Raw genomic sequence first — 57671 nt, forward strand, 5'->3', positions numbered from 1 at the left:
AATTCCTGAAAGTTGTTAAAACCTGACATAGCCGCTGTCCTCCTGTTTACGCCGGCTCAGCCTGACTTTGCCGTGGCCGGAACATCAGGCTGCCGCTGACACTACCAAATGCCAGTTCCGTTACCTTCTGATATTTATCGTCAGCAAAAAAAGGCTGATACTTAGCCAGGGTTACAAACACGCCAATGCCGTTGGAGCTGTGATCCTCATCAACAATGCTGTCAACAGCATGGATCAGGTAATGCCCCAGCCCAAGATGCTGGTATTTTGGCGAGACGGCAATAAATGCCAGCATATGGTAACGTTCATAAGGCATGGCAGCATGGATACGCTGCTCTTTTTCCAGCATTTGCCGGGTTGAGACAAAACCGGCAGTCAGCAGCATCTTTAAGCGCCAGTGCCACAGCCGGTTGCTGCCGATGCCAGAGTCAGGCCCTACCACACAGGCAACCCCCAGCAATTGGTCGCCATGAAACAGCCCGACTAGCGGTTGCTGCGCCTGCCAGAAGGTATTGAGCTCCTCACGGATCGCAGAGCGTAACCGTTGTTCATAGTCAGGCGTATCGCCACGGAAAATAGTTAAAAACAATGGGTCGTCATGATAAGACTGATATAAAAGCGATGCTGCCAGTTTTAACTCTTCGCCATTAAGCAACGCTGCTTTTAACTGCTCTGGATTAAAGGTATTCAGTATTGCCGTCATCACGTCTCTCTTATTGTTGTTTTTTCAACCACAATACCAGTAGGTTGGGTTGTTGCCAAGCAGCTTTTCCGGCGCTGCCGGGCACTATGCTGGGCTTATCAGCCAGCACTGACTATGCTTATAGTTAGCTATGGCGGATTGCCTTATCCAAATCAGAACAGGAGATAATGATGGATACATCAAACCATAATATGACCAATCTGTTTATGCAGTTAGGATTAGACAGCAGCCCTGAAGATATCAAACGTTTTATCAGCAATCACCGTCTGGCTGACGATGTTGAGCTGGTCGATGCCCCGTTCTGGAATCAGGCGCAGCGGCATTTTCTGAAAGAATCATTTAAAGAGGATGCGGATTGGGTGATGACTATTGATGAGCTGAACACCCAGCTGCGGTATTAGCGCAGCCAGGTACTAAGTTTAAATTATAACTGCTGGTAGGCTTTGTCGCCCCAGCTATGCAGCTGATTGTTGATAAAAACCAACGGGGTGCATTCATCTTTGGTGGTTTTGCCGTCGCTGCGTTTATGCTGGGTGCGGTAAAACAGCACCTGCACCTGCTCGCCATCTTTAACCAGAAATTCGGTAAAGTCAGGATTGCCTAAACGTGATATCACATTATTAAATGCCATGCCGGGTTCAAACTGATTAATCTGCGCCAGATTTTCCCGCTGAACTTTTCGCCACTCATTGTCAGCACCATCTGAACTTTCATAATCTTTATCGCCAATCGCCACGACACAACCAGTTAATAAGCCGGTTAATGCCAGCAAGCTCAGGGTTCTGATTATCATCTTTTTACTCCATTAGTTATTATTTTCTGTTACGTTTTTGATTTAGTTTCACAGGCTGAGATGCCTGCTACATTATCAAATTTTGCAAATTCGATACCAACTTTATTTTATATACAAATCAACAAATTACTTAATTAGCTCTATCTATCAACCTGGCCTGATGCTAAATTTAACCAAATAATAGTCAAATTAAAGCAAAATTAATGAGCTCGCCAATCGAACTGCTTCATCAAACTGCTGCCCGGTTACGCCAGGAAGGTAAAACCCCCAGTCTGGCATTGTTTAAAGCCCGCTTAGCCGGGCAGCTGACGGTACCGGCACTTTTTTCAGCCTATCAGCTGTGGCGCCAGCAAACGCCGGCAGATACTGCACAGCCGCAACAACTAAATTCCGCTGCAGTGGCTGAACCCGAAAATCTGGCTGAGCAACTGCAGCGCATTGAGAACAAACTGGACCGCATTCTTGCCCTGCTGGAACAACCACATGTATCTGGCTGAACTAACCTATAAAGTCATCGCTGATACCAGTTTCAGCCGCGCTGAAGCAGCAATCCGCCAATTTAGCGAGGCACTGATTTTTAATGGCAATGTTATCGGCCGCGAATTCCCAACCTCCTGGCAGCACGAAAGCTTTAACAGCCGGCTGGTTATTCCGGCAGAGAATGCATTGCAACGCAGCCATTTAAGCGTCAGAGCATTGCAGGCAGAGCAGCAGCTGGCATCTGCCGGACTGGCATATCCGCAAGTGCAACTACTGGGCATGGATATCATGTCACAGCACAGTAGCAACCAGAGCGCAGAGGCATTGCTGCTGTTTACCACTTTCAGCGATAACTGCTCGCCGCTGCGAAACCTGGCAGATCTGGCACCGCTACCGTTATATCAGTTGCAACCGGCCAGCGGTTCAGATCATGAAGCCCTGATCCGCTGGCAAATCCAGTTTCAGGCGCTGGATGAAATACAGCAACAAGAACAACGGGTGCTGCGAAAAACAGCGGAAAACAGCCTGCAGCAACTGGGCAGCACCCTGAACCAGCAGGGTCGGCAATTGGCAAAAGACATTGCCAGCCATAACAACCTGCCTGTTTATTATGCGTTATACAGCGGCAGCAGCAAAAACTGTGCTGGCGAAGCAGAAAAGCTTTGCCCGGGTTGTGGTGCAGACTGGCGCCTGGCAACGCCGCTGCTGGATATTTTCGATTTTAAATGTGACCGCTGTTTGCTGCTCAGTAATATTGCCTGGGAGTGTCAGACGCCCTGATAGGCCGCCGGGCTTAGCTGGCTGAAAAAATCAGCCAGCGATTCGGCCAGTTTTTCTTTAACATCTTTGCCAACCGTCTCCAGATACACTTCTCCGCTGCGGTTTAATACCGACAACAAAATATTGTCGTCATCGGTTAAGGCAAAAAACACCGTCTCGGGTTGTTTCAGGCGCCGTTTCATCAGAATATGGCCAATAATGTTTTCCTGCAGCCGCGCCAGATCATCCTGGTCCCAGACCATCAGTAATTGTAGTGGCCCCCGGCTGTGGCTGGCGCCCAGGCCGGCACCATAATATAAACTGTAGAACTGCTTAATATCCGGGTGCAGGCTCAATTCCAGGGCCTGCTCAATATTACTGAAATCAGCCGGGGGTTGCTGGCGCACCGGTTGCCAGCTTACCTGATTGTCGTCCAGCACAGCCAGCTGGCACGGTGCCGGGCTGGCAGGATCCGCTGTCCAGGCTTGCAATGTCAGGTTTTGTTGCTGATACCAGTTCTGGGTCTGGTTAATAAAATTCTGGTAGCACTCTGCTAATGACGACACGGACACCCTCTCTACTCTGACATGAAGTTATGCTAAGATCGCCCGCATTCTAACCGGATTAGTAGCCAGATGACAAAAAGCCACTCAGAAATTATGGCCGGGTTAAGCCTTGGCAAATCGACAGCTTATGCCGAACAGTATGATCCCAGCCTGTTGCAGCCGGTGCCCCGCACGCTGGGCAGAAGCAGTCTGGGTCTGGACGATACGGATGCCCTGCCTTTTATTGGCGAGGATATCTGGCATGGCTATGAATTATCCTGGCTCAATGCCAAAGGTAAACCTATGGTGGCATTAGCCACCTTTGTGGTGCCGGTTACCTCGGCAAATCTGATTGAGTCGAAGTCTTTCAAGCTATATCTGAATAGCTTTAACCAGAGCCGTTTTGCTGATTTACGCCAGGTTTATCAGGCGCTGCAACGTGATTTGTCTGCCTGTGCCGGCAGTATGGTACGGGTGACGTTACATAACGTTAATGAAATCATGGTATTTCAGCCTACCTGGATACCAGGACATTGTATTGATGATTTGGACATCAATATCGACAGTTACCAGTATAACCCAGATCTGTTGCAACTGGCTGACAAGCCCGGCATGATTGATGAGAAGGTGCATTCACACTTATTAAAATCAAACTGTCTGATCACGTCACAACCCGACTGGGCAAGTATCTATGTGCATTATCGTGGCCCTGCTATTGATCATGCGGCTTTACTACGCTACTTCATCAGTTTTCGCAGCCATAACGAATTTCATGAACAATGTATCGAGCGGATTTTTCTCGATATCTGGCAACGTTGTAAGCCCGAGTATCTGCTGGTGTATGCCCGTTATACCCGCCGTGGTGGTCTGGACATTAACCCGGTGCGGGCCAGCGCCAGTTATCAGCTGCCAAACTTGCGGTTAAGCCGGCAATAAACGGTAAACTTTCAGTGTCACTTTCAGAAATTAAGCACTGATAGGGTGTTTTCAGCTGTAAATAAGCCAATACAGCTGAAATAAATGAAAGCCTTACTGTAACATTACATGTTAACTTTCAAAAACAGGCAAATTCTGCTTTAATAGCGCAGTGGGTTAGACGGACTAACCCGCAGCGGTAGCAAGAAGGATCGCCAATTATGTATTATCTTACCTCTGAAGAAGAAACATCCTGGTTACCTTATTACCTGTACAAATAAGTTAATCCGGCAAACAATAATAGTCCCCTACCCCCAGCGAGCTCCGGCTCGCTGTTTTTATTCGTTGCACCGGCAATAAAATACTCAAACAGTGATCGCATTTCCGTTGTTTACGGATATACTTAAATCTAAACAGCTTTTTTAACATTTATGTATTTAAGGTGCAGCCTTTGCAAGATGATCTGAAGCAGCAACTGGCCAATGCGATTAAAGCGCGTAAAACATTGGAAGATGCATACGAAAGTCAGTTTAAGATTTTGGCCCAGTTTGTACTTCGGTTATCGCTGGTGTGTAAAGGCGTGGATCTGGAGCTGGACAACCGCCTGGCCAAGTTACGAACTGAGTTAGCCAAAGGCACCGATCTGGAAAAGCTGATCCCTTTTATCGCTGATACCAACCAAAGCCTGCAGTTGCTGGATGCCAAACAACAACGCGATATTAAGGAAGTACAGCAACAGCTTAATCAGGCAGGCAAATTGCTGCAGCAGCAAAAAGGCCTGCCCGATCAACTGCGCCGGGATCTGCGGCAGCTATTAACCAAAGTTGCCGAACCACCGTCTACTGTACAGGCTTTTTTACCCCATTTAACCAGCCTTACCAACCTGTATCAGAGTGCCTTACAATCGAAACAGCAAATTGACAGCAGTGCAGAAAGTGATGATGTTCGCTATGGCCATATTTGCCGCCAAATCAGTGTCGAGCTGACAAACTTACTCAGCGAGTTAGCTTTTGCTGAAAAAAGCGCACCGCAAATCACGCTGATCAGGCAGAGTTTACTGGACAATTTATCGATCGAAGCGCTGCTGGACGCTTGTCTGCAAACCATTACCGTTATCGTCGCCAGCATCAATGAAGAACGCCTGTCGGCTGAGCATTTTTTACTGAAACTGAATGACGCGCTGTCATCAGTAAAGCAGGCTGTCAGTCTGTCGTTAAAAAATGCTGACAAGCTGCACCAGAAACTGGATATTCTTAACCAGCAGATTGAGCAGCAGATTACTCAGCTGGGGCACAGCACAAAAAGCGCCACGTCACTGGAACAATTAAAAGAATTGGTTACCCAGCGATTAGGCAGTATCAGTGATGCCCTAAAATCAAAAGAGCAGCTGGAGACGGAAGAGCGCCAGGCCATGTTATTAACGTTAAATGGCATGGAACTGCGACTAAAAGAACTGGAAGCTGAAGCACAGACTTTCAGAACCAAACTGGCTGAACAGAATTTCCGCAGTTTACAGGATTCATTAACAGAAATTCCTAACCGGGCAGCCTTTGACGAGCGGCTGGCGCTGGAGATTAAGCGCTGGCAACGCTACAAAAAACCCCTGTGTATCGCGCTGGCCGATGTTGACCATTTTAAAAGCATTAATGACAATTATGGCCATAGTGCAGGTGATAAAACACTCAGAGTCATCGCTAAAGCATTACAACAGGGCTTACGGGAAACTGATTTTATTGCCCGTTATGGCGGTGAAGAATTTGTTATTTTGTTTCCGGAAACAGCGCTGGAAGAGCTCACAGCACCGCTGAACAAGTTAAGAGAAAAAATTAAAAGTATTGTGTTTACCTTTAAAAATCAGAAAGTCCCTATCACCATTTCCTTTGGGGCTAGCCAATTAACCGCTGAAGATACCAGCCGTCAGGTTTTTGATCGGGCAGATGAAGCACTTTATGAAGCTAAAAAAGCCGGCCGCGATCGCGTCATTCTAAAAATCTGACGCTGGTGCAGCACACAATCAGTATTGGAGTTACAGATGCAGGTGCATTTAAACCCGTTAGGCGCCATGGATTTACTGTCTCAGCTTGAAGTTGAACGTTTAAAGAACAACACCGAATCAGAAGCCTTCGCCTTATTTCGTAATTGCTGCCTGGCAGTGCTGAATGTCGGTAGCCACACGGATAGCTCCGCGGAAATTTACGAGCAATATAAAGATTTCAGCGTTAATTTACTGGCGCGCGAACGTGGCATAAAAATCGAACTGACTAACCCGCCGCAAAGCGCTTTTGTTGATGGCGTTATTATCAAAGGTATTCATGAACACCTGTTTGCCGTGCTCAGGGATATTCTGTTTTACCATACCCGTCGTTCAGCCGAGACCAAAGCCCGGGAACTTGAGGACCCGCGGCAGCTGACTCACACCGTATTTGATATTCTGCGTAATGCCCGGGTGGTCGACGCCACTTATGTGCCAAGCATGATTGTTTGCTGGGGTGGCCACTCAATTAATGAAATTGAATACGAGTATACCAAAGAGGTTGGTTACCAGTTAGGCCTGCGCGGGTTAGATATCTGTACCGGCTGTGGCCCGGGCGCGATGAAGGGGCCGATGAAAGGCGCGACCATCGGCCACAACAAGCAGCGGATCCGTACCGGTCGTTATCTGGGGTTAACCGAACCCAGTATCATTGCCGCCGAACCGCCAAACCCGATTGTCAACGAACTGGTGATCCTGCCCGACATTGAAAAACGGCTGGAAGCTTTTGTCCGGGTTGCGCATGGCATTATTATCTTCCCCGGTGGCGCAGGAACGGCAGAAGAGCTGTTATACCTGCTGGGTATTATGCTGAAAAAAAGTAATGCTGGACAACAACTGCCGATTATTCTGACCGGTCCGCGCCAGTCAGAGGCCTACTTCAATGAAATTGCCAATTTTATCCAAAGCACCCTGGGCAACGAAGCGTTACGGCTGGTCGAGATAATCATTGATGACCCGGCCGAGGTGGCGCGAAAGTTAAAACAGGGCTGTGCCGATGTGCGCCAATATCGAAAATCGGTGGGCGATGCCTACCACTTTAACTGGACGCTGGATATTGATCCGCAGTTCCAGCAGCCTTTTATCCCGAATCACCAGAATATGGCCGCACTGGACTTGCACCTGGAACAAGACAAAGCGAAACTTGCTGCCAATTTACGGCGGGCATTCTCTGGTATTGTCGCCGGCAATGTTAAAGATGAAGGGATCCGGGCAATTCGCCAGCATGGACCTTTCCAGTTATCAGGAGAACCGGTACTGATGCAAATGATGGATACCCTGCTGCAGGCCTTTGTCGACCAGGGCAGAATGAAACTGCCGGGCACTGCCTATGTGCCGTGTTACAGGATCATTCGCTAGCTATGATGCACCTGGTATTAATTGATGCACTGAACCTGATCAGACGCCTGTACGCCGTTCAGGAGCGGCCTTATCTGCCATTAGCAGAGCAGGTTGCTGACGGCACCCGCCAGCAGATTATTAACAATACCAGGAACATGTTATTGCAGGCGCTGCAGCGGCTGCGCCATGAACTTTCGCCAAGCCATGCGTTGTTGGTGTTTGATGGCCGCGACAGTCAGTGGCGCCAGCAACGCTGTCCAGAGTACAAAGCTAACCGCAAGCCGATGCCGGAAATCCTGGCAGAAGCACTGCCGCTGCTGGAGCAATCTGCAGCACAGCATGGCTTTCGCTGCTTTACCGATCCGAAGCTTGAAGCCGACGATATTATTGCCAGTATTGCCAGTAAACTTAACCAGCATCAGCAACAGGTAACCATTGTCTCGACCGACAAAGGCTTTCTGCCATTACTAACTCAGGGCATTAATATTTATGATCCTTTCGCCCGCCAGCAGCTGAACCCGGCGTATGTTGAAACCAAGTTTGGGGTGGCACCGGCGCAATTAGTCAGATTGTGGAGCCTTACCGGCGACAGTACCAATAATATAGCAGGCGTCAGCGGGGTGGGCCCGAAAACCGCTTTAGAACTGATGGCGCTGGGGGACACCCTGACAGACGCGCTGGCTCATCCGGACTGTCCGAAAAAATTACGGGACAAAATACTCAGTCACAAAGAGGCTATCGTCAACTATATGCAGGTGTTGAGCCTGCAGACAACCCTGGAGCTGGGTCTTAATTTACAAGAGCTAAGGCTGCCAGAGCCGGTGCAGGAACAGCCATGAAGATAAAACCTGTTGTGTTATTCGTCGGTGGTTTTGCTGTCTATATCCTGCTTACAGTAACAGTGCTGTTATTTTATAAAGATGATCCGGCGCAGATGACCTGGCAACATCGTGACAACTTTAATACCAAAGTTATCGGCCGTTATAAACTTGCTGAAAACCACACTCAGGATGATGTGACCGGTCGCCTTGGCGGACCCGACATTACCCAAGCCGTGCTGCTTAATGGTCAGGTTTATCAGTTAATGTACTACCGCACCCAACGCAAGCTGCCCGATGGCATTACTACCGAAGACGAATGCACTGCACTGCTGTTTGTTAACCGTCAGCTGGTGGCTATCGGTGATGGCGCGATCAGTCAGTATCAGCAATATGTGAACAATGACAACAGCTGACAAGCTATGGCCACTTTTTTATTCTGGCTTACAACAGCTTAAGCAACTGGTGCCCCAACCTTCGGTGCCAGCATCTGCGGCAGCTATGCCCGCGATATTGCAGCAAAGTGTCCAGCTAAGCATCTTATTTAATGAACTGGCGGCTCAGCATCCGGCCAGTATTGTCGCTCAGCTTAATCTGACACCACGTCAGTTGTCGCCGCATCTGGCCAAAGCAGTTAAAATGCTGGCGTTAAGTATGATCCTTGGTCGCAGCTACGGCTGGCAAAACCAGCGCATTGAGCGTTTACTGCAGGCCGGTTTAGTGACTACCGCCTGCGGCGATGATAGCGTAACCACCCTTCAGGCCAGCCTCATCGCTGCCAAAGCGCTGCAGCAGCATGATAAAAAACAGCCGTTATTAGCGCTGCTTATCGGCGCGTGCAACAGCCAACGGCATCATTGCTGGCTACTTCACCCCGACGGGCCGCTACTGGCACGGGTAAGCCAATTGGCAGAACAATTGCTGCCAGCGACAGGTAGTCAGCCCGGCTTAGCGCAAACGCTGAGCAACTATCAGAGCTCCCAGGCTGACGTTACTCCCCCAACATGGTGTTGTTTGTTGCAGCAACTGGCCGAGGTTAAGGCGCTGCCGGGCCGGTTTGCCCGAGCAAAGCAAGCCGCTGACAGCTCAGCGGACTATTGGTTTATCAGTGGCATTGTCTGGCAGAGCGGGCAGAACGAGGCTCTGCAGGTTTATGCCCGTCAGTTTGACCCTGCCAGCAAGACGCTCGGCCATGAGGTACAGCAATTGGCACTGGCAGAGCTGACATTATTAAGTCCGCAGTTTTTCCGTGATATAAACTGGCTGGCCGCACTGGAGCCTGATCCCAGTTTATTACCTCTGGTGCCGGACTACCCCCTGCAAAGCTGCTTTAAGCAATCGCTGTTTGATCAGTTAAGCCAGCTTAGTATCAGTAAACAAGTGCAAATGCTGGAAAGCCGGCCGTTGCTCAGCCAGTATTTACAGCACGCCGCCGCCGGCATCAGTCGTCAGCAGCTACCGGTTAACCGGTTGCGTCATGCCATTAGCATGCTGGGTCAGGACGCCCTGCAAGACTGGGTAGTGCAGGCTGAGCTGTATCAGTTTTGTTTGTGGCAGGGCCACCCGCATCATGCCTGGCTGGAGCAGTTGCAACATTGTCTGGCACAGGCGCTGCGTCTGCTAAGCAGCGCCATGCCTGAGCCACTTGAAGCCGGCACGGCTGGTGTTATCGCCCGCTGCGTTAGCGCAAGCCTCTGGCAGCAGCCGGCACTGTATGCCATTGCGTTGGCCCGGCAAGTGCGGGGGCAGCTGTTACTCGGCGTTTATATTCAGCAGCATATCTGGCAGGCAAAGGATTACCCACAGCACGCTCAACAATTACTGGAACATTATCAGCAGCCGGACTGGGCGCTCGCCATGCAGGACTGGCACAGCCGGCAAGCCACGCCTTTAGTGCTGCTACTGCGCCTGAGCTGGCAGCTGGCCCTGGCTGTCTTTTTGGCTGATGAGGGCAGCAGCCAGCGGTTCGCTGCGTTGCTACCAACAGCGGCTGGCCGGCTTAACTTAGCACCACATCCGGCAACATACTGGCAACAGCAGTTAATCAGCACCAGCCATTGTTATTATCCACTCCCAGAAATGTAGTTTAATTACATCATTCATCGGCGTTATAGCCAGTATAACGCCAGCTTCTATTGTAAGTTTCCACCAAACTGGCGAAATAGCGCTAAAACTGCTATATTCGCGCGGTTCCAGACGGTTAGCGTCTGCCAGTATTCCCCCTTTAACACCCTGAGGATCCACATGAGTAAGCAAACCATTACTGTCATTAAAGGTGATGGCATAGGCCCAAGTATTGTTGAGGCAGCCATTGAAGTATTGACTAAAGCCGGTTGTGATTTTGACTACGAGTATGTTGATGCAGGCCTGACGGCGCTGGAGCAGACCGGCGAACTGCTGCCACAGACAACCTTAGATGCTATTGCCCGCAATAAAATCACCTTAAAAGGTCCACTGACCACGCCGGTAGGTGAAGGCTTTACTTCTATCAATGTAACCCTGCGCAAAAAATTCAGCCTGTATGCCAATGTGCGGCCGGTTATTTCGTTTAAAGGCACCAAAGCTCGTTACGAAAATATCGACATTATCACTATCCGCGAAAACACTGAAGGCATGTATTCCGGTCACCGCCAGCAGCTTTCTGAAGACGGCCTGACTGCTGAAGCCAGCAGCATTATCACCCGCGAAGGTGCCGAGCGGATTGCCGTATTCGCGTTTGAAACGGCGGTGCGTGAAAACCGCAAAAAAGTTACTATTGTTCACAAAGCCAATATTCTGAAATCAACTTCAGGTTTATTTCTGAAAACCGCACGTGAAGTGGCTGCACGCTACCCGGATATCGAAGCTCAGGAAATGATTGTCGACAACGCCTGTATGCAGCTGGTGATGAACCCGCAGCAGTTCGACGTTATCGTTACCACTAACCTGTTTGGCGACATCATATCCGATTTATGTGCCGGATTAGTCGGCGGCCTGGGTATGGCCCCGGGGGCCAATATCGGCAAAGACTGCGCTATTTTCGAAGCTGTGCACGGCAGTGCGCCCGATATCGCCGGTAAAAACCTGGCAAACCCAAGCTCAGTTATTCTGGCGTCAATTCAGATGCTTGAATATCTGCAAATGCAGGATAAAGCAGAGAAAATACGGGCGGCCCTTGCCGACGTGATTGCCAGCGGCGACAGAACTACCCGCGATTTAGGCGGCAGTTTTGGTACCACTGATTTTACCGAAGCAGTGTTAGAAAGGTTATAATCGCCTTACCAGAAGAAATAGCCGCCTGATGGCGGCTATTTTTTTAACGCTTAAAATGCAGGAGCACAGATGAGCCAGCAGCAAAACAACCCGTTACACGGTATTAAACTCGAGCAGGTCGTCACCGCGCTGGTCGATCATTACGGCTGGCCTGAACTTGCACGGCGGATTGACATTAACTGTTTTAAAACCGACCCTTCAATCAAAAGCAGTCTGAAGTTTTTACGCCGCACCCCCTGGGCCCGCGAAAAAACAGAAGCACTTTTTATCGCCACTCATTTACACACTGGGTTAGATCAACAATAGCTATTGAAATGTTATGCAAAGCTAGCCCATGGCTCAGCTGCACCCGGTTTATCTTCAGCCAAGGCGCGGGAGCCGGGCTGTTTTATCATATTTGTGCGCGCTATACATGAGCCGCGCAAATTAAAACCAACATGTCTCACTAATAATACTTTAATTAAACATTAAAAATTTATTACAACCTGCTATTTAACAGCAATACTTTCAATTTCATTCATCCCCCTCACTGTGGTCGTCACAGCTTGACTAAATGTTTCTTACAATTTGGGCGGCAAAAGATTTGTCGGCTTTTTTTACAACTTTAATTTTAAATCACCCCGAACTGTTCAAAAAACCATCAATAATAGTCACTTAACTACAAGGCACGAATATTGCTCTACACAAATATTGCTTTCATTGCAATAAGTAACCTGCCCTAATTTTAATTAAAATTAAGGTAAAACAATAATAACGACCATTGGAACCTTTAGTTTGCAGAACTTATTGCTTTGAATTACCAGCTTGCTCGCGTTGAACGGTCAGGGATTTGAAGCCAATTTGGCATAGTAGTCTAAAGATCAAAATGATGTTAACGGGAGAAGCAAATGAAATTTAATAAATACCTCTTGGGTATTGCGTTATCAGCCGCATTGGCGAGTACATACGCACATGCAAATGCATCGCCGTATATCGTCCAGGTTGATGCCAGCAAGCTTAGCGCAACAAATCATGCCCCAGCTATAGCAGCGTCCGGGATGTACATAGTTGAACTAAAAGGTGCAACCGCAATTAACATGGCCACTCAATTAGGTGAGCTTATTCCAAGTAACCAGTTGGTCGCCACTGTAGGAAATAATTACAACGCCAGTTCACCGAAAATTAAAGCGTACGTAGCGGCCGTAAAAGCCCGCCAAGCTTCAGTTGCCGCTGAAATTGGTATAGTTGATGTGTTGCACAACTACGCGCATACATTTAACGGGTTCTCTGCCCGTTTATCACCAACCCAATTAAAAGCCATAAGCAACCACCCCGACGTTGCAGCAGTTTACCCGGATGAAGTCCATCAACTGCAAACCGCTAATACCCCAACGTTTCTGGGGTTAGTTAGCGAGGCAGGTGATGGTGTACACGACAATGGTATTGTCGGCGAAGACGTTATTGTGGGTATTCTGGATTCTGGTATATGGCCAGAAAATCCTTCTTTCAGCTCTGCGGCAAGCAGCGCAGCGAATTCTTACGGCCCGGCGCCGGAAGCATGGGCGGGTGAGTGTAACGTGGGTAGTGTTGGTTCCTTTGTGCGTGATGGCGTGGTGATTTATGACGATTCAACCGCTCCGGCAGACGAATTTACCTGTAATAATAAATTGATTGGCGCTCGCTATTTCGGCAGCACCTTCTCAAGCGTGTACGAAATGCAATTTGGTTTAGGAGAGTTTGCTTCTCCAAGAGACGCTGATGGCCATGGCAGCCACACAGCGTCAACGGCAGCCGGTAATGCTGGCGTAGACGCAACCTTAAGCGGCACTGACGTTGGTACCTTATCCGGTATTGCACCGCGGGCGCGCGTCGCTGCATATAAAGTATGCTGGAATGCCAATTATATCAGTCCGGCTGGAGTTAACGAACGTGGCTGTTTCTTTGGGGACAGCCTGGCCGCGATAGATCAGGCAGTTATTGATGGTGTAGATGTCTTAAACTACTCTATCGGTAACTCGCAGGCGATTAATTCTCCGGTATACAACGCTTCTCTTAGTGCTGCTAATGCAGGTGTATTCTTCTCTGCCTCTGCCGGTAACAGCGGCCCTACAGCAGCGACAGTAAGTAACATTGCTCCCTGGATTGCAACGGTTGCAGCATCTACTTATGACGGTATTTCGGCCGCCATCGGTAATGCGCTTAATATTAATAGCGGTGCATTAGCTGGTGAGTCATTCTTTTCCGTGCCTGCTGTTATAGGTACAGCGGTACCAGAAGGTGGGCTGACAGCAGATTTAGGTCTTGCTAATCCAATTGCGGCTTGTGGACCTTTAAGCAATGATTTAACCGGTCAGATTGCTCTTATTGCTCGCGGTGGCTGTCCCTTTGTTGACAAACTGTTAAACGCTGAAGCAGCCGGCGCCATTGGCGCAGTAGTCTATACCCTAAGTGGCACGCCAATCCCGATGGGTGGAGAAGACCCCGGTATTGGTATTCCTGGTGTGATGGTCTTTAATGCTGATGGTCTGGCATTAGCCGACAGTGTAAATTCAGGCACCACCAATGTAACAATGTCGCTGGATGGTGCAGCGGTTGACGCAGTTGAAGTGGGTAACATCATGGCGAGCTTCTCGTCACGCGGTGTAAATACCCAGACAGCCGACATCCTGAAGCCTGATATTACCGCTCCTGGCGTGCGCATATTAGCAGCGTCCAGCCCAGAGCAATTGCAATTTGGTGGCAACCCACAAGGTGAAAACTTTGCTTATCTGCAAGGTACGTCAATGTCCAGCCCACATATTGCCGGTATGGCAGCATTGTTAGCGGGTCAGTATCCCACCTGGACTCCGGCTCAAATCAAATCAGCTATTATGACCACGGCGCGCCAGAACCTTGTGAAAGAAAATGGTATCACGCCTGCTGATCCGTTTGATTTCGGTGCCGGCCATGTGGCTCCAGCGCCGTCATTAAATCCTGGCTTGGTTTACAGTGCAAACTTAGGTGATTACCTTGGCTTCTTGTGTGGGCAAGGTGAAGCGGGCTTAGTGTCATCTGCCCGATTTGGTGCTGATTGTAACGAAATTGCTGACGCCGGTTTTGCGACCGACGCAAGTCAATTGAACTACCCTTCAATTGCAATTGGTGAACTTGCCGGTACTGAAACTATTTCCCGGACAGTTACTGACGTATCGGGCAATGGCGGTACTTACAATGTTCTGGTTGATGCACCGGAAGGTACAACTGTCTCAGTTGCAACCTTTGATGCTGCTGGCGACCCGATCCCAAGCGGACTGTTGGAAGTTGCACCAGGCGGTACTGCAAGCTACAGCTTAACCTTTAACTCAGTGCCAGGCTTCCCGGCTAATCAATGGGTATTTGGTGAAGTAACACTTGAACGCACAGATGGATTAACTGTTCGCAGCCCCATTGCAGTGAATCAAGTACCGACTTCAACAATTATCGTACCTGAATTACTGTCATTAGAGTTAAACCGGGGCCGAGCATTGTTCTTCGTTGAAACCTTGTATTCAGGTAGCTTTGGCGTCGAACACCAGGGCCTGAGCTTACCCTTTGGTGTAGCTAAAACTTCACCCAGCAACCCAGGCGCATTTAACTTTGGGATTAATGTAAGTTCTCCATCATATTACACGGCGTTTAGTGTACCTGAAGGTGCAACTTTACTGAGAATAAGCACCCGTGATGTCTTAGTTAGCGTACCGGGTACCAACTTAGACATAGTGTTGTACACCTGCGTGCCGACTCCAACTGGTAATAGCTGCTCACCTCTGCAGAGCTCTACGGGTCCAGATGCAAACGAAGATATGATCATTATTAATCCGGAAAATACGGTAAACAGTGGTCTTAGCTTCTATCTGTTATTTGTCCAAGGTGTAGATTTACTTGGCAATGCCAGTGTTGATTACACTCAGCTGATATGGATTCTGGATGGCGCCGAGTCGTCTACCGTGGTTTCTGCCTCAACCCGCGCGGTTGAAAATCGCCTGCAAAATATCAGCCTCAGAACGCGTGGCCTGGCTTCAGGCTTATACATGGGTACCGTTACCTTTACAGATGGTAATGGTGAAGTACAGGGCACAACGGCACTGGAAGTCATCCAGCCGTAGTCAGGGAACGCCGGGATAGCGGGTCTGTCCCGGCAATTTTAAAAAAATAAGGAAGAAGATAATGAAATCTCTCACAAAATTAATAAGTAAATCGCTGTTCGCTATTACGTTAATGTTTGCAACATCCTTCGCTGCCAATGCTGGTCTTATCAACATCACCCACGATATCAATGATCTTGATGGCTTCAAGTTGGGCTCTATTCAAGTTCAGATAGACGACAGCCTGTTAAACACTGGCTTCCTTGATACGGAATTTGGCGATGAAATTACCCTGATTAACATTAACCTTAGCGATCTCCTGTCATGGGGTGACGTGTTTACTATTTTCGACTTTGGAGCAGTTATCGATAGCGACAATATCTATGCCGGTATTGAATTTTTCGAATTCGACGCAGATGACGTCGGCTTTGGTCCATTTACCTGGAGCTACTATATGACATACGATGCGTTTGGGTTCAGCTTTTTAGAAATATTTGACCTTGAGGGCAACGAAATTTTTGCAACTGAAATCACTCTGGGCGCGGCTCAGGTGGTATCAGCCCCTTCTACTATCGCGTTGTTTACGCTGGCAATGGGTGCTTTACTTATCCGTCGCCGCCGTATCGCTTAAGCCTTTTCAATTTTGTAAAAACCCAGCATTGCTGGGTTTTTTATTTCTCACTTATATCATTGTCAAAGCGTTGTTAACCAGTACGTCGATGCAGCCTTACTCTTACTTCGTCGCTTTGGCCAGCGACGCAACGGTCAGGCGGACTGCATATCCTGCGCCATACCGTCGTAACGGCCTGTAGTGGCAGCCTCTGCCAGCACATAGGCCACATCGGCGCGGGATGCCTTTGCCGATTTGTCGACGCCCTCACCCAGGATCACATCGGTGCTGCGGCCGTTGTTGGTCAGTGCCACAGGGCGCAGGATCGAGTAGGTCACGCCGGAAGCCTTCAGATATTCGTCCGCTTCGTGCTTGGCATTCAGGTAAGAGGCCAGGTCGCCGGTCGGGTTGGTCTGATCTGCACCAACTGAGCTGAGCATCACGAAACGTTTCACGCCTGATTGCCGTGCCAGATCAATCAAGCGCTTGGCGCCGTCCCGATCCACTTTTTTGGTCATTTCAGGGCCGGTGTTTCCGCCGGAGCCTGCGGCAAAGATCACCGCGTCCATGCCGTCGCACACCCCGGTTTTCAGGTCGGTCAGGTCACCATGGCGCAGGTCTACGTCCTTTGGCAGTGAACGGGTATCCGAACTTTCGCGAACCAGCGCAGTAGGCTTATGACCCTGCTCTATCAGGTACTGAACCAGAAGCTGGCCCGTTTTACCGGTGGCTCCGGCGACAAGAATGTTCATACTCATTGAAAAATCCTTAATTTAATGAAATGGGTAAAATTGGCTGTGTATAGCCAGTTCAGGGCAAGAAAATCGACTTTACGTTGACAAATTCTCTGATGCCAAAGCCACCGTGCTCACGCCCGTACCCGGAGTTCTTGACGCCACCAAATGGCATATTTGGATCCGCCGCCCCAAATGAATTGATGCGAATCATACCGGTGTCAAAATTATCGCGGGCCAGCCTGAGGGCATACTCTTCGTTTTTTGAAAAGATGCCACCGCCCAGGCCATAGCGGCTTTCATTAGCCAACCGCATGGCGTCCTCATCATCCCTGGCGCGGATGATGGACGCGACGGGCCCGAAAATTTCATCGTCGTAAGCGGGCATTCCGGGTCGGAGTTCAGCCAGCACCGTAGCGGGATAATAGGCCCCCGGGCGCTTTGGCACTTCGCCACCGCAGAGAATTTTTGCCCCCTTGGCAACGCTTTCGTTCACCTGCTGCGTGACGGTGTCGAACTGCTCTTTGCTGGAAAGCGGGCCAAGCTGGGTATTCTCGTTCGTGGGGTCGCCCATGTTGATGTCTTGCATTTGAGCAACGAAAGCCTCAACAAAGGTGTCATAGACCTTGTCGGTCACGATGAACCGCTTGGCAGAAACGCAAGTCTCGCCATTGTTGTAAAGTCGGCCCATAACTGAAAATTTTACGGCGGTTTCGATATCAGCATCCTCAAGCACCAGGTAAGCGTCATTCGACCCAAGTTCAAGTACCGTCTTTTTTAAGGCCTTGGCGGCTTCAGCCCCGACGTGGCGTCCAGCCCCGTCACTACCAGTCAGCGTTACACCACGAACTAAAGGGTTGGCGATCAGCTGGTCGCTGGTGTCATGATCGATCACCAAAACCTGGAACAGGTCTTCGGGCAAGCCGGCCTCAATGCACAATTCACGCAACCGAAGACCGGTTCCGGTGCAGATACTGGCGTGCTTCAGGACACAGCCATTACCTGCCATCAGATTAGACGCCAGCACACGAACCGGTTGGTAAAGAGGAAAGTTCCAGGGCTGGATAGAATAGATAACCCCGATTGGCTGGTAACTGATGAGGCCGCGTTTGCCGTTGACTCCCTGCTTACGCTCCTCATCGGCCAGAACGTCGGGTCCGGTTTTTGCAGTGTAATCAAAGATCGCTGCACAGAGTTCAACCTCAGTGAGTCCATCCTTTAGCAGTTTGCCGGTTTCACTGGTCATCAACGCCGCCAGTTCATCAGCATTGTCGCGCAACTTTTGCCCGATCTTCTGCAGATAAGGCGCCCGTTGCTGATGGGTCAGTTCGCGCCATTTTAGAAACGCTGCATGGCACGACTCAAGCCGCTCGGTCGCCTGCTTTTTGGTCATGAGGGTGTAAGTTTGGATTTCTTTTTCGGTTGCGGGATTAATAGTGGTGATTGTCGACATGGTTGCTCCTTCCGGGTGTTACAGGCAAACGCCGTTGGCGTTAGCTCTGGAGAATTATCAGTCCGTTGCAGGAGTTTATCTGTTCGCTTGCCAACACTACCTAGTGGCAAACATTGTTACCCCCCTGCTGGTGGCTCAATGGCCCAGAGAAATAAAGTAATACGAAGTATAGATCACCCACCTGCTTTATGAGACCGCATACCTGCTTTATTCAACTTTGTCTTTTAACCTTGGGTTTAATGTCACAGAACGCAATGTTGAAACAGGTTAATAGATAAGAACATTGTTAATTGACGGCGCTGTGACAACGCGCCATAGTAGGTATCTGCCCCCGATTTTCTAATACAATTAAACAGTCCAGCAACTTGGTTCATGCAGGCGCTACCGGCTTGCTCCTCATTTTATGAGCTAACACTGGTTAGCGAAGTGCCAGAGCATCTGACTTTTAAGGAGAAAAACATGTCGGACAGCAATATCGAACTTATTTCCACCATTAGCGAAGACAACAAACTGGAACTTGCCCTGCGCGAGATTGAGATCCCCCAGCCCGGCGAAAACGAAGTGGTTATACGCATCGAAGCCGCCCCAATAAACCCGTCCGACCTGGGCGTGATGTTCAGCGCAGCTGATATGACGACTGCCAGCCAATCCGGTAGCGCCGACCGCCCGGTCATCATTGCCGATGTCCCGGCCAGGTTGATGGCTGCCGTTAAAAAGCGGGTTGGCAAGCCTGTAGCCGTTGGCAACGAAGGCGCTGGTACCGTCGTCGCTGCCGGCTCATCAGCCGCTGCGCAAAGTTTGATGGGCAAAACCGTTGCAGTAATTGGCGGGGGTAGCTACCGCAAATATCTCTGTGCCAATGTTAAAAGCTGTCTGGAACTGGAGCCGGGTACCACTGCAGCAGAAGGTGCTTCAAGCTTTGTTAACCCGCTGACGGCACTGACCATGGTAGAAACCATGCGCGCTGAAGGTCACAAGGCTATCGTGCACGCGGCCGCCGCCTCTAACCTCGGACAAATGCTCAACCGCATCTGCATTGCCGACGGCATCGAGCTGATTAATATCGTTCGCAAGCCAGAACAGGAAGCCTTGCTGCGAGACCAGGGTGCCAAATACGTGGTTAATTCCAGTAGCAACAGCTTTATGGCGGACCTGACCCAGGCACTGATCGAAACCGGCGCAACTATCGCATTCGACCCAATTGGTGGCGGCAAGTTGGCGAGTGATATTCTCAGCTGCATGGAAGCCGCCATCGCTCGCAATATCACGGAATACAGCGTGTATGGTTCTGACATCTATAAACAGGTTTATATTTATGGCGGGCTTGATCGCGGCCCCATCACGTTAAACCGCAACTTTGGTTTTGCCTGGGGTGTGAACGGCTTTTTATTGTTTAATGCGTTGGGGAAACTCAGCAAAGAAACCAGCATCGCCATGCGCAAACGCATAGCCGCGGAGATCAAAACCACCTTCGCCAGCCACTACACTGACGAAGTATCGCTGGCCGGTGCGTTACAACTGGATGCGATAGCGGTTTACGGCAAACAGGCTACCGGAGAGAAGTTCTTAATCAAACCACAGCGCTGACATTTAATCTCTGGCAGCAAGGCAAGCTCAGGCTGATGGCGTCAGATTGACGCCATCAGCCTGAATTTCTTTTCGTGCATTTTAAAGTCTTGCTGCTTACAGTATTACTCCCTAAGTTCCCAGATTAACAGCAGCTCAACGCCACTCGGATCACTGGTAACTTGCTTGCAGCTGTTCAAGAATGATTTTCGGCGGTTGGGGACGGCTGAAAAAGTAGCCCTGGAATCCTGAGCAACCCAGTTCTTGCAAAGCCTGCCATTGCGCTTCCTGTTCGATACCTTCCGCAATAACATTTAACTTCAGTACGTCAGCCAATAACAAAATAATTTTTACGATAGAGCATGTTTCCGAATTACTTAGTAGGGTACTAACAAAACTTTTGTCAATTTTCAGTTCATCAATCGGTAGCTGGCGAACGTAAGATAAGGACGAATAACCCGTGCCGAAGTCATCCAGAGAAAAACGGACGCCCATGGCTCGCAGTCTTCTCATTTGCTGAATACTGGCGGCAATGTTTTCTGCAATAACGCTTTCCGTAACCTCAAGTATCAATGCTGATGACGGCAGGCCTGTTTCAGCCAGTACCATTGCGACTTTATCTGGGAAGTTACCCATCGCCAGCTGGCTTTGGCTAATATTAACAGAGACGGTTAGCTCGTCTATGGAAAACTGCTCACGCCAGTTACTCATTACCCTGCAGGTTTTCAACAGTATCTGGTCACTGAGTGGCACTATCAGGCTCTTTTTTTCGGCCAGTCCGATAAAGCTTACTGGGTTAAGTAGCCCCAGTTCAGGATGTTGCCAGCGAGCCAGTGCTTCAAACCCGATATATCTGCCGTTCCGATCCACTTTGGGCTGGAACCACGGAACAATTTCATTCTCCGCCAAAAGTGCCCTGTTCAGATCGGCGGTGAGTCTATGCTCTTCTACCAGCTCTTGCTGCATGATATCGTCAAACAGACTGAAATGGTTTTTTCCCTTCTTCTTGGCGTCATACATCGCAATGTCGGCCATCCTCATTAGCTCACTGGCGCAAATAGCATCATTGTTAAAAAGCACCAAACCGAGGCTGGTTGATATGGGTGACGCATGGCCAAGCGTTTCTGTTGGCTGCGCTGCCGCAGTCAACATTTGCTCCGCTATCAGGCTCACTTCATCAAGCGCGGTCTTGTAATCCTGATGGCGGGTGTTGATCACTACCAAAAATTCATCACCGCCCAATCTTGAAATAGCATGGCGATCACCCAGCACGTTGGCAAAGCGGTTTGAGATTTCGATCAATAGCTGGTCGCCATCACGATGACCCAGCGTATCGTTTATCGATTTAAAGTCGTCCAGATCAGTCAGCATCACAGCGCCAAAATTGCCTGTTTTGGCACAATTACGCAGACAACTTTCGAGCTTTATTGCAATAAGGCTGCGGTTAGGTAGATTAGTCAACGGGTCGAAGTACGCCAGATGTTCAATTTCCTCCTTATACTGCTGCTGCGCGGTAATGTCCCTGACGATTGCGATGAAACGGGCTGGCTCGTCTTCCAGTTTGACATACTGCAACGAGATATCCACTGGCAACTCGCGGCCATTTTTGTGGCGATGAACAGTTTGAAAATTCAGACGTGGAACCTCTCCGTTTACCAGAGGCGCGATCATCTTCCTGAATTCAGATTCTGAATAGCGCGGTTTTACGTCATAGGGATGGAGTTTAAGAAGCTCGTCAACGGTGTAGCCGAGCTGGTCGACTGCCCCCTGATTTACATAGAAGAACTGCAGAGTATCTGCATCAAACATAAAAACGCAGTCCAGAGTACTGTCGAGGGTCTTGCGAAAGCGCTTCAGATTTAATCTGGCTTCCTCGCTTTCAGTAATATCCTGCAAGGCAGCAACCAGCAGCCGTTCATTCCCTACCCTGGCCTCTGTTATCGCTATCTGCAGGGTAAAGCGCGTGTCATCGGCCCGAAGCCCCTTCACTGCCCGCACGTTACCCATAATTTTTCCTGCTGTTTTGCCTTCAGCATAAGCAAGCATGTAGTCAGGATGATGATGTGCGATTTCTGGCGGCATCAGTTTGGTAATCGACTCGCCAATCAGTTCGTTTTCCGGGTATCCAAACATGTTCTCAAATGCAGGATTCACACTCTGGATCCGCCCCTGAAGGTCTGTCATGACAACCGCATCATAAAGGGTGTTAAGGATGGCGCGATTGATATTAAAGCTATGCTCCAGCGCTTGCTGGCTCAGATCTTCCGAAGTACCAGCTGAGATAAACTGTTCAGCAAGTTGAGCAATGCGCGGCAGCGCGTCCTCGTTCAGATTGTCGGAGTGCTTTGGTGTAACACTAAGCGCGACCAGTAAGCCCTGATGATCACCCTTTGCATTAAATAGATTAACGGCTTTAAGCGTCCTGTCTGTTACAAAGGTTGAGCGGGAGGTTTCGCCATTCAATACAGCAACTGTTTCCTGCAATTCAATCTTGATAAGTTCTCTGGATTGTCTGTCAATCAGTTGCTCGGCAGCTTTAAGATACGATCTTATTTCTGCTGTATCAGCAGCCGTGTGTATCACGGGCTCAAGCGATTCATCCACAACCAAAGCAAGCCACTTATTGCTGCTGGTGCTGGCAGCAAGTTCAATAAGATCAGCAATAGCTTGTCTGATTTTATTATTCATACTCTGCCTCTCCCCCTGTTTTTGCATAACACGCTGGTGGCTGGCAGTGGTTTTTTACTATAAAGCACTGCAAAAAAGTCAGTATAGACCACAACGTTAGAATCAATAGCACCAGAAGCACTAAATTTAGGGACAATGCTTGCTCTTTACGCAGAGGAGAGTGGCTGGACGCAGCTTAGAGTCGTTGGCTCGCTTGCTCCGGCTTTCTCTGCCAGCTAGCCACTGCAACGTGTGAGCTGATTGCCAAGCAAATGCCATGACAATATACGTTTACCCTTGTGATAGTTCCAGCAAGTCAGCAGCGCTTTTGGCTGCGTGCTTTTCAAATTTAACTTATTGTTTTTTATTTACTTTATATTTTCGAGGCAAATCCGAATAAAAAAATCAGGAAATCCGAAGGATCTTTGAACCCCCTAAAGCTTAATTAAAAGTGTACGAAAAACACACATGGTTTAGCTGGTTAACGTACACCAGCAGCAGCAACCATTCTATTAAGTAATGGAGATAGACATGTTTAAAACACGAACAGGCTTAATTTTGGCCACATGCATTTTAGCTGCAAGCGTTTCACCCGCCAGGGCAGGTTTGATGAAGTTTAATTTTATGGTAGGTGGTTTTACTGATACATGCTCTGATCCAGCATTTTTAGATAGTGTTAACAATGATCCCCTGTATGGTTCTGTATCTATTTGCGACAGTGGCATTACTAACGATGTTGCCAGCACTATAACTGGCAGCTTTGTCGGTGAGGACTTAAACGGAGATGGTTATATAAGCTCGTTTTTAACGCCCGACAGTTTTTCGGCAAGTAATCCAGACCAGCAATTACTTGTTGATGCAGGTTTTGGTATATTTGACACCTTTGGTAATTTTGTTGGTGCCAATGAAGTCAGGTGGGCCAGCTTTACTCTGACTGGTGCCTTCAATGAAGGTGTTGAGGGATTTTTGGATGATCCTTTAATCACTCACACGGTGACGCACGATATAGATAATCCTCCGCCGCCAGCTCCAGGGAGTACTTTACCTACCAATACCTTTTTTGCGTTAAACTACAATATTAATTCGCCAGGGATCTTAGGTGACGATGAATTCGAAACGTTTTTCATGGGCACAACAACCATCTTTTTTGGGTTTGGTCAACTTTTAACCAGCCCTTTTGGTATTCCGACCATAACAGAAACCATGTTAACCAATTCCGGCAGCCTTAATTCATGTTCAAACGGGGCCCCGTGCGGAATACTCCACTCTTTAGCGCCTGACCTCACCGTTCCCTCTGTTCAACGCACAGCTTCGTTGGCACAGGTGACCGAAGTGTCTGAACCTGCCACTTTTTTACTATTTTCCTCTGCGTTACTAGGAATTGCAGGTTTTAGACTGAAGAATAGAAAAAGTGTCAATTAGGTGAGCCTCAGATAATCGCGATGACCATCAGCGTTGTCAGCTTTTGGTCTTCGCCAGGTTCTGAGCCACAAAAGACAAATCACAGAAGTCAGGTCGTAAGTTTATGTACTGGTTATCGACACAATAATCAGGCCAGCGTTCAGTTGTTATCCAATAATCGATTAAGCCAATGCGGTCTAAAAACTCTGGCATATCGGGATGATTTTTCAATGCAACCAATTGTGCAGTGTAATAGCGATTTAGTTCCGTTGGTTCATTTAACCAGCCATGCATCAAACCTAAGTCTCGCAAATTACCTGATGATACATTGTCAACTAAACGCTGAAACACGGCGTCGACTTTACCTACTGACAGAGCGAAATTGAAATGTAAACGGGGGAGCTTTTCTACAGCGGCTGTTGCCGCTTCTAAATCTTGGGCTAACAGCGCATCGTGCACGACTTTAAGTGAATCAAAATTAGGATAGAGCTCAAGAAATCGATTCAACAATGCGGTTACCTTATCAACATCACCTTGCTGAGAATAAATATTGAAATTTAACGCCAGCAAATCACTCGCCTCTTCTGAACCCAGGGCTTTCAATATACCAGCCTGTTGTTTAGCGCCCAGAAGGTTTCCTTGTCGAGTATATATTTCGCCAAGTAGCGTATGCATTTGACGTGATAACGGGAAATTATTTATGTGACTTTCGATTGCTTGCGCGGCGCGTTGAAATAAACCAATATTGACATAAAAATCGGCCAGAAAGCGCACGCATACGGCGCAATCGGGTGCACCTTCCACAGCGGCAACCAAGGTCGACTCATATTCAATCCAGTTTTTGCTTTTTATATCAAAGTTAGCGGTTAATGCCCTGACGACAGGATGCTCGGGATCTAGCGCTAGGGCTTGTTTAAGCAACAGGTCATACTGGAGCATTCTCTGGTCTCGATTTTCCAATTCCAGCTGATAATAATTCAGCGTTCTTATCGCAACTGCTTTGTATATAGTGGCTTCAACAAAGTCGGGGGAATCGTTTAATACCTCATCGAATAATGTAATCGCGATTTTTAAATTATCTGCCCCCCTTTTATCCAGGCGATACATTGCTTGTTGATACTTTTTAAACGAAGCCAGTGATGTCGAACCCGGCGCACTATGTTGATAAGACATAGCGATAGCATTCAAAATTAGCATTACATCATTGACACCAGTCATGCGCTCTTCAGAGGTATTAAGACGACGGCTTAATTCCCATAACGTCTGTTGATTATGGTCCTGTATAACGAACGTGGTGGCGCTATTTTCCGTTCCAGTTTCATTATCTTTAAGACTCAATTCGAATTGTTGGTTTCCATCCATTGGTGAGGCCAAGGTAATGAATATCTCATTGTATTGACTATCAAGCAGCAGCTGTCGGATACGCGCGCTTTCTGCTTCATCCAAATAACCTGACGAAGCAGACTCATTGTCCACTTTGATATTTGAGCCAAAAAAGCCGAACAGAAACAGACAAACACACACAAAAACAAATAAAGTGAAAGCGGATGAGCCATATTTTGACGGCAGGTGCTGCGAGTCACTGACAGGTATAGGTTCAGCTTCAGCTTTGTTTTGCGCTTTGATACCGGGCGCTAGTGGTGTCGGCGTGATTAAAAATTTGTAGCCTGTTTTATGTACGGTTTTAATGAATACTGGCGACCTGGCATTATCGCCAAAGGCTTTGCGAAGTTGCGAGATGCAACGTGACAGATTTTCGTCTAACACGACTTTCTTGCCCCAGACCTGCTCGAAAAAAGATTCCCGCAGCACTATTTCTTCGGCATTTTCCAAAAGCAGTTTAAGAACGGCCATTGTTTGTGGTTCAAGCTGATGGGTGTTCGAGTTTTGCGAATCATGCAGTGTGTTTTCATTGGTGTTGACAATCCATTGTTTCAACTTAAAAAGCATTGTATTTAGTCCAGTAAATGAAATAGCTTCAAATAAACACAGCGGAGTGCATGTTGCCGTTGGTATTAAGGCTGCAACGCTTACCTAAACAACACCAGGTAGAACGAATAGTTAACTGGGGCAGTTCAGCCAAAACTAATGGCGTTTTATTGCCGGAGTCTGCAGCACTGGAGGAAATTGGTTATAGAAAATATTGAAAGCAAAATTAACACCACTAATTTTGATTAGTTTTAAAACAATAATTTAAATACACTAAGTCATCTATACTATATGGCGATGCAAAAAATACTGACACGGTGATGCGCAATAAAAATACTAGCGCAAGGAAATAGCTATAGACGTTATATTGGGCAGAGCAGTCATTCGATTAAGTTTGGCTAGAAATAGAAAACGGCGCGCTTATAGGGATCAGCGCTAGCCGTTGTAAATGGCACCGCCGCCAGTGACATATTGCTGCAGTACCGCATTGGCAGCGTCGCGCTGTACCAGACGGACGACTTCGATGCCAGCATCAGTCAGGTACTGATAGCTGCTGGCCTCCACCGGCCCTTCATCAAAGCCGATGGCTCTGGCATCGTCTGCGGTGGCGGCGCACACCAGCCGTTTTACCCCGCTCCACAAGGTCCCGCCCAAACACATGGCGCAGGGCTCGCAGGAAGTAAACAACTCGCGTTTAACGCCATCGGCATTCAGGCTGAAACTTTGCAGTTGCTGGCCGGCCAGCATAATGGCGACCATTTCGCCGTGGGCAGCCGGGTTATGCATTGGCATTACCCGGTTTACGCCTACACTTAACAGCTTACCGCTGTCGCAATCAAAAATAGCACTGCCAAAAGGGCCGCCGGTACCGCGCAGCACGTTTTGCTTTGACAGCTCTACCGCCAGCGCCATTTTCTCGTTGTCATCAGCATAAATTTTCTGCCAGTCAACGACCTCGTTAATCCAGTCAGGCAAGCTAATGGTCAGCTGTTGTACTGCGGCCATAGAATTAATGCTCCGCCAGAGGTTTGCTGTAGGCCAGTTCCATATCCCATGGCAGCTGGATCCAGGTATCCTGTTCAATGTCAGTGACATAGTGATCCACTAACGGCTTACCCTGGGGCTTGGCATACACGGTGACAAAACAGGCTTTGGGAAAATGCTCGCGCAGCGCCCGGGCGGTTTCACCGGTATCGACTAAATCATCAACAATTAACAGCCTGGCGTTATCCTGCAGGCTGGCGTCTTTTAAAATGCGTAAGCTGCCTTGTTTATCGTGGTCGTAGCTGGCAACACAAATACTGTCGACCACCCGGATATTCAGCTCGCGGGCCAGAATGGCTGCCGGTACCAGGCCGCCGCGGCTGACGGCGACAATAGCACTGAAATCACGACCTAGCAGTTGCTGAGCCAGCTCTTTGCTGGCCCGGTGAAACGCTTCCCAGGACACATAAAACATTTTATTGGTGGTTAAAGACATAATAGTTCCGGCTGTAAGCAGATAATTAATTAAATTAATGACAAGGCAATTTCAACCATTTCGTTAAAGCTGGTCTGGCGCAAATCGGCGTCCAGGGCTTCACCGGTACGGATATGATCGCTTACCGTTAAGATGGCCAGGGCATTAATGCCATATTCGGCTGCGACGCCATATAAACCGGCTGCTTCCATCTCTACCGCCAGTACACCGTATTTCTCCAGCGTATCGAACAGCGTTTCGCTTGGGTTGTAAAATAAATCTGAGGTAAAAACATTACCCACTTTAACGTTGATCTGTTTAGCACGGGCCGCCTGCACCGCTTTTTCCAGCAAGTCATAACTGGCAATCGCAGCGAAATCCATACCGGCCAGACGGTTGCGGTTAACGGCAGAATCAGTGCTGGCGCCCATCGCAATAACCACATCCCGTACTTTTACATCCAGCGGTAAAGCACCGCAAGAGCCAATGCGGATAATATTCTTAACCCCGTAAAACTTGGCTAGTTCAGTGGCATACAGCGACATAGACGGCACGCCCATGCCTGAGCCCAGTACACTGACCGGCTTGCCCTGATAAGTGCCGGTATAACCAAACATATTACGTACGGTATTGACACAAACGGCATCCGTTAAAAAGGTATCAGCAATATGTTTGGCCCGCAGCGGATCACCTGGCATCAGCACGGTTTGGGCAAAAGCATCGTCAGCGGCGTTAATATGAGGAGTAGCCATAATTCTCTCTTAATGTAATTTAGCAATAAAGGAATCGCCGTGCGCCATGGCGTCCAGCTTAAAATAATCGGCCAGGGTCTGGCCTATGTCGGCAAAGCTCATCCGCTCGCCTAAATCAGTACTGGCCAGCCCCGGCTGATACGCCAGCACCGGAATATATTCCCGGGTATGCTCGGTACCGGGCCAGGTGGGGTCACAACCATGGTCTGCGGTTAGCAGCAGCAAGGTGTCATCAGCACAGGCCGCCAGCAACTCCGGTAAGCGGCTGTCAAAGTACTCAAGCGCTTCACCGTAGCCTAAGGCATCGCGGCGGTGGCCATAGTTCTGGTCAAAATCCACCAGGTTGGTAAACACCAGACTGCGGTCCGGCTGCTTTTTCATCTGCTCAAGCGTGGTATCAATTAACGCCTCTAGCCCGGTGGCTTTGATGTTTTCACTGATCCCCTGATGCGCAAAAATATCGGCAATTTTACCAATGCTGATCACCTTGCCACCAGCGTCTGTTAGTTTATCCAGCACCGTAGGTGCCGGCGGTAATACCGAGTAATCGCGCCGGTTACCGGTGCGGGTATAATTATCAGCACTGTCGCCGGTAAAAGGCCTGGCGATTACCCGGCCAATGTTGTATTCATCAAGCAACTCACGGGCTACCCGGCAAAAGCTCAGCAGCTTTTCCAGGCCAAAATGATCTTCATGCGCGGCGACCTGAAAGACGCTGTCGGCTGAGGTGTAGCATATCGGCTTACCGGTTTTAACGTGCTCGTCACCCAGCTTGCGTAAAATATCGGTGCCCGAGGCATGACAATTGCCTAAAATGCCGCTTACTCCGGTGCGCTGACACAGCTTTGCAATCAGCTCAGCCGGAAAACTCTCTGTTTTCTGCTCAAAATAGCCCCAGTCAAACAACACCGGCACGCCGGCCATTTCCCAGTGGCCACTGGGGGTATCTTTGCCGCTGCTAAGCTCACGGGCATACCCATAGGCGCCATGCAGATCAGTGCTGTCGTCTGTGTCAGGGGCACCGTTGCCCGCGGCGGTAGCCGCCTTTACCAACCCTAACCGGGCCAGGTTTGGCAATGCCAGCCGGCGGCCTTTGTGCTTAACAAACTCGCGGGCGATACTGCCAAAGGTATTGGCACCGACGTCACCAAAACTATCAGCATCAGGCGCGCTGCCAATACCAAAACTATCCAGAACCAGGATCACTGCCTTTGCCATACTGTGGGCTCCCACTGTAAACGTGCACCAGCCAGATCGGAGCAATGCCTGTTAAGCAGTTATTGCCCGGATCATGAAAAAATAAAAAGGGCACGCACTTTAATATGCCACCCGGTGTTTTACAAGTTTAACTGTTACTTTGGCGCTTGCTGCGGCTTTTATCAAGCTTTGTTGCTGCATGCCGGCAAACAAAAACGGCGCCGTAGCGCCGTTCTATTATGCTGCTGACAACATTACTGTGGCAGCTGCTGATAACCCATGCTGTACAGGGTGAAGCTGAAAATATCAGCCGCCTGATCAATTACCATCGATACCGGCATACCGGCGCCATGACCAGCGTTTACATCAATCCGGATCAGCTGTGGATTCACGTTAGTCGCTTTTGCCTGCAGCTCTGCTGCAAATTTAAACGAATGCGCCGGCACCACCCGATCATCATGATCAGCAGTTGTTACCATCGTCGCCGGATAGGTTACGCCCTGTTTGACGTTATGCACCGGCGAATAAGCCTTTAAGTACTGAAACATATCGGCAGACTGCTCGGCAGTACCATAGTCATAAGCCCAGCCTGCGCCAGCGGTAAAGGTATGGTAACGCAGCATATCCAGTACGCCTACTGCCGGTAATGCCACCTGAAACAGTTCAGGACGCTGGGTCATCGCTGCCCCTACCAGCAAGCCACCGTTGGAGCCTCCGCGAATGGCGAGCTTCTCAGCAGAAGTATAGTTTTGCTGCTGCAGATATTCTGCTGCAGCAATAAAGTCATCAAACACATTTTGCTTTTGCTGCTGCACCCCGGCGTTGTGCCAGGCTTTACCGTATTCGCCGCCACCACGTAAATTAGCAACCGCATACACGCCACCCATTTCCATCCATACTGCATTGGCAACACTGAATGACGGTGTCAGGCTGACATTAAAACCACCATATCCGTAAAGAATGGTCGGGTTAGTGCCATCTTTTTTCAGGCCTTTTTTATAGCTGATAATCATCGGCACCCGGGTACCGTCTTTTGAGGTGTAGAATACCTGCTCAGACGTATAATTTTCCGGATTAAAATCTATTTTCGGGCTGTTGTATAAGTCAGACTTGCCGCTGTCCGGCTCAAACGCATAAATGCTGGACGGCGTAGTGTAATTGGCAAACGAGTAATACAGGGTTTCTGCGTCTTTCTTACCGCTGAAACCACCGGCACTGCCTATTCCCGGTAAGTCAATTTCGCGGACCAGTTTACCGCTGTAATCGTACTGTTTTACCTGCGCAATGGCATCAACCATATAGTTGGCAAACAGATAACCGGCGCCTTTACTGATCCGTAAGACGTTTTCGGTTTCGGGGATCAGTTCCTGCCAGTTTTCCGGAGTTGGTTTGGCAGCAGAGGTGACCACCACTTTGCGGTTTGGGGCATTGAGGTTGGTGACCAGATACAGCTTGTCACCGTCATTGTCCAGCAAATCAGTATCAGAATCGGTATGGTCAAGAATGGTGACAAACTGACTATTTTCTTTGGTTAAATCTTTTAAAAACAGTTTATTACCTGATGTAGACACGGCAGCTGACACCAGCAGGTATTTATCGTCTTCGGTCACTGACGCGCCCACATAGCGGTGTTTCTGCTCAGCAGTATCACCAAACACGACTTTATCATCCGCCTGGGCCGTGCCCAGTTTGTGATAGTAAAGTTTATGCTGGTCAGTCATGGCCGATAATTCACTCCCTTCAGGCTTGTCATAGCTCGAGTAAAAGAAACCGTCGTTGCCAACCCAGGAGATACCACTGAATTTAACGTCAATCAGCGCCGGCTCCAGTTGCTCTTTGGTTTTTGCATCAATAATAATGATTTTGCGCCAGTCACTGCCGCCTTCTGAAATGGCATAGGCTGCCAGGCTGCCGTCTTTAGAGAACTCAATATCAGCCAGCGAGTTGGTACCATCTTCGCTAAAGGTATTCGGGTCTAAAAATACTTCAGCTTCGCCACCGTCTTTTTGGCGGTACAATACAAACTGGTTTTGCAAACCGTCGTTTTTATAAAAATACTGATACTCCCCTTCTTTAAACGGCGCGCCAATTCGTTCAAAATTCCATGATTTTTCCAGTTTCGCCCGCACCTCATCCCGAAACGGAATATTTGCCAGGTACGAAAATGTGACTTCATTCTGTGCCTTAACCCAGGCTTCAGTCTCGCTACTGCGATCATCTTCCAGCCAACGGTAAGGATCGGCAACCTCAGTACCAAAATAATTATCTACGGTATCACCCTTGCGTGTAACGGGGTAAGTAAGTTGCTGCTGTTGCTCTGTGCTCACGGTAAGGTCCTGACTGGTTTGTACATCTTGTTTCGCGCCGCCGCAAGCGCTTAGCATGGCAGCTGCTAACAGGGTAATAGCATGTTTCATGAAAAACTCCGATGTTGATGTTTTTGTAATTGTTATTAGGTCTATTTTAAAAACGCGTCTGAGCTTAACAAAGATGGCCGCTGTTGCCTATTTCACCGGGCTGGAATTTATGTAGACTCAAGGCGAATTATTCAGGAATATGGGATAAATAAACCAGAAAGCAAAACGCCAGCATTACGCTGGCGTTTTAACTGTAGTGGTGCCCAGAGGCGGAATCGAACCACCGACACGCGGATTTTCAATCCGCTGCTCTACCGACTGAGCTATCTGGGCAAAAACGTTGTGCTGGTAAAATTATGCTGCCTGATAAGCTGAACCAGGGCAGTAACTGAACAAGACACCAAAAGATGGTGCCCAGAGGCGGAATCGAACCACCGACACGCGGATTTTCAATCCGCTGCTCTACCGACTGAGCTATCTGGGCAATGCGGGTCGTATTAAACGGATTTTGCCAAGCTAAGTCAACAGATTTTTTCTAAAAGCCGCGCAAGCGAACAGCGAATAACCAACAGGCGCTGCTTTGTTCGCCACCTGTTAAAATTAACACTGCGCCAGCTCCCAAAAAGTTGTTACACTATCATTAGTTAACCGGTACGCCGTACAATGCATTTAAATGGACAGCTGATGGAAAAAACCTCTTACACTAAACCGATGTTTCGCCGGCTGGCATTAATGGCCCTGCTGATTCTGTTATTGCAGGCCGCGTTATTTACGCTGTTTACCTTGCCAGAACAAAACCGGGAAGAACAGCAACTAGCCCGCTTAACTGCCGAAACGACGGTGCTGGCCAATGCATTGAGCGCCCCACTGCGCAATAACAATATTCAGGCGACCGAACAGTTGCTGTTGCAGGCACGTAACGCCGACGCCAACCGTGCGCTGTATTTATATCGTCAGACCAACCAGCAACTGGAGCTGATTGCCAATACGGTTAACCTGGCTAATTTTGTCCCCCAGCCTGAACTGGCCAATCGGGAAGTGCGGCAAGGCGATTATTTTATTGTCAGCCGAATTGTTAATAACGACGTAGCCAGCCTGCTGATTAATGTTCACTATATTCCACCAACCAGCCAGCTGCCATTGCTGCTGGCGTTTATTGGTAGTCTGGTTGCCGGTATCTTACTGAGTCTCAGCTTTGCCTACACCATTTCAGTGTATTTCAGCCGTAAACTGACGCCGCTAGTCAGCAATACCAAAACCGCCCTGGATAAAAACCAGTTTGACGGCAGCGTTGAAAGCCATGCCCATGATAATTTCGGCGTGCTGGGCAGTTATATTAACCAGCTGTTTCGCCGGATTGAGCAGGGACAGCAGGCACTGAAAAGCTCAGAGACTGATATTGCCCAGTTGAAACAGGAAGTCGATACCCGGATTAAAGAGCGCACTGACGCCCTGGAGACCGCAAAATTAACGGCGGAGCGGGCTAATGAAGCCAAATCAACCTTCCTGGCCACCATGAGTCATGAAATCCGCACGCCGATGAATGGCATTATCGGCACTATTGATTTGCTGCGCAAAACCCAGTTATCGACCTCTCAGTTCCGGATGACCGATACCATTCGCGAGTCGTCCTTTTCGTTACTGCGTATTCTGGATGACATTCTGGACTTCTCAAAAATCGAAGCCGGGAAACTGGAGCTGGAGAATATTCCAGTCTCGTTAGTGGATATTATTGAAGCGGTGGGCCGCATTCTGGTGTCCGTTGCCTATCAGCGCCAAATCGATTTAAAGCTGTTTATCGACCCTAAGATCCCTGACGGTTTGTATGGCGATCCGGTACGGTTACGTCAGATATTATACAACCTGGCCGGCAACGCCATTAAATTTACTGAGACCACACCGCAGAAAACCGGGGTGGTGGTGATCCGCGCCGATCTGCTGGAAGAGAACATGGAGTTCAGCCAAATCCAGTTTACTATTGTCGATAACGGCCGGGGCATGACCCAACGACAGATTAACTACGTGTTTCATCCGTTTAACCAGGCAGAAGGTTCTATCACCCGTAAGTTTGGTGGTACCGGTTTAGGGCTGTCCATTTGTCAACGGCTGACCTCGCTGATGTATGGCGATATCGACGTCCAGAGTGAAGTCGGCAAAGGTACTGAGTTTACCGTCCGCATTCCAATGCGCCGCTCAGATGAAATTGAATATGTCAGTACCGAGCTGTTGCATGATGTGCATATTTGTCTGTTCACCCAGGACATCGATAATCAGGAGCATTTAAGCGACTACTTCCGCCATGCCCACGCTGAACTTGAAGTAATAAACAGCATCGATGGTTTGTATCAACGGGCAGCGCGGCAAAAACCAATGCCCCCCAAGCAGGCGGCAGTTTGGGTGCTGGACGCCACCTATGAGCAAATTTCTGCAGACCATATCAACAAGTTGCAGTTAGTGCCTGAACTGGAGCGGGTGCAGTTTATTGTGATTACCAATCAGGTTGAATTATCTGAGCATAGTAATGAGCGAACCTACTATCTGCATAGCTCGCCTATCTGCCGCAGCCATTTATATGATGCCATTCTGGTTGCCGCAAAACGCAAAGATAAGCCCAAGCCGCAGCAAACCTCTAACCTGAATCTGAATAAAGGTGCGCCGGATATTGAAACCGCGCGGCGTAACCGCCAGCTTATTTTGCTGGCTGAAGATAACATGATGAATCAGCGCGTCATTGTCGATCAATTAAACGCGCTTGGTTATGCGGTTGAAGTCGCCGACGACGGTGCTGTCGCACTTGATATGTGGCGACGCTATCACTATCCGCTGGTGCTGACTGACTTACACATGCCCAATATGAGTGGCTATGATTTAGCCATCGCTATCCGCAAAGAAAGTCTGCACCGCCAGGACGACAGTAACTTTAGCCGGATTGTTGCCGTTACCGCTAATGCCTTAAAAGGTGAAGAGCAAAAATGTATCAGTATTGGTATGGATGGCTATATCACCAAACCGCTGGAACTGGTTACCCTGGAAACCATGCTTAAACGCTGGCTGCCAGCCAGCGGATCCAAAGTGGTAACTGCGAAAGACAGCGCAGCTGCCAGCAACAGCGAACCGGCCCAACAGCCATCGCCGATTTGTTTTACCACTATTGCCAATTTCCTGGGTAATGATCCGGCAAAACATGAAGAGTATCTGAACTACTTTGTTAAACACGGCAAAGAGTTGCTGACTGAAATGACCACTGAGGCACAGGCCCAAAATCGCAGCAATGTCCGGGCTGTTGCTCATCAGTTTAAATCGGTAGCCAAAAGTATTGGTGCCTTAAGCTTGTCGGCTGAAGCGCTGAAACTGGAGCAGGCTGCTGAAAACAGCGACTGGTCAGTGATTAATGAACATGTCCGGCTAATGCAGGAAAAGTATCACGATATCGTTAACTACGTGCGCCAGCGCTACTAAATAAGACAATCTGCGCCTGCACCAAAAAAAACCGGTAATGATTACCGGTTTTTTTATTGTCCAGCTCATCGCCAGACTAGCTGGCAGAGGTATCCAGTGGCGGCAGACTTTTCACCAGCTGATCAAGCTGTTGCATCTGGCTCAGATACGCTTCCAGCCTGGCCAGGGGTAACGCACAGGGCCCGTCACACTTCGCCTGCTCAGGATCAGGGTGGGCTTCAATAAATAACCCCGCTAAGCCCAGCGCCATGCCAGAACGCGCTAACTGAGCGGCCTGAGCGCGCCGGCCATCAGCAGAATCTGCCCGGCCACCGGGTTTTTGCAACGCGTGGGTGGCGTCAAAAATAACCGGGCCATATTGCTTCATTTCATCCATACCCAGCATATCAACCACCAGGTTATTGTAACCAAAGCAGCTACCCCGCTCGCACAATATAACGTTATCATTACCTGCCTCACTGAACTTGGTAATAATATGGCGCATTTCATGCGGTGCCAGAAATTGCGGCTTTTTCACATTGATAACCGCACCGGTTTTCGCCATGGCCACCACTAAATCAGTCTGCCGGGCTAAGAATGCCGGCAATTGAATGACATCAACCACTTCTGCTACCGGCGCAGCCTGCCAGGGTTCATGCACATCGGTAATAAGCGGCACGTTAAAGGTGCTTTTAATTTCAGCAAAAATCTTTAAACCCTGCTCCAGGCCTGGTCCACGGTACGAATGAACCGATGAGCGGTTAGCTTTATCAAAAGACGCCTTAAATACATAAGGTATACCCAATTTGCTGCACACGGTAACGTAATGCTCGGCGATCCGCATTGCCATATCCCGCGACTCCAGCACATTCATGCCGCCAAACAACACAAATTGGTTCTGATTATTTACTGCAAGGTTACCGACCCTGACGGTTTTCTGTTCCATAATATTCCAGCAATTTCGCTATATTAAAGTGGTAAAAACACCGGTTGTTTACTAAGTGCTACCCGGACCATTAAGCCCAGCCAGCCCAGTGCACCGAGAAAGCATAACCAGCGGATAGCAAGGGTACGGCCCTTTAAAGCCATGACCGCCAGCGCTATGTACGCCAGCAAGGCGATAAATTTCTCGGTCAACCAGCTATTAACAAAAGGATATTGATTAATAATCAGCATCAGGCCAATAGCCGACAACAGTAATAAAGTATCGACGACATGTGGGCTGATTTTAAAAAACTTGCTCTGTAATAATGCCGAGCCCTTCAGCATCATACCAAACCGGATAAATAACAAACTCACACTTAAAACCACCATCAGCAGATGCAGATGTTTAAACGCCATATACATACAACAGGATCCTTATTCATTATTATTAAAGCGCACTAATATGCAGCAGAGTCATCTTCAATATCCGGATATTTCAGTAAAATGGCTTCCAGCTTCTCTACCCGCCGGGTAAACAATTCTACCAGTCTCGGCTCAAACTGTTTGCCTGATTCGGAAACAATATGCGCCACTACGTCCTCTACGCTCCAGGCCTGCTTATAACAGCGCCGGTGACGCAAGGCATCATAAACATCGGCCAGGGCTGCAATCCGACCGTAAATATGAATGTCTTCCCCCTTTTTACCTGCCGGATAACCGGTACCGTCCCACTTTTCGTGATGGTCCTGGGCTATGATGGCACCGGCTTGAATAATAACACGTTTTGAATCTTTCAAAATATCATAACCAATACTGGTATGGGTTTTCATCACCTCCCATTCCCCGCCGTTAAGCCTCGCCGGCTTATTTAAAATGCCATCCGGAATACCGACCTTACCCACATCGTGCAATGGCGAAGCATACATTAAGCGCTCCGCTTCTTCTTCACTCAGGCCGTAAGCTTTGGCCAGGTCATAACAGATAAAAGCGACCCGCCGCACATGATTACCGGTTTCAACTGAACGGTGTTCCACTGCTTCACTAAGCCGGTAGACAATTTCCCGCTGAGTATCCTCTATTTCATGCTGCAACTGCACATTTTCGTAAGCAATCTGCACATTCTGTGCGAATAACTCAATCAGTTTTTTCTGGTTTTCACTAATCTGGCCGGGTAAGCCGGAAATATAAAGCAGTGAGCCGTGGGTAAATTTGCTGCAACAATAGGCAACCAGATAATTATCACGATATACAATGCTGCGACTATCCAGCGCACTCTCAAAGGCCTGCAACAAATCATGGTTCAGCACTTCCTGCACCGGTTTGCCCTCTTTTTTTGCAAACTGGCCCTGGCCGGCAAAAACCACTAAATCGTGCGGATCAGCGTCTGAGCGCACATTGCCTGCCACCAGTGATGAGCTGGCCAGCAAGGCATTTTCATGACTGCCCAGGATAGAGGTTAATTGCTGCAGCACCCCATCGATAAACTGCTCCATCGAATGAGAGGAAAACAAATCTATCGAGGCATTAATAATTTTCTCGAGCCCCTGGCGGCTTTGTTCCAGCGATAAAATATCGCGGTACGAGCGCAGACTGGACATGATAACGGTAAACAGCTTCTGGGCGGTCAGTTCCGTTTTCGATTTATAGTCGTTGATATCGTAATTAACGATAACCTGACGCTCCGGAGCCTGGCCAGGCTGGCCGGTACGCAGAATAATCCGTACGTGATCATTTTTCAGCTCTTCACGAACATGTCTGGCCACCAGTAACCCGGCGTCATCCGTTTCCATCACCACGTCGAGTAAAATGATAGCTGTATCAGGATTAGCCGCAATTAACTGCCGGGCTTCGGCACCGGAATAAGCGCTGATAAACTCCAGACTCTTGTTATTAAAAGTAAAATCACTAAGCGCCAGTTTGGTGACGGTATGCACTTCCGGCTCATCGTCAACGATTAACACTTTCCAGTGGCCATGATTCACCACTTCGGTCGGTTCAGACTCTTCAGCAAACAGAAAAGTGTCATTCATTGGGCGGGCTCCGATATTCAGGCAACGAATCAAAAGAAATGATCAACAGTTACGATCAGCTAAAACTATTAAATAGTTATATGCGCTAATAGCTTGCTGGTCAAAACTTTGTTGCTGAATACTTTAGCAATGCAGACTGCCGCCACTTATCCGCCAATTGCCGCCGTAGTCTCTGCGCGACTGCACCTGAAGAAAGCCAGCGGCGATTAAAAGCTGTTGTACCGCATCAGCCTGATTGTAACCATGCTCCAGCCACAACCAGCCCTCTGCCTGCAAATAAGCCGGTGCCTGCTGGCAAATAGCGGCTAAATCGGCCAGACCATGCTCGGCGGCAATTAAGGCGCTGGCGGGCTCAAAGTGCAGTGCGGCTAAATGCGGGTCGTCAGGTTCAATATAAGGGGGGTTACTGACAATCAGATCAAAACGCTGACCAGCGAGAGCACTGAACCAGTCACTTTGCAGCACAGTGCAGTTTGTTGCTGCCAGACGGCTGGCATTGCCCTTTGCCAACTCGACTGCCGCACTGACTTTCTCTGCGGCAGTAACCTGCCACAGCGGCCGGTTACATGCCAGTGCCAGCGCGACAGCACCGGTGCCGGTGCCTAAATCAAGTACTCTGGCATTTTGGGGCAAGGTTAACGATAGCGCCTGTTCAACCAATAGCTCGGTATCAGGCCTGGGGATCAGGGTGCAGGGCGCAACATCAAGTTCAATATTCCAGAATGGCCAGCGGCCGATGATATAAGCGATTGGCTCATCCTGCAGCGCCCGGTTAAGCAACTGGTCAACAGCCTGCTGGTCTGCGTCACTGAGCATCGCATCACCATGGCTATACAAGTAGCTGCTACTAACCTTCAGCTGATGACATAGCAGCAGCCTGGCGTCATCAGTCGCCAGCGGTGATACTGCAGCAAGCTGCCGGCCAGCCTGTCTGAGCCATTGCGCCAGGGTCATATCAGCGGTTTTCGTCTGCCAGCGCTGCCAGTAAGTCGGCCTGGTGCTCCTGATTAAGCGGCTCCAGCACCAGTTCCAGATCACCTTCCATTACTTCATTTAAACGGTAAATGGTCAGGTTGATCCGGTGGTCTGTTAAACGCCCTTGTGGAAAATTGTAAGTGCGGATCCGTTCAGAGCGATCACCACTGCCGACCAGTGAGCGCCGGGTGGACTCTTCGGTCAGCCGGCGTTTTTCATCTTCTGCCGCCTGGATCCGCGATTGCAGCACACTCATTGCCCGGGCCCGGTTTTTATGCTGCGACCGCTCGTCCTGACATTCAACCACAATACCGGTGGGTAAGTGGGTGATCCGGATTGCGGAATCAGTACGGTTAACGTGCTGACCACCGGCACCTGAGGCACGGTAGGTATCGACCTTTAAATCTGCCGGATTGATTTCAATGGCTTCACTTTCCGGAATTTCAGGCATTATCGCCACCGTACAGGCAGAGGTATGCACCCTGCCCTGTGATTCGGTCGCCGGTACCCGTTGCACCCGGTGCCCACCGGACTCAAATTTTAAAATACCGTAGGCACCCTCGCCCTGGACACTGGCAATCACTTCTTTAAAGCCGCCATGCTCACCGTCACTGGCACTGACCACTTCCAGTTTCCAGCGTTGACGCTCGGCAAAACGACTGTACATCCTAAAAACGTCACCGGCAAAAATGGCGGCTTCATCACCGCCGGCGCCAGCCCGGATCTCTAAAAAGCAGTTATTGCTGTCATGCGGATCTTTGGGTAACAGTAACAGTTGCAGATCTTTTTCCAGCTGGTCGATGGCGGTACGGGCACTTTTGTATTCTTCCTGCGCCATTTCCCGCATATCAGGGTCGCTGTCTTTCTGCATTTCTTCGGCAGCGGCTAAATCCTGCTGGGCCTGGCGAAACCGATTAAAGGCTTTGCTGACATCTTCCAGCTGACTGTATTCTTTGGACAGCTCACGAAAACGCTTCTGATCGCCAATAACGCCCGGGTCGCTTAATAATGCCTGTACTTCTTCATGCCGCTCCACCAGGCCTTCCAGCTTGCGGTATACCGATTCTTTCATGTTAGGTCTGTTACCTGATTAAATATCTAATAAAGTGTTGATCAGTGTCTGCGGCTCGCTGGCCTCTTGTTGCAGTAACTGACGAATGGTTTTGGTTGGGCTGTGCATCAGCCTGTTGCTAAGCTTGTTCGCCAGTTCAGCCAGCACTTTCTCTGCATCCTGGCCGGCAGCGAGCTGATTCAGGGCCCGGCCGAGCAAGTCAGTTTTTATCTGTTCGCAGCGCTGACGGTAATCCCGTACCCAGTCAACACTGCCCTGCAACTGCAGCCATTGCAGAAAATCTTCTGCGCCGAGCCGGATTATATCACCAGCCTGCTCTGCCGCTTGCTGGCGCGAACTGACATTTTTCGCCACTATACTTTGCAAGTCGTCTACCGTATATAAATAAGCGTCTTCCAGCTCGCCAACCTGTTGCTCAATATCCCGCGGCACGGCTAAATCGACCAGAAACATCGGTTTATGCCGGCGTTTTTTCAATGCCTGCTCGACCATGCCTTTACCGACAATCGGCAGGGTGCTGGCGGTAGAACTGATTACAATATCGGCTTGCGGTAACTGGGCCGGCACCTGAGACAGCGTAATAACTTTGGCATTAAACTGTTCTGCCAGCTGCACGGCCCGCTCGTATGTGCGGTTAGCGACGGTTAGCTCACGGGCGCCCTGTTCAGCCAGATGGCGGGCGACCAGTTCAATGGTTTCGCCGGCACCAATCAGCAGCACCTGGACCTTTTCCAGCCTGCCAAATATTTGTCGGGCTAAACTGACTGCAGCAAACGCCACCGATACTGCATTGGCGCCAATATCAGTGTTGGTGCGGACATCCTTAGCCACAGCAAAGGTTTTCTGAAACAGCCGTTCAAACTGCGGATTAATAGTACCGGCCTGGCGGGACTGATTATATGCCTGTTTTACCTGACCTAAAATTTGCGGCTCACCCAACACCAGCGAATCAAGGCCAGCAGCTACCCGCATCAGATGCTCGGCGGCCTGTCGATCATGATGCAGATACAAATGAGACTGCAGTTCGGTGACATCTAACTGATGAAATTGTGCCAGCCAGCCAATAACCTGCTCTGCCTGGTGATTGGTGCCGTTAAAATACAACTCGGTTCGATTACAGGTCGACAGAATAACCGCATCGGTTACCGCTGTCACCGTAGCCAGTTCACGCAAGGCTTCATGCACCTGTTCCGGGGCAAATGCCACTTTCTCCCGTAAACTAACCGGTGCTGTTTTATGATTAATGCCTAGTGCAAAGATGGCCATCACCTGTATCATCGTGTTTGTCAGGGGCGAATTGTACGAAAAACCCCATATTAAGAAAAGCGTAACTAAGGACTTTCAGCGTGTCAGTAGCAATTAAGTGGTTAACCTTGGCCGGATTAATGCTTTTATCCAGTGGTTGCAGCATGTTTTCAAAACCTGCACCGGTGCAGCCATTGGACATTAAAAGCCGCCAGGCCCGGCTAACAGCAATCACCGAGTATACTGTACAGGCCTCTGTCGGTATCAAAACCCCGGACGAGTCGGTCTCGGGCAACCTGACATGGCAACAGCATAGCACTGAACACTATAAAGCGCGGCTGGCTAATTTTTTCGGGATCAGTTTATTTGAACTAACCAATGACGCACAGGGCAGCAGTATTCTGGTGCGTGGCGAGCGCTATCAGGCAGTAGATACCAGCAGCTTGTTGTGGCAACTGGCCGGCTGGTCGATGCCGCTGGACGATATGCCATTGTGGTTAAAAGGGATACCGGGTGCTGAGGCCAGCGCCGTTGAATACGATGACTTTGGCAGAGTGCAGGCATTTCAGCTGGTGGATAGCACCGGGATTATCTGGCAGCTTCGTTATCAGAGCTTCTTTGCTGATGCGCTGGCGTTGCCCCAGAAAATTAAGCTAAGCAGTGACGATACCACTATTCGTTTTTATATCAGGAGCTGGCAATTATGACCTTAAGGCTGCCAGCTGTTGCCAAGCTGAATCTGTTTTTACATATTACCGGCCGCCGCGCAGACGGTTACCACAACCTGCAGACGTTATTTCAGTTACTGGATTATGGCGATGAGCTGCATTTTACGCCGCGCCCTGACAATCAGTTAACGTTACAGTGTAACGACCCTGCCCTGCAGAGCCCGGATAACCTGATTATTAAAGCCGGCAGCTTGTTACAACAGCATAGTGGTTGTCAGCTCGGTTGTGACATTGTGCTGGATAAAAAGCTGCCAATGGGTGGCGGTCTTGGTGGTGGTTCGTCAGATGCCGCTACTACCTTGCTGGCATTAAACCAATTGTGGCAACTGCAATTGAGCAACGACCAACTGGCGGCGCTGGGGTTGCAACTGGGTGCTGATGTGCCGTTGTTTGTCAGAGGCTATAGCGCTTTTGCCGAAGGTGTCGGTGAAAAGTTGCTGCCGGTGCAGTTACCTGAAAAAATCTACTTAGTGGTGACGCCCCCCTGTCATGTCAGTACGGCAGAGATTTTTCAGCACCCTGATTTAATCAGAAACAGCCAGCCACTGAGTCTTGAGACGTTGTTCAACAGCCCATGGCGTAATGATTGCCAGCCATTGGTCGAACAGCTGCAGCCGATTGTTGCATTAACCTTACAGTGGTTGTTAGAATATGGGCCGTGTCGAATGACGGGTACTGGCGCCAGTGTGTTCGCCGAATTTCCGGACACGGCCAGTGCTCAGCATGCCCTAAGCAAGCTCCCGGCAAACTGTCGCGGATTTATTGCTAAGGGAGTCAACCAGTCGCCAGTAATGGCGGCGTTGGCAGATACGGAATTCAACAACTGATGCCTTTTACACCGGCATTTAATGATTTAACCGGACTCACCACCGCCCTGAGGATCCTACTGTGCCCGACATGAAGGTTTTCGCTGGTAACGCCATACCAGATCTTGCTAACAAAATTGCCAGCCGTCTCTACATCAAACTGGGAGACGCCGATGTTGGCCGTTTCAGTGATGGCGAAGTTAGCGTACAAATCAATGAGAATGTTCGTGGTTCTGATGTGTTTATTATTCAGTCAACCTGCGCCCCCACCAATGACAATTTAATGGAATTAATTGTTATGGTCGATGCATTACGGCGCGCCTCAGCCGGCCGGATCACGGCCGTTATTCCTTATTTTGGTTATGCCCGTCAGGATCGCCGGGTACGTTCAGCCCGGGTTCCTATTACTGCCAAGGTTGTCGCCGATTTCCTGTCCAGTGTGGGTGTTGATCGGGTTTTAACCGTTGATTTGCATGCTGAGCAAATTCAGGGGTTCTTTGACGTGCCGGTCGATAACGTTTTTGCCAGTCCGGTATTGCTGGATGATATGCGCAAGAAAACCTTGCACTCGCCGGTCGTGGTATCACCGGATATCGGTGGTGTGGTGCGGGCTCGTGCGGTAGCGAAGCTGCTGAACGATGCTGACTTAGCCATCATCGACAAACGCCGGCCCAAGGCAAACGTGTCGCAGGTTATGCATATCATCGGTGATGTGAAAGACCGCGACTGTATTATCGTTGACGATATGATTGATACCGGCGGCACCTTATGTAAGGCAGCAGAAGCGTTAAAAGAGCAAGGCGCCAAACGGGTATTTGCTTACGCCACTCATGCTGTTTTCTCAGGTAATGCGCCGGAAATCATCAGTAACTCCGTGATTGATGAGCTGATTATTACAGATACTATTCCACTGTCTGACGCGATGAAAGGCGTTAGTAAAGTGCGGCAGTTAACACTAAGTGAGCTGATGGCTGAATGTATTCGCCGGATCAGCAATGAAGAGTCTATCTCGTCAATGTTTGATTAAATCTGTATCCCGGTTTCATTAAGGCGCCCGTTGGCGCCTTTTTCATTTGCAGCTGGCTGGTGCCGGTGGTAATATGTCGCGCCTTTTGAAAGGGCAATCAGGTTGGGGCTGGTCGCAAGCCGCAACACAAATCACTTTATTGGAGTACATCATGTCTGATGCAATTTTCGCGTTAACTGCAGAAGTCCGTACTGACCTGGGGAAAGGTGCGAGCCGCCGCCTGCGTCACGAAGACAAAGTTCCAGCCATTATCTATGGCGGACACAAAGATGCCTTATCTGTTACTTTAGAGCACTCTAAGCTGTTAAAAGCCCAGAGCTTTGAAGCCTTTTATTCTCACATCCTGACTATCACTGTCGGTAAAGAGAAAATCCAGGCTATCGTTAAAGATATGCAACGTCACCCGTACAAGCCAAAAATCATGCACGTTGACTTTCAACGCGTTGAAGCTGGCCACGAACTGACCACTATCGTTCCGGTTCACTTCTTAAACGAAGATAAGCCAATCAAAAAAGGCGGTGTTGTTGTTCACGCCCTGAACGAAATTGAAATCAGCGTATTACCAAAAGACTTACCAGAGTTTATCGAAGTTGACCTGGCTGATGTTGAAGTAGGTACCACCCTGCACCTGACTGACATTAAAGCACCTAAAGGTGTGACCTTTGTTCAGTTAACCAAAGGTGAAGGCCATGACCTGCCAGTGGTATCTGTTAACAAACCAGCTGGTAAAGCCGTTGATACAGAAGAAGAAACTGAAACTGCTGAGTAATGTCTGACGCATTACCTGCCAATGTTCAGTTAATCGTGGGCCTGGGAAATCCGGGCCCCGAATACCAGCATACCCGGCATAACGCCGGGGCCTGGTTTGTTGAAAAGCTGGCTCATGCCTTTAATGTCAGCCTGAAAAATGACAGTAAGTTCTTTGGCTATACCGGAAAATTTATTTGTGCCGGCCAGGAATTTAAGTTACTTATCCCCTCTACCTTTATGAATCTCAGTGGCAAAGCCGTGTTAGCTATGGCCCAGTTTTACAAATTGGCACCGGAGAATATTCTGGTTGCCCATGATGAACTGGCACTGGAGCCCGGTATCGCCAAATTTAAACTCGGTGGCGGCCATGCCGGCCACAACGGTTTACGCGATATTATGGCGCGCTTAAGTAATAACCCGAATTTTTACCGGTTACGCCTCGGTATTGGTCATCCCGGCCATAAAGACAAAGTAACCGGTTTTGTGCTGGGCAAAGCCCCGGCCAGTGAACAAAAATTAATAGATGCCAGCATTGATGAAGCAGTCAGTTGCTTTGACATTCTGGCACGCGACGGCTTAATTAAAGCCCAGCATCGTCTACACAGTTTTAAAGCCAGCTAGCCTTGCGGCCAGCAACACAGCCTGAAGGAAAATTATTATGGGTTTCAAATGTGGTATTGTCGGCCTGCCCAACGTTGGTAAGTCTACCTTGTTTAATGCATTAACCAAGGCAGGCATTGAAGCGGCCAACTTCCCGTTTTGTACCATAGAGCCTAACACCGGCGTGGTACCGGTGCCTGATTTACGGCTGGATAAGCTGGCAGAGATTGTTAAACCACAGCGGGTTATTCCAACCACGATGGAGTTTGTTGATATTGCCGGTCTGGTAAAAGGCGCTTCCCGGGGCGAAGGCCTGGGCAATAAATTCCTGGCCAATATCCGGGAAACCGATGCTATTGGTCATGTTGTACGCTGCTTCGACGATGAAAATATTATTCACGTTGCCGGTAAAATAGACCCGGCCGATGACATCGACACCATTAATATGGAACTGGTGTTGTCGGATATGGACAGTGCTGAGCGGGCCATTTTCCGGGTCAGTAAAAAAGCCAAAGGTGGTGATAAAGACGCCAAGGCAGAAATACTGGTACTGGAAAAAGTAAAAGCACATTTAGAGCAAGGCAATACCCTGCGCCAGCTGGAGCTGGACAAGGATGAGAAAGCGCTGATTGCCTATATGAACTTTTTAACCATTAAACCGACCATGTACATTGCTAACGTCACCGATGATGGCTTTGAAAATAACCCGTATTTAGACATCGTCCAGGCGATTGCCGATAAAGAGGGTGCCATAGTCGTGCCGGTTTGCGCCGCAATTGAATCTGAAATTGCTGAGCTGGAAGACGACGAGAAAGCCGAATTTATGGCCGATATGGGCCTGGAAGAGCCTGGCTTAAACCGGGTGATCCGTGGTGGTTATTCGCTACTGAGCCTGCATACCTATTTTACTGCCGGGGTAAAAGAAGTCCGGGCCTGGACCGTCGCTATTGGCGCTACCGCCCCTCAGGCGGCCGGGGTTATTCATACTGACTTTGAAAAAGGCTTTATCCGCGCTGAAGTGGTGGGTTACGATGATTTCGTTGCTTTTAAAGGTGAAGCCGGTGCCAAAGAGGCCGGTAAATGGCGGTTGGAAGGTAAAGATTACATCGTAAAAGACGGTGATGTAATGCATTTCCGCTTTAACGTTTAAGCCTGTTTCCGCTGATAAAAAGCCGCTGCCTATGCAGCGGTTTTTTGTTGTAAGCCCCCCTTCCGGCCAAAGACTGCCTGTCCGTGGCAATGGCATCTAAACTTTTGCTACCGATTTGCATATAAAAACAGCAAACACGCCCATGCAGCGCACTAAACGCAAAAAAACGGTTGACGCTAATATGTCAGATCAGCATAATACGCGCCACTTGCTTAGGACAAGTTAGCGTGGCTACATAGCTCAGCTGGTTAGAGCACAGCACTCATAATGCTGGGGTCGCAGGTTCGATTCCCGCTGTAGCCACCACTTAACTTGCCTGTGTATGCGGGAATGGCGGAATTGGTAGACGCACTGGATTTAGGTTCCAGCGCCGCGAGGCGTGAGAGTTCGAGTCTCTCTTTCCGCACCATAATAAGTAAGTAAGCAGTTTCTGCAGGGGCGTAGCCAAGCGGTAAGGCAGCGGGTTTTGATCCCGCCATGCCCAGGTTCGAATCCTGGCGCCCCTGCCATTAACTCAGGCAGTTGATTTTATCTCTCCTTGTGTTTATCTGAACTGCAATCTCCATTACAGGGGCGTAGCCAAGCGGTAAGGCAGCGGGTTTTGATCCCGCCATGCCCAGGTTCGAATCCTGGCGCCCCTGCCATATTCAGAAAACCCAGCCCCGGCTGGGTTTTTGCTATTTAGGACATGTGTTAGCTCTGCCGGTTACAACATCTTTTGTGCTCGCCACAGCAACTCGCATTCGCTCAGACACTCTGTGGCTGTGCAAAAAGAGTTCTAACCTGCTTTACCGATGAGGTTGGAACCCTGCAGCGCACAGCCACAGAGTGTCTGAGTCCTGCCGCAGGCATAAGGACGAGTTGCTGTGGCGAGCACTGTAGGTGTTGCAACCGTATCGCTTAGCTAAGAGTGTTAACTTGCCTATTCAGAACCCACAGCATAATGAGTAACTAGTTTCTTAAGCGCGCCACTGCGCGACGCGATGGTCAGCGCCAGCTGGCGCAGGTTGCGCAGCGGGCCGATATCATTGCCAAACAACTGATAAAAGCCGTCCATAGTACTCATCATCAGCAAATTAGCCGGCTTACGCTTACGCTGATAGTTTTGCAACAGTTGCGCACTGCCAATATCACGGCTATGCCGTCTGGCATCGATAATCAACTCTGTCAGCAGTTTGGCATCAGCAAAGCCAAGGTTTACGCCCTGCCCCGCCAGCGGATTAATGGTATGGGCGGCATCGCCCGCCAGCACTACTCTGCCTGAATAATAGCGGTTAGCATCCAGCCGCGCTAACGGAAACCAGCTGCTGCTGACCACTTTTACCTCGCCCAGCTGATCAGGGAACGCCTTTAGCAATTCAGCAGTAAGCTGCTCAGGGCTTAGCGCCGCCAGCTGTTTTACCCGGGGCGCGTCGTCATACCAGACTACCGACCCCTGCGCCCCCGGCAGCGGCAAAAACGCTTTCGGGCCGCTTGGGGTAAACTGCTGCCAGGTCACATCCTGCTGTGGGTAGGGTGTGTTCACTAAGGCCACTAAACAGGCCTGCTGATACTGCCAACCATTAGTGCCTATGCCGGCTAGCCGGCGCAATTGCGAGTTGCCACCATCAGCAGCGATGACTAACTTGCTTTCAAGCTGCTCACCGCTATCTAAACTGAGTAAGACGCTGTCACAAGTTTGACTCAGCGTTGCAACCGAAGCCGGACAAAACAGACTCAGATTAGCCGGGAATTGCTGCCACAACGCCAGCTGCAGTAAATTATTTTCAACAATATGGCCCAGATGGCTACGCTTAATGTCTGCGGCATCGAAACAGACCACACTTTGCGGCTGCTCAAACGCCTGTAAGCGGCGGTAGGGGCACAATCGCATCTGTTGCAGTGACGGCCAGGCACCCAGCTTAGTTAACCAGGCTTCACTGGCCAGATTAATTGACGATACCCGCAGATCCGGTGCATTGGCAGGGTCAAACTCAGCAGGCGCCTGTTTTTCTATCAGCGCTACCTGCAAGCCCGCCTGACTGAGCGCCAGCGCAATAGCTGCTCCGACCATGCCGCCACCGACAATGCTGATATCAAAATGCTGTACCGTGTTACTACTCATTACAAGTAACCTTCTCTTTACTAAGTGGGCCTATAATACTATTAATTTCAAGCATGCCTGAAAGTAAACCGTTGTTGTGCCGGTCTGTGATGGGGTACTGGTTAACCAACCAGCGCCGACTACAATAATGACCAACAGGAATAGCCAATGAAACTCTATCTTATCACTGCTTTTGTAACTCTGTTCAGTATCAAACTTATGGCGGCAACCGGCATTGCCCAGACACCGGAGCAGGTAACACCGCTTCTGAACGGCCTGACCATTCCTGATGTTACCCTGACTGCAGCCGATAACACTACGGTAGCGTTAAAAAACATCGTCAAAAAGCAACCGAGCGTGCTGGTGTTTTACCGGGGTGGCTGGTGCCCTTATTGTAATGCCCAGCTGGCGGCGCTCCGCACCATTGAACCCGAGCTGACTAAACTGGGTTACCAGATCATCGCTATCACGCCGGACAGTGTCAGTTCTGTCAACAAAAGCCTGAATGATACCGGCGGCCAGCAGCTTAATTATACGCTGTTGTCAGATCATCAGTTTCAGGCCAGTCGTGCTTTTGGCCTGGCTTACTATCTCGACGACAAAACCGCAGCCATATATAAAGGTAAATTAGGCAGCTTAATTACCACTGAAGCCGGCACTGAGAAAGTCGTTTTGCCGGTACCTGCTGTCTATATTCTGAATACTGATGGCGAAGTGGTATTTAACTATGTGCATATAAATTATAAGACCCGGCTGGAAAGTGAATTGTTGTTAAAGGCTGCTGCGCTGGCGCTGCAATAGCGGCTGTTTTTTTTCTGATAAAAGCGTTGACGACAGCACAAAAATACGGCATTTTGCGCGCCCTGTTTGGCAAGTATTCTAATGGATGCTAGCCTGTTGGTTTTAACCTTCTGCTGGAGATAACTGATGCGTAATGTAACCGTTGCTGCGACTCAAATGGTGGGTGGCTGGAATGTTGAAGAAAACATCGCCCGTGGTGAAAAGCTGGTACGCGATGCTGCGGCCAAAGGCGCCCAGATTATTCTGCTGCAGGAGCTGTTTGAACGTAATTACTTTTGTCAGAAGCAAAAACCAGCTTATCTGGAATTTGCTACCACCGTCGAAGAAAACCCGGCGGTTAACCACTTTATGAAAATTGCCAAAGAGCTCAGCGTCGTCTTGCCAATCAGCATTTACGAACGGGCCGGTAATTGTATGTATAACAGCGTAGTGATTATCGATGCTGACGGTGAAAACCTGGGTACTTACCGTAAAAGCCATATTCCGGATGGCCCGGGTTACAGTGAAAAATATTACTTCACCCCGGGTGACACTGGCTTTAAGGTCTGGCAAACCCGTTATGCCAAAATCGGTGTCGGCATTTGCTGGGATCAGTGGTTTCCGGAAACGGCCCGCAGTATGGCCCTGCTGGGTGCCGAACTGCTGTTTTACCCCACCGCCATTGGCAGCGAGCCGCATGATGCCACTATTGATTCATGCGGGCATTGGCAACGGACCCAGCAGGGCCACGCTGCGGCGAATTTAATGCCACTTATTGCCTCGAACCGGATTGGTACCGAAACCGAAGATGACTACCATATCACCTTCTACGGCAGCTCATTTATTGCTGATGGCACCGGCGCCAAAGTGCAGGAAGCCAATGCGACGGACGAAGCAGTGCTGGTACACACCTTCGATTTAGATAAAGTGGCCGCGGATCGCCGGGCCTGGGGTCTGTTCCGCGATCGCCGGATTGATATTTACGATACTATCCTGACTAAAGATGGCAAAGTGAACCCGGAGAACAGCAAGTGAGCCGCTTACTACCAACCACACCTGTGCATGATGGTTTTTCAATGCCAGCCGAGTGGGCAGAGCATAAACAAACCTGGATGGTATGGCCGGAGCGCACAGATAGCTGGCGTATGGGGGCTAAACCAGCCCAACAGGCTTTCTGCGCCGTTATTGCCGCCATTGCCCGCTTTGAGCCGGTAACGGTCTGTGTTTCAGCTGGCCAGTATGCCAACGCCGAAGCGCAGCTGGGCAGAGCCGGTGCTTTGTATCCGGTACGAGTGGTCGAAATATCCAATAACGATGCTTGGTGCCGTGATACCGGGCCGACGTTCGTCACTAATGGTAAAGGTGAAGTGCGTGGTATCGACTGGACGTTTAACGCCTGGGGTGGCCTGAATGGCGGCTTGTATTTCCCATGGCAGTTTGACGACCAGGTCGCCGGTAAAATTCTGGGTATTGAGCAGTTACCCCGCTACCGCACTGAAGGCTTTGTGCTGGAGGGCGGCGCTATCCATGTTGATGGTGAAGGCACCCTTTTAACCACTGAAGAGTGTTTACTTAATACCAACCGTAATCCGCATTTAAACCGCGAGCAGATTGAAGAAATTCTGGCCGAGTACCTGGGGATCAGCAAAGTATTGTGGTTAAAAGAAGGTATTTTTAACGACGAAACCGATGGTCATGTTGATAATATGGCCTGCTTTGTCAAACCAGGTGAAGTGGTGCTGGCCTGGACTGACGATCAGAACGACCCGCAGTATGCCCGCAGCAAAGCCGCCCTGGATTATTTAGAAGCCAGCACTGATGCTAAAGGCAGGAAAATTAAAGTGCATAAGTTACCGCTGCCCAAGCCGATTATTGCCAACTCCGATGAATATGCGACGGTAGATGCCACCCTAAGTGCTATTCCGCGTGAAGCTAATGCCCGGCTGGCCGGCTCTTACATCAACTTTTATTTATGTAACGGCGGCCTGATTCTGCCAACCTTTGATGACCCGAATGATAACGTTGCCGCTGATATATTACAGCAGCTGTATCCGGACCATCAGGTTGTTACGGTGCCAGGCCGGGAAATTTTACTGGGCGGTGGTAATATTCACTGTATTACCCAGCAGCAACCAGCCTGACAGTATAAAGGGAGCAGCAAGCTCCCTTTTTTATCTTACGAAATACAGCCTGCCACAGGCCTTAGTTTGCTTCTTTATACTCCATTACCGAATAGTACTCATTCATTGACAGGTTCTTACGACAGGTATGCTGGCGCATATTCGAGCCTTTTAACCGTTCATAACTGCAGTGCATAAACTGGTTATCAACGCCGTACTTCCGTTTAAACTCTTCATAAAGCGGATCAAGTGAGTCCAGCTGCTCCTGAGTAAGATTACTGGTAATCTCTTTGTATCGACGCTCCCAGTCAGAGGTTTCCTGCTGCAGCGATAAACGCATCCAGACCAGGCCTTCTTCAACATTTACCGGGACATCTTGGCCGGTAACCATTAATAAACCAGCCAGATACTGTGCATATTTCTCACCGTAGCGGGCAAATCGCAAAATTTCCGGAAAGGCTTCAGCAAATTGTTGTTTTCGTGCCTTAGCCATCATACTGTCGTAATCCGCGGCGTATAAATAGGAGCGCAAACGGACTTCTTCACCTTGAACTTTCGCATCACTCTCTGCCGCAACGCTTTGGTTGCCGCCCACAGCTAAAACGGCGGTAACAAGCAGTGTTGATATCAGTTTTTTCATAATTCCATTTCCCCGTTGTCGTTAACCGCTAAAGTATAACAGCCTGCTCATTGCGGTCTGCTTACAAATTGTAAAACAATATGTCATGATTTACTGACGGCGATAAGCCTAACGCTATCCCGACGACCACAATGAACAATAACTCTTCATATTCAGCCATTTAAAAGCTACACTTCAGTCCATGCAATTGTAACAGAGCTGTTATATTATGAAAGCCTGTGCCTTACATATCCTGGTTAAAACCCGGGAACAAGCGGAAAAATTGAAACAACAATTAGCCAGAGGCGCTGACTTTGGCAAACTTGCCAAACAACACTCACTGTGCCCGTCAGGCAAAAAAGGCGGGGATTTAGGCGAGTTTCGTAAAGGCCAGATGGTAAAGGCCTTTGATGATGTGGTATTTAAAAAGGCGCTGCTGGAAGTGCACGGCCCGGTGAAAACCCAGTTTGGTTTTCACCTGATTAAAACCCTGTATCGCAGTTAAGTTTTACCCAGCGCTTTGGCCCGCAATTTTGCTTTTAATTTGCCCTGAGCCTGGCGTTTGGCGGCACCATCGTTACGCCCAGGCCGTTGACCTGGGGCACGAGCCACAGCTTCGTTCGGTGCCTGATAGCTGGGGTCGTGCTCGTAGCCGGGCAACACTTCGGTGCTTAACACTTGCTGGGTTAACTTTTCAATGTCCTGCAAGGCCCCTGTATCTTCCGGGGTAACCAGGGTAACGGCAATACCACTCATACCCGCTCGGCCGGTGCGGCCTATCCGATGGACATAGTCCTCAGCTATCTGCGGCAAATCGTAGTTAACCACATAAGGCAACTCACTGATATCCAGGCCACGGGCCGCGATATCGGTTGCGACTAACACCCGTACCGCCCCGGCTTTAAAATCAGCTAACGCTTTGGTGCGGGCGCCCTGGCTTTTATCGCCATGAATCGCCGCAGTTTTCAGGCCGTCTTTCTGTAATTGTTTGGCTAGACGGTCAGCACCGTGCTTGGTGCGGACAAATACCAGCACCTGCGGCCAGTTACGGGCACCAATTAAATGCGACAGCATCTCGCGTTTGCGATGCTTGTCGACCAGATATACCTGCTGGCTTACCCTGTCAGCAGTGGCATTTGCTGCTGCCACTTCGACCAGCACCGGCTTGTCTAGCAGTTCATCAGCCAGCTGTTTAATGTCGTTGGAATAGGTGGCTGAAAACAACAAGGTTTGTCGTTTCGGCGGTAGTTTCGCCATAATGCGCTTAATATCAACCACAAAGCCCATATCCAGCATCCGGTCAGCTTCATCCAGCACCAGGACTTCAAGCTGGCTTAAATCGATGGTTTGCTGATGCAAATGGTCAATCAACCGGCCCGGTGTCGCCACCAGAATATCCAGCCCTTGTTCGGCATCATCGTATTGTGGCCGGATTGACACGCCACCGTAAAATACCGCGCTGCGACAATTAACATGGCGGCTGTAGGTCAGCACACTGTCGTGCACCTGCTGTGCCAGCTCCCGGGTTGGCGTCAGTACTAATATCCTTACCTGGCCGGCAGTTAACAGCTTAGGCGCATTGAGCAAGTGCTGCAGCAGTGGTAAAGTGAAGGCTGCGGTTTTGCCGGTACCGGTCTGGGCGCCGGCCAGAACGTCTTTACCAGAACGAATAAGCGGGATGCTGCGTTGTTGCACTGGTGTGGCGTCGGTATACCCCTGTTCGGTGAGTACCCGTAAAATGGGCTCTGCCAGCCCTAAAGATTGAAACGACATTGATGATCCTGACTGTGCCTGTGCCAGACTGGCAACGGCAAAATAAAGTGCGATTATAACAGAAGCACACAAAACAAGATATTCAGCCCCATGACAGCAACACCCTGGTTTCTTTACATGATTCGCACTGCCGGCGGCCAGCTCTATACTGGTATCAGCACTGATCCGGCCCGGCGCCTACGCCAGCACAATGGCGAGCTGAAAGGCGGAGCCAAAGCCCTGCGTGGTAAAGGGCCGCTGCAGCTGGTGCTTGTCCAGGCCATGCCCAACAGGGCAGAAGCCAGTCAAGCTGAATATCAGCTCAAACAACTTTCAAAGGCTGCAAAAGAGCAGCGGATAAGCGAGCAGTAATGGATAATTTTTACCTGGTACTGGCCTATCTGGTTATTGGCTTTGGCTTGCGCCGGCTGCCAGTGATGCCTGAAAACAGTGGTATAGTGCTTAACATCTATGTGCTGTATGTGGCCTTACCAGCCCTTATTTTAAAAAACGTCCCTTTACTGCAATTTTCCAGCGCGTTACTGATCCCGGCATTAACACCCTGGCTGTTGCTGCTCGCCGTTGTCGCAACAGTATTGGCGTTAAGTAAAATATTGGGCTGGTCACGCGAGGTGACCGGCGCCCTGTTGATCATACTGCCCCTTGGCAATACTTCATTTTTAGGTTTTCCAATGACTCAGGCACTGTTTGGCAGCGAAGCCATGCCCTATGCAGTGGTATACGATCAGGTCGGCTCTTTTATTGCGCTGGCGACCTATGTCACCATTGTTGCCGCTATTTACAGCCCGCAAGTCAGTAAGCCGACTGCCAAAAGCATCATCATTAAAATTATCAGCTTCCCTTCTTTTATTGCCCTGGTAGCAGGGTTACTGCTCAGAAATGTTAGCTTTCCTCCGTTAGCAGACGCACTAATCAATAATCTGGCGGCGACGCTGGTGCCGGTTGTGATGATCGCCGTCGGTTTTCAGCTAAGCTTTCGGTTTAGTAAAAATGAAATAACGCCGCTGGTTACTGCGTTAGCGCTTAAGTTAGTCATGATGCCGCTATTAGCCTGGGTTATATGGCGTAGCCTGGGGCAAAGTGGTCTGGCAGTAGACATCAGCATATTTCAGGCAGCGATGCCACCGATGATCTCAGCCGGCGCTATTGCTATTATGGCTGGCCTGGCACCACGTTTAGTCAGCGGCATTATTGGTCTTGGTATTTTAATCGGGTTAATCAGTTTACCCGTGGTTTTTTGGTTATTGCGTTAAAGGATGGGTATGGAAAAGCTTAACGAAGTGGGAAAGTCAGTGCTGACAAGCATCCAGCAATTTGATTTCTGGTGGCAGCTGCTGGCGTTGGCAACGGCTTTATTACTGGCGACACTGGCCAATCAGCGGTTACAAGGATTAGTAGAAAAACAGCACACCCTTGATTCCGGCTTGCGCCACATGGCAGTGCGCAGTATTCAGCGCTTATTGTGGCCGCTTACTGCACTGGCCGTGTTAGTACCCGCTAAGATTATCTTTGAAATGAATGCCCTGCCAGTGCAAATTCTCGAAGTTGCAATACCGGTGTTGCTGGCATTGGCGGTTATCCGCTTGGTTGTGTATATCCTGCGCAAAGCTTTTAATGTCAGTCCGTTGTTAAAATCCTCTGAAAATCTGCTGGCCGGGATTATCTGGTTTGGTGTATTGCTGCATCTGGCCGGTTGGTTACCAGGTTTACTCGCGGTACTCGATAGCGATAGCCTTGCTATGACTGTCGGTGAAACCCGTATTTCGGTACTGGCTGTATTAAAGCTGCTGTTAATGATCACGCTGGCTTTCACTCTGGCTATCTGGCTGGCCGAATTTATCAGTCGACGGGTCCAGCGCTCTACCCATATCAGCCCCAGTATGCAGGTCGGCTTTGCCAAGTTCAGTAAGTTTATCCTGATCACCATTGCCTTTCTGGTGGCGTTAAATGCGGTAGGGATCAATTTAAGCTCGCTGGCCGTATTTGGTGGCGCACTGGGCGTTGGGCTTGGCTTTGGTTTACAGCGCATTGCCTCTAATTTTATCAGTGGCTTTATTCTGGTATTTGACCGCTCTATTAAGCCTGGCGATATCATTACTGTTGGTGACAAGTTCGGCTGGGTCGAGCAGTTAAATGCCCGCTATGTGGTGGTACGCAACCGCGAAGGGGTTGATACGTTAATCCCTAACGAGAATCTGATCACCTCTGAAGTCATCAACTGGAGCTATGCAGATACTAATGTGCGAATGATAATTAAAGTGCAAATCAGCTATGACGATGACCCTGAACAGGCGTTGGCGCTGATGTTAGAATGTGCTTCAGCCTCGCCCCGGATCCTGACAACGCCCAGCCCGACCGTGCGCTTAATGGAATTTGCCGACAGTGGCATCGCCTTGGAATTAAGAGTCTGGATTACTGATATGGAAAAAGGCACTGCTGAAGTCCGCTCCGCCATTAACCTGGCTATCTGGCGTACCTTTAAGCAACACAATATTACCATTCCGTATCCACAGCGCGATCTGCATATTAAGTCAGGCTGGCCGCCAGCACCTGAGCAGATAAGCAAAGATCAGCAATAAATGGCGAATATTTTACTGATTGGTCTGGGTGATCTGGGTTCGCTGATAGCCAGAGAAGCGATGCAACAAGGCATCACGGTGTATGCAATGCGGCGTCAGAGCAAAAGCCCGGCCGGGGTACACCTGATCCAACACGATGCCACTGCTCCCTGGCCCATTCTGTCAGACAGAATAGCTGGATCAGCTGGCATCTCCGATCTGATACTGTGCGTTGCCCCGGACAACCGGACTGACGACGCATACCGCCAGGCCTATCTGGAGATTGCCGCCCAAGCCAGAGAATGGCTCAGACAACAACCGCAGCCAGTGCATCTGTGGCTGGTTTCATCGACCAGTGTTTATGGTCAGCAACAGGGCGAATGGGTTAACGAAGACAGTCCGCGCTTACCTGAGCGCGGCACCGCTAAAATTCTGGTCAAAGCAGAAGATTTCTGGCTGCAAAGCGGTTTGCCCTGCACTATGCTGCGACCGGCAGGACTGTATGGTCCGGGCCGGGACATGCTGTTGCGTGTTGCCAGAACCGGTCAGAAAATTGTCGAAACGCAACCGGTTTATACTAACCGGATTGAAATATCAGATTGTGCCCGGGCCATTGTCCATTTGCTGTTGCGCCGCCAGCAGGGTCGAAAAACAGCAAGTGCTTACAATCTTACCGATCTGTCCTCTGCCCGTTACCGCGACGTGATCCAGTTCCTGCAACAGCAGTTGGATATTAACGCTACTACTGAGCAAATTGTGCAGCGTGGCAGCAAAAGAGTCAGTGCCCGCCGGTTGCAGCAAACAGGTTTCAACTGGCAATACCCCGATTTTAAAACCGGTTATCTGTCAATGTTGTAATGGCTTACTGCATTGTGTAATTAAGCGTAACCAACTGTTTGTAATAGTAAAACAACATAGCTATCCTGCTGTTAATTCCTTAGGCTGTGCCGGTTTAATTCACCAGCATGGAACCTGATATGAAAACATCTTTATCGAAATGGTTAGCGTTATATACTCCGCTTCTGAGCCGCAGTCTGGCGCTTGGGGCAGCGCTAAGCCTTAGTGCTTGCGGCGGCAGCAGTGATGAGCCTGAACAAATAAAAAGTTATGTGCAGTTTTACAATGGTGCGGCGGCAACAGCCAACCCT

The 57671-nt window shown here is 49.4% G+C and carries 53 protein-coding genes and 6 tRNA genes (2 of these 59 running past the window's edge); 35 read left to right on the plus strand and 24 right to left on the minus strand.

Annotated elements, in window-relative coordinates:
• Together R3187_RS10925 and R3187_RS10930 are read right to left on the minus strand one after the other, a co-directional pair.
• A protein-coding gene (locus R3187_RS10925) for a DUF962 domain-containing protein (RefSeq protein ID WP_318967066.1) crosses the window boundary here: on the minus strand, positions 1 to 29 show its start. 289 nt of this gene lie to the left of the window's left edge; only the first 29 of its 318 coding nucleotides appear in the window; its start codon is at positions 27 to 29; its stop codon lies beyond the left edge, outside the window.
• Between the two features lie 17 nt (positions 30 to 46).
• Positions 47 to 703 carry a GNAT family N-acetyltransferase gene (locus tag R3187_RS10930; RefSeq protein ID WP_318967068.1) on the minus strand — a complete coding sequence of 219 codons (657 nt, stop codon included), beginning with the start codon at positions 701 to 703 and terminating at the stop codon, positions 47 to 49.
• Positions 704 to 870: 167 nt separating this feature from the next.
• On the opposite strand from R3187_RS10930, the gene R3187_RS10935 reads away from it, so the two are divergent.
• A complete protein-coding gene (locus R3187_RS10935) occupies positions 871 to 1104 on the plus strand; it encodes a DUF2789 domain-containing protein (protein ID WP_413229023.1) in 234 nt (77 codons plus the stop codon).
• A gap of 23 nt (positions 1105 to 1127) precedes the next feature.
• Here R3187_RS10935 and R3187_RS10940 read toward each other — a convergent pair whose 3' ends face one another.
• Complete coding sequence (locus R3187_RS10940) at positions 1128 to 1496, minus strand: DUF3192 domain-containing protein (protein ID WP_318967070.1); 369 nt, start codon at positions 1494 to 1496, stop codon at positions 1128 to 1130.
• 203 nt (positions 1497 to 1699) lie between these two features.
• Between R3187_RS10940 and R3187_RS10945 the strand changes: the two genes are divergently transcribed.
• Both R3187_RS10945 and R3187_RS10950 read left to right on the plus strand, forming a co-directional pair.
• Entirely contained in the window at positions 1700 to 1993 is a 294-nt protein-coding gene (locus R3187_RS10945; protein WP_318967072.1) for a hypothetical protein, read from the plus strand.
• Positions 1980 to 2756, plus strand: a complete 777-nt coding sequence (locus tag R3187_RS10950; RefSeq protein WP_318967074.1) for a DUF2310 family Zn-ribbon-containing protein — start codon at positions 1980 to 1982, stop codon at positions 2754 to 2756. The genes R3187_RS10945 and R3187_RS10950 overlap by 14 nt, the downstream gene beginning before the upstream one ends.
• On the opposite strand, the gene syd is transcribed toward R3187_RS10950, so the two are convergent.
• The gene (gene syd / locus R3187_RS10955) at positions 2744 to 3301 is read right to left on the minus strand and encodes a SecY-interacting protein (protein ID WP_318967075.1); all 558 of its coding nucleotides are present in this window, start codon (positions 3299 to 3301) and stop codon (positions 2744 to 2746) included. The genes R3187_RS10950 and syd overlap by 13 nt on opposite strands.
• A 69-nt stretch (positions 3302 to 3370) precedes the next feature.
• Here syd and queF point away from each other — a divergent pair, with 69 nt between their 5' ends.
• From queF to R3187_RS11005, 10 genes are all read left to right on the plus strand, one after another.
• The gene (gene queF / locus R3187_RS10960) at positions 3371 to 4216 is read left to right on the plus strand and encodes an NADPH-dependent 7-cyano-7-deazaguanine reductase QueF (RefSeq protein WP_318967077.1); all 846 of its coding nucleotides are present in this window, start codon (positions 3371 to 3373) and stop codon (positions 4214 to 4216) included.
• Between the two features lie 421 nt (positions 4217 to 4637).
• Positions 4638 to 6191, plus strand: a complete 1554-nt coding sequence (locus R3187_RS10965; RefSeq protein WP_318967079.1) for a diguanylate cyclase — start codon at positions 4638 to 4640, stop codon at positions 6189 to 6191.
• A gap of 36 nt (positions 6192 to 6227) precedes the next feature.
• Positions 6228 to 7586, plus strand: a complete 1359-nt coding sequence (gene ppnN, locus R3187_RS10970) for a nucleotide 5'-monophosphate nucleosidase PpnN (RefSeq protein ID WP_318967081.1) — start codon at positions 6228 to 6230, stop codon at positions 7584 to 7586.
• Positions 7587 to 7588: 2 nt separating this feature from the next.
• Positions 7589 to 8407, plus strand: a complete 819-nt coding sequence (gene xni / locus R3187_RS10975) for a flap endonuclease Xni (RefSeq protein WP_318967083.1) — start codon at positions 7589 to 7591, stop codon at positions 8405 to 8407.
• Positions 8404 to 8802 (plus strand): DUF3192 domain-containing protein, encoded by a 399-nt coding sequence (locus R3187_RS10980; protein WP_318967085.1) that lies wholly within the window; start codon positions 8404 to 8406, stop codon positions 8800 to 8802. The genes xni and R3187_RS10980 overlap by 4 nt, the downstream gene beginning before the upstream one ends.
• Entirely contained in the window at positions 8789 to 10471 is a 1683-nt protein-coding gene (locus tag R3187_RS10985) for a hypothetical protein (protein WP_318967087.1), read from the plus strand. Before R3187_RS10980 ends, R3187_RS10985 begins: the two co-directional genes overlap by 14 nt.
• A 159-nt stretch (positions 10472 to 10630) precedes the next feature.
• A complete protein-coding gene (locus R3187_RS10990) occupies positions 10631 to 11638 on the plus strand; it encodes an isocitrate dehydrogenase (RefSeq protein ID WP_318967089.1) in 1008 nt (335 codons plus the stop codon).
• A 69-nt stretch (positions 11639 to 11707) separates the two neighbouring features.
• Positions 11708 to 11944 (plus strand): VF530 family protein, encoded by a 237-nt coding sequence (locus R3187_RS10995; RefSeq protein ID WP_318967090.1) that lies wholly within the window; start codon positions 11708 to 11710, stop codon positions 11942 to 11944.
• Between the two features lie 731 nt (positions 11945 to 12675).
• Positions 12676 to 15741, plus strand: a complete 3066-nt coding sequence (locus R3187_RS11000; RefSeq protein WP_318967238.1) for a S8 family serine peptidase — start codon at positions 12676 to 12678, stop codon at positions 15739 to 15741.
• A gap of 61 nt (positions 15742 to 15802) precedes the next feature.
• Positions 15803 to 16351 (plus strand): PEP-CTERM sorting domain-containing protein, encoded by a 549-nt coding sequence (locus tag R3187_RS11005; protein WP_318967092.1) that lies wholly within the window; start codon positions 15803 to 15805, stop codon positions 16349 to 16351.
• A 134-nt stretch (positions 16352 to 16485) separates the two neighbouring features.
• On the opposite strand, the gene R3187_RS11010 is transcribed toward R3187_RS11005, so the two are convergent.
• Both R3187_RS11010 and R3187_RS11015 read right to left on the minus strand, forming a co-directional pair.
• The gene (locus R3187_RS11010) at positions 16486 to 17088 is read right to left on the minus strand and encodes an SDR family oxidoreductase (RefSeq protein ID WP_318967094.1); all 603 of its coding nucleotides are present in this window, start codon (positions 17086 to 17088) and stop codon (positions 16486 to 16488) included.
• A gap of 52 nt (positions 17089 to 17140) precedes the next feature.
• Positions 17141 to 18517, minus strand: a complete 1377-nt coding sequence (locus R3187_RS11015) for an NAD-dependent succinate-semialdehyde dehydrogenase (protein WP_318967095.1) — start codon at positions 18515 to 18517, stop codon at positions 17141 to 17143.
• A gap of 459 nt (positions 18518 to 18976) precedes the next feature.
• Between R3187_RS11015 and R3187_RS11020 the strand changes: the two genes are divergently transcribed.
• Entirely contained in the window at positions 18977 to 20104 is a 1128-nt protein-coding gene (locus R3187_RS11020) for a zinc-binding dehydrogenase (RefSeq protein ID WP_318967097.1), read from the plus strand.
• 150 nt (positions 20105 to 20254) lie between these two features.
• On the opposite strand, the gene R3187_RS11025 is transcribed toward R3187_RS11020, so the two are convergent.
• A complete protein-coding gene (locus R3187_RS11025) occupies positions 20255 to 22771 on the minus strand; it encodes a putative bifunctional diguanylate cyclase/phosphodiesterase (protein WP_318967099.1) in 2517 nt (838 codons plus the stop codon).
• 510 nt (positions 22772 to 23281) lie between these two features.
• On the opposite strand from R3187_RS11025, the gene R3187_RS11030 reads away from it, so the two are divergent.
• The gene (locus R3187_RS11030) at positions 23282 to 24172 is read left to right on the plus strand and encodes a hypothetical protein (RefSeq protein WP_318967100.1); all 891 of its coding nucleotides are present in this window, start codon (positions 23282 to 23284) and stop codon (positions 24170 to 24172) included.
• 36 nt (positions 24173 to 24208) lie between these two features.
• Here R3187_RS11030 and R3187_RS11035 read toward each other — a convergent pair whose 3' ends face one another.
• The 8 genes from R3187_RS11035 to R3187_RS11070 all read right to left on the minus strand — a co-directional run bounded on the left by R3187_RS11035 (position 24209) and on the right by R3187_RS11070 (position 32329).
• Positions 24209 to 26089, minus strand: a complete 1881-nt coding sequence (locus tag R3187_RS11035) for a winged helix-turn-helix domain-containing protein (RefSeq protein WP_318967102.1) — start codon at positions 26087 to 26089, stop codon at positions 24209 to 24211.
• Between the two features lie 426 nt (positions 26090 to 26515).
• Positions 26516 to 27085, minus strand: coding sequence for a nucleoside deaminase (locus tag R3187_RS11040; RefSeq protein WP_318967104.1), 570 nt, complete (start codon positions 27083 to 27085; stop codon positions 26516 to 26518).
• A 4-nt stretch (positions 27086 to 27089) separates the two neighbouring features.
• Positions 27090 to 27560 carry a xanthine phosphoribosyltransferase gene (gene gpt / locus R3187_RS11045; protein ID WP_318967106.1) on the minus strand — a complete coding sequence of 157 codons (471 nt, stop codon included), beginning with the start codon at positions 27558 to 27560 and terminating at the stop codon, positions 27090 to 27092.
• A gap of 29 nt (positions 27561 to 27589) precedes the next feature.
• Positions 27590 to 28291, minus strand: a complete 702-nt coding sequence (deoD, locus tag R3187_RS11050; RefSeq protein ID WP_318967108.1) for a purine-nucleoside phosphorylase — start codon at positions 28289 to 28291, stop codon at positions 27590 to 27592.
• Between the two features lie 9 nt (positions 28292 to 28300).
• Entirely contained in the window at positions 28301 to 29509 is a 1209-nt protein-coding gene (locus tag R3187_RS11055; protein WP_318967109.1) for a phosphopentomutase, read from the minus strand.
• Positions 29510 to 29742: 233 nt separating this feature from the next.
• Complete coding sequence (locus R3187_RS11060) at positions 29743 to 31905, minus strand: prolyl oligopeptidase family serine peptidase (RefSeq protein ID WP_318967110.1); 2163 nt, start codon at positions 31903 to 31905, stop codon at positions 29743 to 29745.
• Positions 31906 to 32102: 197 nt separating this feature from the next.
• A tRNA-Phe gene (locus R3187_RS11065) sits at positions 32103 to 32178 on the minus strand.
• Positions 32179 to 32253: 75 nt separating this feature from the next.
• Positions 32254 to 32329: transfer RNA gene (locus tag R3187_RS11070), tRNA-Phe, on the minus strand.
• 200 nt (positions 32330 to 32529) lie between these two features.
• On the opposite strand from R3187_RS11070, the gene R3187_RS11075 reads away from it, so the two are divergent.
• Positions 32530 to 35304 carry a hybrid sensor histidine kinase/response regulator gene (locus R3187_RS11075; protein ID WP_318967111.1) on the plus strand — a complete coding sequence of 925 codons (2775 nt, stop codon included), beginning with the start codon at positions 32530 to 32532 and terminating at the stop codon, positions 35302 to 35304.
• A gap of 76 nt (positions 35305 to 35380) precedes the next feature.
• Here the strand turns inward: R3187_RS11075 and kdsA are convergent, their stop codons facing one another.
• From kdsA to hemA, 6 genes are all read right to left on the minus strand, one after another.
• Positions 35381 to 36229 (minus strand): 3-deoxy-8-phosphooctulonate synthase, encoded by an 849-nt coding sequence (gene kdsA / locus R3187_RS11080; protein ID WP_318967112.1) that lies wholly within the window; start codon positions 36227 to 36229, stop codon positions 35381 to 35383.
• Between the two features lie 23 nt (positions 36230 to 36252).
• Positions 36253 to 36630: a SirB2 family protein gene (locus R3187_RS11085; protein ID WP_318967113.1), complete on the minus strand. Its 378-nt coding sequence runs from the start codon at positions 36628 to 36630 to the stop codon at positions 36253 to 36255.
• Between the two features lie 35 nt (positions 36631 to 36665).
• A complete protein-coding gene (locus tag R3187_RS11090) occupies positions 36666 to 38237 on the minus strand; it encodes a DUF3369 domain-containing protein (protein ID WP_318967114.1) in 1572 nt (523 codons plus the stop codon).
• 123 nt (positions 38238 to 38360) lie between these two features.
• The gene (prmC, locus tag R3187_RS11095) at positions 38361 to 39275 is read right to left on the minus strand and encodes a peptide chain release factor N(5)-glutamine methyltransferase (RefSeq protein WP_318967115.1); all 915 of its coding nucleotides are present in this window, start codon (positions 39273 to 39275) and stop codon (positions 38361 to 38363) included.
• Complete coding sequence (prfA, locus tag R3187_RS11100) at positions 39193 to 40284, minus strand: peptide chain release factor 1 (protein WP_318967116.1); 1092 nt, start codon at positions 40282 to 40284, stop codon at positions 39193 to 39195. Before prfA ends, prmC begins: the two co-directional genes overlap by 83 nt.
• A gap of 18 nt (positions 40285 to 40302) precedes the next feature.
• Complete coding sequence (gene hemA / locus R3187_RS11105; protein WP_318967117.1) at positions 40303 to 41550, minus strand: glutamyl-tRNA reductase; 1248 nt, start codon at positions 41548 to 41550, stop codon at positions 40303 to 40305.
• A gap of 143 nt (positions 41551 to 41693) precedes the next feature.
• Between hemA and lolB the strand changes: the two genes are divergently transcribed.
• The 10 genes from lolB (at position 41694) to R3187_RS11155 (ending at position 47234) form a co-directional block, all read left to right on the plus strand.
• Positions 41694 to 42236 carry a lipoprotein insertase outer membrane protein LolB gene (gene lolB, locus R3187_RS11110; protein WP_318967118.1) on the plus strand — a complete coding sequence of 181 codons (543 nt, stop codon included), beginning with the start codon at positions 41694 to 41696 and terminating at the stop codon, positions 42234 to 42236.
• Positions 42233 to 43084 (plus strand): 4-(cytidine 5'-diphospho)-2-C-methyl-D-erythritol kinase, encoded by an 852-nt coding sequence (gene ispE / locus R3187_RS11115; protein WP_318967119.1) that lies wholly within the window; start codon positions 42233 to 42235, stop codon positions 43082 to 43084. Before lolB ends, ispE begins: the two co-directional genes overlap by 4 nt.
• A 70-nt stretch (positions 43085 to 43154) precedes the next feature.
• Entirely contained in the window at positions 43155 to 44090 is a 936-nt protein-coding gene (locus R3187_RS11120) for a ribose-phosphate pyrophosphokinase (protein ID WP_413229024.1), read from the plus strand.
• Between the two features lie 151 nt (positions 44091 to 44241).
• Positions 44242 to 44859 (plus strand): 50S ribosomal protein L25/general stress protein Ctc, encoded by a 618-nt coding sequence (locus tag R3187_RS11125; RefSeq protein WP_318967239.1) that lies wholly within the window; start codon positions 44242 to 44244, stop codon positions 44857 to 44859.
• A complete protein-coding gene (pth, locus tag R3187_RS11130) occupies positions 44859 to 45461 on the plus strand; it encodes an aminoacyl-tRNA hydrolase (RefSeq protein WP_318967121.1) in 603 nt (200 codons plus the stop codon). Before R3187_RS11125 ends, pth begins: the two co-directional genes overlap by 1 nt.
• A 37-nt stretch (positions 45462 to 45498) precedes the next feature.
• On the plus strand, positions 45499 to 46590 hold the full coding sequence (ychF, locus tag R3187_RS11135) for a redox-regulated ATPase YchF (RefSeq protein WP_318967122.1): 1092 nt from the start codon (positions 45499 to 45501) through the stop codon (positions 46588 to 46590).
• A gap of 229 nt (positions 46591 to 46819) precedes the next feature.
• Positions 46820 to 46896 (plus strand) — tRNA-Met (locus tag R3187_RS11140).
• 18 nt (positions 46897 to 46914) lie between these two features.
• Positions 46915 to 46999, plus strand: a tRNA-Leu gene (locus R3187_RS11145).
• A 25-nt stretch (positions 47000 to 47024) separates the two neighbouring features.
• Positions 47025 to 47099 (plus strand) — tRNA-Gln (locus R3187_RS11150).
• Between the two features lie 60 nt (positions 47100 to 47159).
• Positions 47160 to 47234: transfer RNA gene (locus R3187_RS11155), tRNA-Gln, on the plus strand.
• A gap of 278 nt (positions 47235 to 47512) precedes the next feature.
• Here the strand turns inward: R3187_RS11155 and R3187_RS11160 are convergent.
• On the minus strand, positions 47513 to 48694 hold the full coding sequence (locus R3187_RS11160; protein ID WP_318967123.1) for an FAD-dependent oxidoreductase: 1182 nt from the start codon (positions 48692 to 48694) through the stop codon (positions 47513 to 47515).
• A 147-nt stretch (positions 48695 to 48841) separates the two neighbouring features.
• Between R3187_RS11160 and R3187_RS11165 the strand changes: the two genes are divergently transcribed.
• From R3187_RS11165 to aguA, 3 genes are all read left to right on the plus strand, one after another.
• Positions 48842 to 49474: a peroxiredoxin-like family protein gene (locus R3187_RS11165; protein ID WP_318967124.1), complete on the plus strand. Its 633-nt coding sequence runs from the start codon at positions 48842 to 48844 to the stop codon at positions 49472 to 49474.
• 123 nt (positions 49475 to 49597) lie between these two features.
• Positions 49598 to 50488, plus strand: a complete 891-nt coding sequence (aguB, locus tag R3187_RS11170; RefSeq protein ID WP_318967240.1) for an N-carbamoylputrescine amidase — start codon at positions 49598 to 49600, stop codon at positions 50486 to 50488.
• The gene (aguA, locus tag R3187_RS11175) at positions 50485 to 51594 is read left to right on the plus strand and encodes an agmatine deiminase (RefSeq protein WP_318967125.1); all 1110 of its coding nucleotides are present in this window, start codon (positions 50485 to 50487) and stop codon (positions 51592 to 51594) included. The genes aguB and aguA overlap by 4 nt, the downstream gene beginning before the upstream one ends.
• 61 nt (positions 51595 to 51655) lie before the next feature.
• Here the strand turns inward: aguA and R3187_RS11180 are convergent, their stop codons facing one another.
• Positions 51656 to 52213, minus strand: a complete 558-nt coding sequence (locus R3187_RS11180) for a hypothetical protein (RefSeq protein ID WP_318967126.1) — start codon at positions 52211 to 52213, stop codon at positions 51656 to 51658.
• A 208-nt stretch (positions 52214 to 52421) separates the two neighbouring features.
• On the opposite strand from R3187_RS11180, the gene ppiC reads away from it, so the two are divergent.
• Complete coding sequence (gene ppiC / locus R3187_RS11185; RefSeq protein ID WP_318967127.1) at positions 52422 to 52697, plus strand: peptidylprolyl isomerase PpiC; 276 nt, start codon at positions 52422 to 52424, stop codon at positions 52695 to 52697.
• Here ppiC and R3187_RS11190 read toward each other — a convergent pair.
• A complete protein-coding gene (locus R3187_RS11190) occupies positions 52694 to 53965 on the minus strand; it encodes a DEAD/DEAH box helicase (RefSeq protein WP_318967128.1) in 1272 nt (423 codons plus the stop codon). The genes ppiC and R3187_RS11190 overlap by 4 nt on opposite strands.
• 117 nt (positions 53966 to 54082) lie before the next feature.
• Between R3187_RS11190 and R3187_RS11195 the strand changes: the two genes are divergently transcribed.
• From R3187_RS11195 to R3187_RS11215, 5 genes are all read left to right on the plus strand, one after another.
• On the plus strand, positions 54083 to 54316 hold the full coding sequence (locus R3187_RS11195) for a GIY-YIG nuclease family protein (protein WP_318967129.1): 234 nt from the start codon (positions 54083 to 54085) through the stop codon (positions 54314 to 54316).
• A complete protein-coding gene (locus R3187_RS11200; RefSeq protein WP_318967130.1) occupies positions 54316 to 55218 on the plus strand; it encodes an AEC family transporter in 903 nt (300 codons plus the stop codon). The genes R3187_RS11195 and R3187_RS11200 overlap by 1 nt, the downstream gene beginning before the upstream one ends.
• 9 nt (positions 55219 to 55227) lie before the next feature.
• Positions 55228 to 56544 carry a mechanosensitive ion channel family protein gene (locus R3187_RS11205; RefSeq protein WP_318967131.1) on the plus strand — a complete coding sequence of 439 codons (1317 nt, stop codon included), beginning with the start codon at positions 55228 to 55230 and terminating at the stop codon, positions 56542 to 56544.
• Positions 56545 to 57381 carry an NAD-dependent epimerase/dehydratase family protein gene (locus tag R3187_RS11210; protein ID WP_318967132.1) on the plus strand — a complete coding sequence of 279 codons (837 nt, stop codon included), beginning with the start codon at positions 56545 to 56547 and terminating at the stop codon, positions 57379 to 57381.
• A 119-nt stretch (positions 57382 to 57500) separates the two neighbouring features.
• On the plus strand, positions 57501 to 57671 hold the 5' portion of the coding sequence (locus tag R3187_RS11215; protein WP_318967133.1) for a hypothetical protein. 1173 nt of this gene lie beyond the right edge of the window; the window shows 171 of its 1344 coding nt (coding positions 1-171); its start codon is at positions 57501 to 57503; the stop codon falls past the right edge of the window.

Origin of the sequence: Arsukibacterium sp., from assembly GCF_033721375.1 — a bacterium.
GTDB lineage: Bacteria > Pseudomonadota > Gammaproteobacteria > Enterobacterales > Alteromonadaceae > Alishewanella.

What these genes read in the sequence shown, in the direction of transcription:
- R3187_RS10930 (WP_318967068.1), bottom strand. Translation starts at nt 703, where the DNA reads ATGACGGCAATACTGAATACCTTTAATCCAGAGCAGTTAAAAGCAGCG.
- R3187_RS10935 (WP_413229023.1), top strand. Translation starts at nt 871, where the DNA reads ATGATGGATACATCAAACCATAATATGACCAATCTGTTTATGCAGTTA.
- R3187_RS10940 (WP_318967070.1), bottom strand. Translation starts at nt 1,496, where the DNA reads ATGATAATCAGAACCCTGAGCTTGCTGGCATTAACCGGCTTATTAACT.
- R3187_RS10945 (WP_318967072.1), top strand. Translation starts at nt 1,700, where the DNA reads ATGAGCTCGCCAATCGAACTGCTTCATCAAACTGCTGCCCGGTTACGC.
- R3187_RS10950 (WP_318967074.1), top strand. Translation starts at nt 1,980, where the DNA reads ATGTATCTGGCTGAACTAACCTATAAAGTCATCGCTGATACCAGTTTC.
- queF (WP_318967077.1), top strand. Translation starts at nt 3,371, where the DNA reads ATGACAAAAAGCCACTCAGAAATTATGGCCGGGTTAAGCCTTGGCAAA.
- ppnN (WP_318967081.1), top strand. Translation starts at nt 6,228, where the DNA reads ATGCAGGTGCATTTAAACCCGTTAGGCGCCATGGATTTACTGTCTCAG.
- xni (WP_318967083.1), top strand. Translation starts at nt 7,589, where the DNA reads ATGATGCACCTGGTATTAATTGATGCACTGAACCTGATCAGACGCCTG.
- R3187_RS10980 (WP_318967085.1), top strand. Translation starts at nt 8,404, where the DNA reads ATGAAGATAAAACCTGTTGTGTTATTCGTCGGTGGTTTTGCTGTCTAT.
- R3187_RS10985 (WP_318967087.1), top strand. Translation starts at nt 8,789, where the DNA reads ATGACAACAGCTGACAAGCTATGGCCACTTTTTTATTCTGGCTTACAA.
- R3187_RS10990 (WP_318967089.1), top strand. Translation starts at nt 10,631, where the DNA reads ATGAGTAAGCAAACCATTACTGTCATTAAAGGTGATGGCATAGGCCCA.
- R3187_RS10995 (WP_318967090.1), top strand. Translation starts at nt 11,708, where the DNA reads ATGAGCCAGCAGCAAAACAACCCGTTACACGGTATTAAACTCGAGCAG.
- R3187_RS11000 (WP_318967238.1), top strand. Translation starts at nt 12,676, where the DNA reads ATGTACATAGTTGAACTAAAAGGTGCAACCGCAATTAACATGGCCACT.
- R3187_RS11005 (WP_318967092.1), top strand. Translation starts at nt 15,803, where the DNA reads ATGAAATCTCTCACAAAATTAATAAGTAAATCGCTGTTCGCTATTACG.
- R3187_RS11010 (WP_318967094.1), bottom strand. Translation starts at nt 17,088, where the DNA reads ATGAGTATGAACATTCTTGTCGCCGGAGCCACCGGTAAAACGGGCCAG.
- R3187_RS11015 (WP_318967095.1), bottom strand. Translation starts at nt 18,517, where the DNA reads ATGTCGACAATCACCACTATTAATCCCGCAACCGAAAAAGAAATCCAA.
- R3187_RS11020 (WP_318967097.1), top strand. Translation starts at nt 18,977, where the DNA reads ATGTCGGACAGCAATATCGAACTTATTTCCACCATTAGCGAAGACAAC.
- R3187_RS11025 (WP_318967099.1), bottom strand. Translation starts at nt 22,771, where the DNA reads ATGAATAATAAAATCAGACAAGCTATTGCTGATCTTATTGAACTTGCT.
- R3187_RS11030 (WP_318967100.1), top strand. Translation starts at nt 23,282, where the DNA reads ATGTTTAAAACACGAACAGGCTTAATTTTGGCCACATGCATTTTAGCT.
- R3187_RS11040 (WP_318967104.1), bottom strand. Translation starts at nt 27,085, where the DNA reads ATGGCCGCAGTACAACAGCTGACCATTAGCTTGCCTGACTGGATTAAC.
- gpt (WP_318967106.1), bottom strand. Translation starts at nt 27,560, where the DNA reads ATGTCTTTAACCACCAATAAAATGTTTTATGTGTCCTGGGAAGCGTTT.
- deoD (WP_318967108.1), bottom strand. Translation starts at nt 28,291, where the DNA reads ATGGCTACTCCTCATATTAACGCCGCTGACGATGCTTTTGCCCAAACC.
- R3187_RS11055 (WP_318967109.1), bottom strand. Translation starts at nt 29,509, where the DNA reads ATGGCAAAGGCAGTGATCCTGGTTCTGGATAGTTTTGGTATTGGCAGC.
- R3187_RS11060 (WP_318967110.1), bottom strand. Translation starts at nt 31,905, where the DNA reads ATGAAACATGCTATTACCCTGTTAGCAGCTGCCATGCTAAGCGCTTGC.
- R3187_RS11075 (WP_318967111.1), top strand. Translation starts at nt 32,530, where the DNA reads ATGGAAAAAACCTCTTACACTAAACCGATGTTTCGCCGGCTGGCATTA.
- kdsA (WP_318967112.1), bottom strand. Translation starts at nt 36,229, where the DNA reads ATGGAACAGAAAACCGTCAGGGTCGGTAACCTTGCAGTAAATAATCAG.
- R3187_RS11085 (WP_318967113.1), bottom strand. Translation starts at nt 36,630, where the DNA reads ATGTATATGGCGTTTAAACATCTGCATCTGCTGATGGTGGTTTTAAGT.
- R3187_RS11090 (WP_318967114.1), bottom strand. Translation starts at nt 38,237, where the DNA reads ATGAATGACACTTTTCTGTTTGCTGAAGAGTCTGAACCGACCGAAGTG.
- prfA (WP_318967116.1), bottom strand. Translation starts at nt 40,284, where the DNA reads ATGAAAGAATCGGTATACCGCAAGCTGGAAGGCCTGGTGGAGCGGCAT.
- hemA (WP_318967117.1), bottom strand. Translation starts at nt 41,550, where the DNA reads ATGGCCATCTTTGCACTAGGCATTAATCATAAAACAGCACCGGTTAGT.
- lolB (WP_318967118.1), top strand. Translation starts at nt 41,694, where the DNA reads ATGTTTTCAAAACCTGCACCGGTGCAGCCATTGGACATTAAAAGCCGC.
- ispE (WP_318967119.1), top strand. Translation starts at nt 42,233, where the DNA reads ATGACCTTAAGGCTGCCAGCTGTTGCCAAGCTGAATCTGTTTTTACAT.
- R3187_RS11120 (WP_413229024.1), top strand. Translation starts at nt 43,155, where the DNA reads ATGAAGGTTTTCGCTGGTAACGCCATACCAGATCTTGCTAACAAAATT.
- R3187_RS11125 (WP_318967239.1), top strand. Translation starts at nt 44,242, where the DNA reads ATGTCTGATGCAATTTTCGCGTTAACTGCAGAAGTCCGTACTGACCTG.
- pth (WP_318967121.1), top strand. Translation starts at nt 44,859, where the DNA reads ATGTCTGACGCATTACCTGCCAATGTTCAGTTAATCGTGGGCCTGGGA.
- ychF (WP_318967122.1), top strand. Translation starts at nt 45,499, where the DNA reads ATGGGTTTCAAATGTGGTATTGTCGGCCTGCCCAACGTTGGTAAGTCT.
- R3187_RS11160 (WP_318967123.1), bottom strand. Translation starts at nt 48,694, where the DNA reads ATGAGTAGTAACACGGTACAGCATTTTGATATCAGCATTGTCGGTGGC.
- R3187_RS11165 (WP_318967124.1), top strand. Translation starts at nt 48,842, where the DNA reads ATGAAACTCTATCTTATCACTGCTTTTGTAACTCTGTTCAGTATCAAA.
- R3187_RS11180 (WP_318967126.1), bottom strand. Translation starts at nt 52,213, where the DNA reads ATGAAAAAACTGATATCAACACTGCTTGTTACCGCCGTTTTAGCTGTG.
- ppiC (WP_318967127.1), top strand. Translation starts at nt 52,422, where the DNA reads ATGAAAGCCTGTGCCTTACATATCCTGGTTAAAACCCGGGAACAAGCG.
- R3187_RS11190 (WP_318967128.1), bottom strand. Translation starts at nt 53,965, where the DNA reads ATGTCGTTTCAATCTTTAGGGCTGGCAGAGCCCATTTTACGGGTACTC.
- R3187_RS11195 (WP_318967129.1), top strand. Translation starts at nt 54,083, where the DNA reads ATGATTCGCACTGCCGGCGGCCAGCTCTATACTGGTATCAGCACTGAT.
- R3187_RS11200 (WP_318967130.1), top strand. Translation starts at nt 54,316, where the DNA reads ATGGATAATTTTTACCTGGTACTGGCCTATCTGGTTATTGGCTTTGGC.
- R3187_RS11205 (WP_318967131.1), top strand. Translation starts at nt 55,228, where the DNA reads ATGGAAAAGCTTAACGAAGTGGGAAAGTCAGTGCTGACAAGCATCCAG.
- R3187_RS11210 (WP_318967132.1), top strand. Translation starts at nt 56,545, where the DNA reads ATGGCGAATATTTTACTGATTGGTCTGGGTGATCTGGGTTCGCTGATA.